At 37.4% G+C, this 57,671-nt stretch carries 48 protein-coding genes (2 of these 48 cut by a window edge); 23 read left to right on the forward strand and 25 right to left on the reverse strand.

Annotated elements, in window-relative coordinates; translation table 11 throughout:
* Both HHL20_RS07375 and HHL20_RS07380 read left to right on the forward strand, forming a co-directional pair.
* A protein-coding gene (locus HHL20_RS07375) for a TonB-dependent receptor plug domain-containing protein (RefSeq protein ID WP_169230508.1) crosses the window boundary here: on the forward strand, positions 1–1,775 show its 3' portion. The gene continues 445 nt to the left of window position 1, outside the view; 1,775 of the gene's 2,220 nt are visible here — the last part of the coding sequence; the start codon falls outside the window, past its left edge; it ends in the stop codon at positions 1,773–1,775.
* A gap of 131 nt (positions 1,776–1,906) precedes the next feature.
* On the forward strand, positions 1,907–2,380 hold the full coding sequence (locus HHL20_RS07380; protein WP_169230509.1) for a DUF3347 domain-containing protein: 474 nt from the start codon (positions 1,907–1,909) through the stop codon (positions 2,378–2,380).
* A 70-nt stretch (positions 2,381–2,450) separates the two neighbouring features.
* Here HHL20_RS07380 and HHL20_RS07385 read toward each other — a convergent pair whose 3' ends face one another.
* From HHL20_RS07385 to HHL20_RS07400, 4 genes are all read right to left on the reverse strand, one after another.
* Positions 2,451–3,569 (reverse strand): FAD-dependent monooxygenase, encoded by a 1,119-nt coding sequence (locus HHL20_RS07385; protein WP_169230510.1) that lies wholly within the window; start codon positions 3,567–3,569, stop codon positions 2,451–2,453.
* On the reverse strand, positions 3,569–4,159 hold the full coding sequence (locus tag HHL20_RS07390) for a hypothetical protein (protein ID WP_169230511.1): 591 nt from the start codon (positions 4,157–4,159) through the stop codon (positions 3,569–3,571). Before HHL20_RS07390 ends, HHL20_RS07385 begins: the two co-directional genes overlap by 1 nt.
* A 92-nt stretch (positions 4,160–4,251) precedes the next feature.
* A complete protein-coding gene (locus HHL20_RS07395) occupies positions 4,252–5,118 on the reverse strand; it encodes a sigma-70 family RNA polymerase sigma factor (RefSeq protein ID WP_002979276.1) in 867 nt (288 codons plus the stop codon).
* Between the two features lie 669 nt (positions 5,119–5,787).
* Positions 5,788–6,579: a S1/P1 nuclease gene (locus tag HHL20_RS07400; protein WP_169230512.1), complete on the reverse strand. Its 792-nt coding sequence runs from the start codon at positions 6,577–6,579 to the stop codon at positions 5,788–5,790.
* A 300-nt stretch (positions 6,580–6,879) separates the two neighbouring features.
* Between HHL20_RS07400 and HHL20_RS07405 the strand changes: the two genes are divergently transcribed.
* From HHL20_RS07405 to HHL20_RS07420, 4 genes are all read left to right on the forward strand, one after another.
* On the forward strand, positions 6,880–7,821 hold the full coding sequence (locus HHL20_RS07405) for a type VI secretion system baseplate subunit TssG (protein WP_169230513.1): 942 nt from the start codon (positions 6,880–6,882) through the stop codon (positions 7,819–7,821).
* 55 nt (positions 7,822–7,876) lie between these two features.
* On the forward strand, positions 7,877–8,791 hold the full coding sequence (locus HHL20_RS07410; RefSeq protein ID WP_169230514.1) for a TssN family type VI secretion system protein: 915 nt from the start codon (positions 7,877–7,879) through the stop codon (positions 8,789–8,791).
* A gap of 11 nt (positions 8,792–8,802) precedes the next feature.
* Positions 8,803–9,942: a hypothetical protein gene (locus tag HHL20_RS07415; RefSeq protein WP_169230515.1), complete on the forward strand. Its 1,140-nt coding sequence runs from the start codon at positions 8,803–8,805 to the stop codon at positions 9,940–9,942.
* Positions 9,943–10,239: 297 nt separating this feature from the next.
* A complete protein-coding gene (locus tag HHL20_RS07420) occupies positions 10,240–11,415 on the forward strand; it encodes an aminotransferase class V-fold PLP-dependent enzyme (RefSeq protein WP_169230516.1) in 1,176 nt (391 codons plus the stop codon).
* A gap of 110 nt (positions 11,416–11,525) precedes the next feature.
* On the opposite strand, the gene uvrA is transcribed toward HHL20_RS07420, so the two are convergent.
* The gene (gene uvrA / locus HHL20_RS07425; RefSeq protein ID WP_169230517.1) at positions 11,526–14,318 is read right to left on the reverse strand and encodes an excinuclease ABC subunit UvrA; all 2,793 of its coding nucleotides are present in this window, start codon (positions 14,316–14,318) and stop codon (positions 11,526–11,528) included.
* A gap of 354 nt (positions 14,319–14,672) precedes the next feature.
* On the opposite strand from uvrA, the gene HHL20_RS07430 reads away from it, so the two are divergent.
* On the forward strand, positions 14,673–16,484 hold the full coding sequence (locus HHL20_RS07430) for a TonB-dependent receptor plug domain-containing protein (RefSeq protein ID WP_169230518.1): 1,812 nt from the start codon (positions 14,673–14,675) through the stop codon (positions 16,482–16,484).
* Positions 16,485–16,557: 73 nt separating this feature from the next.
* The gene (locus tag HHL20_RS07435) at positions 16,558–17,280 is read left to right on the forward strand and encodes a DUF2490 domain-containing protein (protein WP_169230519.1); all 723 of its coding nucleotides are present in this window, start codon (positions 16,558–16,560) and stop codon (positions 17,278–17,280) included.
* Positions 17,281–17,410: 130 nt separating this feature from the next.
* Here HHL20_RS07435 and HHL20_RS07440 read toward each other — a convergent pair whose 3' ends face one another.
* The 10 genes from HHL20_RS07440 to HHL20_RS07485 form a co-directional block, all read right to left on the reverse strand.
* Positions 17,411–17,857, reverse strand: a complete 447-nt coding sequence (locus HHL20_RS07440; protein WP_169230520.1) for a phosphohydrolase — start codon at positions 17,855–17,857, stop codon at positions 17,411–17,413.
* A 103-nt stretch (positions 17,858–17,960) separates the two neighbouring features.
* Positions 17,961–18,242 (reverse strand): hypothetical protein, encoded by a 282-nt coding sequence (locus HHL20_RS07445; RefSeq protein WP_169230521.1) that lies wholly within the window; start codon positions 18,240–18,242, stop codon positions 17,961–17,963.
* A 159-nt stretch (positions 18,243–18,401) separates the two neighbouring features.
* Positions 18,402–20,180 carry an acyl-CoA dehydrogenase family protein gene (locus tag HHL20_RS07450; RefSeq protein ID WP_169230522.1) on the reverse strand — a complete coding sequence of 593 codons (1,779 nt, stop codon included), beginning with the start codon at positions 20,178–20,180 and terminating at the stop codon, positions 18,402–18,404.
* Between the two features lie 18 nt (positions 20,181–20,198).
* Positions 20,199–20,756, reverse strand: coding sequence for a hypothetical protein (locus HHL20_RS07455; RefSeq protein ID WP_169230523.1), 558 nt, complete (start codon positions 20,754–20,756; stop codon positions 20,199–20,201).
* Between the two features lie 4 nt (positions 20,757–20,760).
* Positions 20,761–21,939, reverse strand: a complete 1,179-nt coding sequence (locus HHL20_RS07460; RefSeq protein WP_169230524.1) for an acetyl-CoA C-acyltransferase — start codon at positions 21,937–21,939, stop codon at positions 20,761–20,763.
* A 132-nt stretch (positions 21,940–22,071) separates the two neighbouring features.
* The gene (locus HHL20_RS07465; protein ID WP_169230525.1) at positions 22,072–24,465 is read right to left on the reverse strand and encodes a 3-hydroxyacyl-CoA dehydrogenase/enoyl-CoA hydratase family protein; all 2,394 of its coding nucleotides are present in this window, start codon (positions 24,463–24,465) and stop codon (positions 22,072–22,074) included.
* Between the two features lie 111 nt (positions 24,466–24,576).
* On the reverse strand, positions 24,577–25,026 hold the full coding sequence (locus tag HHL20_RS07470; protein ID WP_169231145.1) for a MarR family winged helix-turn-helix transcriptional regulator: 450 nt from the start codon (positions 25,024–25,026) through the stop codon (positions 24,577–24,579).
* 164 nt (positions 25,027–25,190) lie between these two features.
* On the reverse strand, positions 25,191–26,114 hold the full coding sequence (locus tag HHL20_RS07475; protein WP_169230526.1) for an ABC transporter ATP-binding protein: 924 nt from the start codon (positions 26,112–26,114) through the stop codon (positions 25,191–25,193).
* A gap of 239 nt (positions 26,115–26,353) precedes the next feature.
* Positions 26,354–27,325, reverse strand: coding sequence for an iron ABC transporter permease (locus HHL20_RS07480; RefSeq protein ID WP_169230527.1), 972 nt, complete (start codon positions 27,323–27,325; stop codon positions 26,354–26,356).
* Positions 27,326–27,340: 15 nt separating this feature from the next.
* On the reverse strand, positions 27,341–27,895 hold the full coding sequence (locus HHL20_RS07485) for a TlpA family protein disulfide reductase (protein WP_169230528.1): 555 nt from the start codon (positions 27,893–27,895) through the stop codon (positions 27,341–27,343).
* A 28-nt stretch (positions 27,896–27,923) separates the two neighbouring features.
* Between HHL20_RS07485 and HHL20_RS07490 the strand changes: the two genes are divergently transcribed.
* Positions 27,924–29,048, forward strand: coding sequence for an iron-sulfur cluster-binding domain-containing protein (locus HHL20_RS07490; RefSeq protein ID WP_169230529.1), 1,125 nt, complete (start codon positions 27,924–27,926; stop codon positions 29,046–29,048).
* Positions 29,045–29,662 (forward strand): SanA/YdcF family protein, encoded by a 618-nt coding sequence (locus tag HHL20_RS07495; protein ID WP_169230530.1) that lies wholly within the window; start codon positions 29,045–29,047, stop codon positions 29,660–29,662. The genes HHL20_RS07490 and HHL20_RS07495 overlap by 4 nt, the downstream gene beginning before the upstream one ends.
* On the opposite strand, the gene tamL is transcribed toward HHL20_RS07495, so the two are convergent.
* Complete coding sequence (gene tamL / locus HHL20_RS07500; RefSeq protein ID WP_169230531.1) at positions 29,659–32,256, reverse strand: translocation and assembly module lipoprotein TamL; 2,598 nt, start codon at positions 32,254–32,256, stop codon at positions 29,659–29,661. The genes HHL20_RS07495 and tamL overlap by 4 nt on opposite strands.
* Here tamL and HHL20_RS07505 point away from each other — a divergent pair.
* On the forward strand, positions 32,242–32,976 hold the full coding sequence (locus HHL20_RS07505) for a TrmH family RNA methyltransferase (protein WP_169230532.1): 735 nt from the start codon (positions 32,242–32,244) through the stop codon (positions 32,974–32,976). The genes tamL and HHL20_RS07505 overlap by 15 nt on opposite strands.
* 68 nt (positions 32,977–33,044) lie before the next feature.
* On the opposite strand, the gene HHL20_RS07510 is transcribed toward HHL20_RS07505, so the two are convergent.
* From HHL20_RS07510 to porQ, 5 genes are all read right to left on the reverse strand, one after another.
* Positions 33,045–33,542: a phosphoribosyl-ATP pyrophosphatase gene (locus tag HHL20_RS07510; protein WP_169230533.1), complete on the reverse strand. Its 498-nt coding sequence runs from the start codon at positions 33,540–33,542 to the stop codon at positions 33,045–33,047.
* A gap of 3 nt (positions 33,543–33,545) precedes the next feature.
* The gene (locus HHL20_RS07515) at positions 33,546–33,854 is read right to left on the reverse strand and encodes a phage holin family protein (RefSeq protein ID WP_169230534.1); all 309 of its coding nucleotides are present in this window, start codon (positions 33,852–33,854) and stop codon (positions 33,546–33,548) included.
* A gap of 81 nt (positions 33,855–33,935) precedes the next feature.
* A complete protein-coding gene (locus HHL20_RS07520) occupies positions 33,936–34,283 on the reverse strand; it encodes a YtxH domain-containing protein (RefSeq protein WP_169230535.1) in 348 nt (115 codons plus the stop codon).
* Positions 34,284–34,377: 94 nt separating this feature from the next.
* Positions 34,378–35,052, reverse strand: coding sequence for a (d)CMP kinase (gene cmk / locus HHL20_RS07525; RefSeq protein ID WP_169230536.1), 675 nt, complete (start codon positions 35,050–35,052; stop codon positions 34,378–34,380).
* A gap of 171 nt (positions 35,053–35,223) precedes the next feature.
* Positions 35,224–36,216 carry a type IX secretion system protein PorQ gene (gene porQ, locus HHL20_RS07530; RefSeq protein ID WP_169230537.1) on the reverse strand — a complete coding sequence of 331 codons (993 nt, stop codon included), beginning with the start codon at positions 36,214–36,216 and terminating at the stop codon, positions 35,224–35,226.
* A gap of 280 nt (positions 36,217–36,496) precedes the next feature.
* Here porQ and pyrH point away from each other — a divergent pair, with 280 nt between their 5' ends.
* Complete coding sequence (gene pyrH, locus HHL20_RS07535; protein WP_169230538.1) at positions 36,497–37,204, forward strand: UMP kinase; 708 nt, start codon at positions 36,497–36,499, stop codon at positions 37,202–37,204.
* Positions 37,205–37,308: 104 nt separating this feature from the next.
* Positions 37,309–37,863, forward strand: coding sequence for a ribosome recycling factor (gene frr, locus HHL20_RS07540; protein WP_169230539.1), 555 nt, complete (start codon positions 37,309–37,311; stop codon positions 37,861–37,863).
* Positions 37,864–37,916: 53 nt separating this feature from the next.
* Here the strand turns inward: frr and HHL20_RS07545 are convergent, their stop codons facing one another.
* From HHL20_RS07545 to HHL20_RS07560, 4 genes are all read right to left on the reverse strand, one after another.
* Positions 37,917–38,555 carry a hypothetical protein gene (locus HHL20_RS07545; RefSeq protein ID WP_169230540.1) on the reverse strand — a complete coding sequence of 213 codons (639 nt, stop codon included), beginning with the start codon at positions 38,553–38,555 and terminating at the stop codon, positions 37,917–37,919.
* Positions 38,556–38,671: 116 nt separating this feature from the next.
* On the reverse strand, positions 38,672–40,132 hold the full coding sequence (locus HHL20_RS07550) for an LptF/LptG family permease (protein WP_169230541.1): 1,461 nt from the start codon (positions 40,130–40,132) through the stop codon (positions 38,672–38,674).
* A gap of 140 nt (positions 40,133–40,272) precedes the next feature.
* Positions 40,273–40,920 carry a LolA family protein gene (locus HHL20_RS07555; protein WP_169230542.1) on the reverse strand — a complete coding sequence of 216 codons (648 nt, stop codon included), beginning with the start codon at positions 40,918–40,920 and terminating at the stop codon, positions 40,273–40,275.
* A 183-nt stretch (positions 40,921–41,103) separates the two neighbouring features.
* Positions 41,104–43,611 carry an FtsK/SpoIIIE family DNA translocase gene (locus tag HHL20_RS07560; protein WP_169230543.1) on the reverse strand — a complete coding sequence of 836 codons (2,508 nt, stop codon included), beginning with the start codon at positions 43,609–43,611 and terminating at the stop codon, positions 41,104–41,106.
* A gap of 421 nt (positions 43,612–44,032) precedes the next feature.
* On the opposite strand from HHL20_RS07560, the gene ccsA reads away from it, so the two are divergent.
* From ccsA to HHL20_RS07610, 10 genes are all read left to right on the forward strand, one after another.
* On the forward strand, positions 44,033–47,287 hold the full coding sequence (gene ccsA / locus HHL20_RS07565; protein WP_169230544.1) for a cytochrome c biogenesis protein: 3,255 nt from the start codon (positions 44,033–44,035) through the stop codon (positions 47,285–47,287).
* Positions 47,288–47,511: 224 nt separating this feature from the next.
* On the forward strand, positions 47,512–48,378 hold the full coding sequence (locus HHL20_RS07570; protein ID WP_169230545.1) for an SPFH domain-containing protein: 867 nt from the start codon (positions 47,512–47,514) through the stop codon (positions 48,376–48,378).
* A 111-nt stretch (positions 48,379–48,489) separates the two neighbouring features.
* On the forward strand, positions 48,490–48,678 hold the full coding sequence (locus HHL20_RS07575; RefSeq protein WP_169230546.1) for an Arc family DNA binding domain-containing protein: 189 nt from the start codon (positions 48,490–48,492) through the stop codon (positions 48,676–48,678).
* 327 nt (positions 48,679–49,005) lie between these two features.
* Complete coding sequence (gene amaB, locus HHL20_RS07580; RefSeq protein WP_169230547.1) at positions 49,006–50,556, forward strand: L-piperidine-6-carboxylate dehydrogenase; 1,551 nt, start codon at positions 49,006–49,008, stop codon at positions 50,554–50,556.
* 115 nt (positions 50,557–50,671) lie between these two features.
* Complete coding sequence (gene lat, locus HHL20_RS07585; protein ID WP_169230548.1) at positions 50,672–51,994, forward strand: L-lysine 6-transaminase; 1,323 nt, start codon at positions 50,672–50,674, stop codon at positions 51,992–51,994.
* Positions 51,995–52,055: 61 nt separating this feature from the next.
* A complete protein-coding gene (locus HHL20_RS07590) occupies positions 52,056–52,286 on the forward strand; it encodes a DUF2007 domain-containing protein (protein WP_169230549.1) in 231 nt (76 codons plus the stop codon).
* A 262-nt stretch (positions 52,287–52,548) separates the two neighbouring features.
* A complete protein-coding gene (locus tag HHL20_RS07595; protein WP_169230550.1) occupies positions 52,549–53,061 on the forward strand; it encodes a GNAT family N-acetyltransferase in 513 nt (170 codons plus the stop codon).
* A gap of 116 nt (positions 53,062–53,177) precedes the next feature.
* On the forward strand, positions 53,178–53,630 hold the full coding sequence (locus tag HHL20_RS07600) for a transcriptional regulator (protein ID WP_169230551.1): 453 nt from the start codon (positions 53,178–53,180) through the stop codon (positions 53,628–53,630).
* A gap of 1 nt (position 53,631) precedes the next feature.
* Positions 53,632–54,819, forward strand: a complete 1,188-nt coding sequence (locus HHL20_RS07605) for an efflux RND transporter periplasmic adaptor subunit (RefSeq protein ID WP_169230552.1) — start codon at positions 53,632–53,634, stop codon at positions 54,817–54,819.
* Positions 54,820–54,822: 3 nt separating this feature from the next.
* Positions 54,823–57,671: the 5' portion of an efflux RND transporter permease subunit gene (locus tag HHL20_RS07610; protein ID WP_169230553.1), read on the forward strand. It continues 298 nt past the right edge of the window; 2,849 of the gene's 3,147 nt are visible here — the first part of the coding sequence; the start codon lies at positions 54,823–54,825; its stop codon lies off the right edge, out of view.

Genomic DNA, 57,671 nt, shown 5'->3' on the forward strand with positions numbered 1-57,671 from the left:
CAGCATTAAATATTTACTATCGTGAACCTGAAAAGTTTGAACTTTCGGGAGAAGGAAGTTTAATCGGCGGAAGACTTACTGCAGGTTTTGCGGCAGGAAAAGATAAAGAAGACAACAGAAAATTCACGGCATTATTTTCAGGAAGATACAGAAATACAAACCTTGTTCTCAATACGTTAAAAGAAGATACCGACTTCAACCCGAAGTATATGGATTTTCAGACCTATCTGAATTACCATTTCAGCCCGAAATTAACACTGTCATTCATTGGGTTCTATTCTAACAATGACTACGAGATGATTCCTAAAGAAAGGGAAGTGGATTTCGGAAGCCTTCAGCAGCCTCTTAAACTGAACGTAGCTTACGGAGGAAGGGAAGATGATAAGTATAAAAATATGATGGGTACCGCATCTCTTAATTTTAAACCTTCTGATAAATGGAGGTTTACCCTTGATGCCTTTGCTTATCAAAACCGTGAAAGAGAATATTACAGCATCGCTTCTGCATATATATTGCAGACTTTTGATCCGGTAACCGGAGATCCGGTAACATCATACGATGCAGGCGGACAAATTGAGCATGCACGAAACGATTTGTTTGTAAAAACATACGGTGCTCAATTTAGAACCCGATTTTCACCAAATGTAAATACGGATATTGAAGTAGGATTTAAATATGAAAAAGAAAACCTTAAAGACCTTACCAACGAATGGAGACTGGTAGATTCTGCGGGGTACAGTCTTCCTCATGAAGCGTTTATTGATCCCAGAAATGCGGGAGACCTGAATCTGATGTATAATATTGCAGGCAATAATCATATACAGCCTACAAGAATGTCTGCTTATGCTCAATATTCTCAGAAATTTTTCTGGGGCACCAATAAAGTTTTTGTAAATGCCGGAGCAAGGGTTGCCCACTGGAGCTTTAATAACGAAACCATATTTTCACCAAGAGCTCAGTTTGCCGTTAAACCGGATTGGGATACGGATATGTTGTTTAGACTTTCGGGAGGAATCTATTATCAGGCACCTTTCTATAAAGAAATAAAAGACCTTGAAGGAAATTTCAATTCTTCCATACAATCTCAAAGATCCATACAGGCTATTTTGGCCAACGACTTTGAATTTTACATGTATGACAGGCCATTTAAGCTGACAACAGAACTTTATTATAAAAAAATGAATGACCTGATTCCGTATTATATGGATAACGTAAGAATACGGTATACAGGAAAAAATAACGCTTCAGGATATTCCTACGGAATCGACACAAGGCTTTTCGGGGAATTTGTTCCTGGAGTTGATTCATGGCTTTCTGCGAGTTATGCAAGGGTATATGAAAATATCGACGGGAAAGGGGATATTCCGAGGCCGACAGACCAGCGATTCAGGTTTGCAATGTTTTATCAGGATTATATGCCGAGATTTCCGGCAATGCGCGTCAACCTGACCTTAGTGTATGCTTTGGGATTACCGACGGGAGCTCCTGTGTTTACGGACCCTTATCAATATCAAAAAACTTTACCTTCTTACAAAAGGGTAGATCTTGGACTTTCATACGCATTTATTGATCCTAAAGAAAAGAAAAATACCTACGGATTCTGGGAAAATTTTGAGGAGCTGACACTTGGTGTTCAGGTGTTCAATGCTTTTAATATCAGAAACACCGTCTCGAACCAGTGGATTACTGATGCCAACACCAATTTCATGTATCCGGTTCCGGTACGGCTTACAGGCAGATTCTTCAACGTAAAGCTTGAATTTAGAATCAAATAAAAAATGATAAATAAAGAACTTCTGAATTTCAGAGGTTCTTTTTTCTTAATTCTATAACAAACCTTACAAAATTTTATAACAACGATACCACATATCTTTTTATATTTGCTGGTAGTTATCAATTAAAAACAATGAAAAAATATATCATTACGGCCGCATTATCTGTATTCTCAATACTTTCGGTTTCAGCACAGGCTAAGAAAAACACACAAGTTTCACTGCTTTACCAGGATTACATTGCAATTAAATCTGCCTTAGCTTCAGATGATGCCGAAAAAGCTTCAAAAGCAGCGTCTCAGTTCATTAAATCATCTTCAGATGTTAAGGGCAATATTATTTCCGAAAAAGAATTAACCACAATCAAAGAAGACGCAAAAACCATTGCAGCTTCTAAGAATATCGCGGCACAAAGAAAGTCTTTCCACAGGTTGTCTGATCATATGATAGCAGTGGCAAAAGAATTTAAAGTATCTCAAAATCCGGTGTACGTTCAGTATTGTCCGATGGCTGAAGCAAGCTGGCTGAGTGATGAATCTAAGATCATCAATCCGTATTACGGGAAATCGATGTTGTCTTGTGGGAATGTGAAGTCTACGATTAAATAGTAAAGAATTTTTATGGTTGCACAGATTCAGATTCGTCTGAAATCTGTGCAATTTATCTAATTGTAAAAGTTTATAACTCAAGGTGCATTACCTTATCAACAAGTCTGTTATTGAAAACTTCCGGCACCATCTTCATGATTAAGTTTCTGATGGCAGTAGCATTTTCCCACTGCGAAAACTTACCGAGTGTCCAGCTGGTATTCACCACATAATCCACTTTCTTTCTTCTTACTTTTTGAAATTCTTTAAACACTTTATTAAGGTCGTTGTTTTTACTATATAATTTCCCGATAATGTAGGCATCTTCGATGGCTTGGCAGGCACCCTGTCCCAGATTCGGAGTAGTAGCATGAGCGGCATCACCAATGAGACATAGATTTTGAGTATACCATTTCGGGATCGGAGAGAGATCAATTATATCATTAAGTATAATATTTTCCGGTATAGTATTTTTGATAATATCAAGTATCATTGGACAGAAATCTTCAAAATTTTCCTCGATACTGTGATAACGCTTGTATATCTTTTTATTGACAACCGCATACCAGTAAATTTTATTTCCAGACATTTTTACGAAGCCAAATCTTTTTCCTTTACCCCACGCCTCAATAGCTTCCTTATTATATTTTTCAGGAAGATCATAATTAGTCAATCCACGCCAGCAAATTTGCCCGGTATCCCTTATTTTTCCCGTTCTAAAAATATAATTTCTAATCCTTGAATGTATTCCGTCTGCACCAAACACGTAATTGCTTTCTATTTCATTTCCGTTGTTAAAGCTGAGAATATAATTTTCTTTTTTGTAGATTTTTGTGAGTGCGTGGTTTAATTTAATATTTTCGGAACCGGCATTTCCAGCAAGAATCTTCTGCAGATCAGCACGATGAATTGCTATATTGCAGGAATTATATTTCTTCTCCAGAGCAAGAAGGTTAGTAGTTGAAATATTGTTGAGCATAGGGTCGGTAACAGAGACCGCATGAATTTTATTTCCTGCCTGTTCGATCTGTTCCTTCAATCCTAACATATCAAAAACCTGCATGGCATTAATAGCCATCATAATTCCTGAACCTACAGGCTTTATTTCCGGAGCGGATTCGTAAACCGTAAAATCCAGACCATTTTTTTTCAGTATGTTTGCCAATGTTAGCCCTCCGATTCCGGCACCGACAATTGAAATGGAGTTCATTACTTTAAATTTTTCAGTTTATTCAACACATTTTTTTGTTTCCTGATAAAATTTTCAAGACTGTCTGTCTCCAAAGGATGTGCACTTTGATATTTTTCTATTTCTCCTAAAGTCTTTCTGATTTTAAAGACATCGTACCAACTATAGATTTCAAAATAGTTTTGATTAATTTCTCTTTTCAATTGAGCAAGTTTCTTTATTTTGACAAAATAGTTGTCTTGACTATTTCTTATAAGATTCAGGATTTCTTTTTTAGTTACAGAATCTCGAATCGATTCAGTCCTGGATTCAGCGCTTTTGTAATAATCTCCAGAATTACTGAGCACATCATTATAAATTTCAGCCACAAGACGCTTATCATTTTGAATGGAAGAAATTTCGGCATCCATATTCTGCAGATCCTGACGATTCTTAATATACTCAGCATAAATTCCGTCTAAGATATCCTGGCTTTTACTTAATCTTTTGATTGGGAAATTGGACTCTGCATTTTTTGCCGCTTGCTCCACAGTTTGAGTTTCGTCAGATTTTTCGTTTGAGCATGAAACAATAAAAAATATAAAAGCGGAGGTTATCAGGTTTCTGATCATGGTATGTTTGTTATAATAATAATTCTAAAGCAAGGAATAAAAAAAAAACGGAGCCTGAAAATCAAGCTCCGCTGCTATTTTTAACTTAAAAATTATTTACCCAGGTAAGATTTTAAGATCTTGCTTCTGGTGTTGTGTTTCAATCTCTTGATCGCTTTTTCTTTAATCTGGCGCACTCTCTCTCTCGTAAGATCAAAAGTTTCACCGATTTCCTCTAAAGTCATTGGATGTTTTCCGTTCAGACCGAAGTATAATCTTACAAGATCAGCCTCTCTTGGAGTAAGGGTATTCAATGCTCTTTCGATCTCAATCTGTAGAGATTCAAGCATCAGATCTTTATCAGGACTTGGTGATTCACCTGAACGTAATACATCATAAAGATTGGAATCTTCCCCTTCTACCAAAGGTGCATCCATAGACAAATGTCTTCCGGAATTTTTCATTGATTCCTTAATATCTTCCTCGCTCATATCAAGAACTTCTGCCAATTCCTCCGGTGAAGGTGGTCTCTCGTTTTCCTGTTCAAGGTGAGCGTAAGCTTTATTGATCTTGTTGATAGATCCGATTTTGTTCAATGGTAATCTTACAATTCTCGACTGTTCTGCCAAAGCCTGTAAGATCGACTGACGGATCCACCAAACTGCGTAAGAGATAAATTTGAAACCTCTAGTCTCATCGTACCTTTTTGCCGCTTTCATAAGTCCTAAGTTACCTTCATTGATCAAATCCGGTAAAGAAAGACCCTGATTTTGGTATTGTTTAGACACCGATACTACGAAACGAAGGTTAGCCTTGATTAATTTTTCCAGCGCGGCTCTGTCGCCGGCACGGATTCTTTGTGCTAATTCTACTTCTTCGTCCGCAGTAATCAATTCAACTTTACCAATTTCCTGCAAATACTTGTCTAATGAAGCAGTTTCCCTATTGGTTACCTGCTTAGTGATTTTTAATTGTCTCATCTATTTTTTCCTCGAAAAAGAGTTTCTATAATATTATACGTTTGAAGTAAACAAAAGGTTACAAATATTTCAATTAATTTTTGTTGAATTAAATTACATCTGGAAAAATAATTGTAAATTACGCGTTCTGCACTCTCTAAGGCGATTTTAATTCCAGCATTACTTAGATATATTATCAAAAAATTTCAATCTTTTTAAGTCTTAATTGAGTTGAGTCTTTATTGTTAGAAGCTTCTTCCCGCTTTCCGCACTCGCTATTTTTATTGGTTTCAGCGCGGCGGCTTTGCCGCCGCGCTGAAACCAATAAAAATGAGCTCAAACAAAGCTCCAATCGGGGCTAGGAAAGAAGGTCAAAATATTCCACTAGATATGATAAAAGAATTCACTATTCAATTGTTCAGTAATTTACTTTATCAAACCACCCCGTCAAAAATTCTTGCAGAATTTCCGCCACCCCTCCAAAGGAGGGGAATTTTTATGATGCCGATAAAATATCCACAATATTTGTCATCCTGAAAGGATCTAAACCAAGCTTTAAAAAATATGGTGAGATGTTTCCAGCATAAACTACACATAACAGATAAAAAAAAGCGAAACCGAAGTTCCGCTCATATCATCTTAAAAAATAGTAAATTGACCATTCACTATCTATTCACTTTAAGTTCATCGTTAAAAAAGATCATTCAGCCATTTTGCAAGTCTTAATCCTCCGTATAAAAGCTGTCTTTCCATCGTATTATTAAATTTATACTGGTAATCGTAAGAAAGTTTAGCATCATTTGGGGTCTGTGCATAAATGGTATTGGCAATTTTATGTGAATCATACAGCCAGTCTTCAAGCGCTCCTTTCTGGATTTCTTTTACTTCCTCATCAGATTTAATGTCTAATAACGCTGCATACTCGGTATAGCTGTATTTTTGGGAATCTACCAGTTTTCCGTCCCAAACAGAATGCAAATTGGTCTTATCGCCAAAATAAGTAACATTAATTTTATTTCCTCCCAGATCTTCAGCTCTTCCTACGTGTAAAGGCTGAGCAAGATCACCCATAATATGGATAAGGAAAATCAAAGCTATTTTTCTGTCTTTTTCAGAGGTTTTTTCATCTTTAATCTGACTGGAAAGTACATTTACCTGAGTATACAAACTCGGCCCGGCCTGTCCTTTCAGTTTCTGTCCAAAAATTTTGAAATCAGTTTGTGGATCAATGTTCACATAATGCCATGCTGATGCCTGCTTCCATGCTCCTGTTGTATCAGATTTAATAAAATCCGGCCAGTTTGCCCAGTACGCAAGACGTTCCCTCCCCATTATTTTTTTAATTTCCTTCCTCGCTTTCCCGGAAAGGTGATTTTCAGCAATTTCAGCAATAATTCTGTGCCCCGTTAATCCCCATGCATACGAATAAAGCGAAGTTGCCATGAATGCCAAAATCAGCATCTTAGAATAAATACTTTTCATTGTAAATAACATTTTCAGGCTGCAAAGATACAGTTAATTTTAAGGTTAAGATCAAGGTTGAAAGAAGGTTTGGGAAATTTAATCAAATCTTAATTTCAATTAAGTTAAGGCTAAGATTTATTTGTGACGCTAACTATTCATCTAATTTAATCTTGATCTTACATCAGTCTCAACCTTATTTTTTACTGTTTGTTCTTTTACTCATAATTATTTACTATTTTAGAATAAAATTAATCAACAATTATTTTTTCAATAATTTGAGATATACTAATTTTATAAGCCAAAATCACAGCGTACACTATGTATGATAACAATATTGTAGAGATGCATTACAATAAACTGCAGACAGATTTCAAAGCGGAAGCTGTGGCAGTAAACCTCTTGAAATATCACAGAGCAGTAAGCAATATATTCATCCAGCGGATCGGCATTAACGACCGTGCGTATCTTAAAGACATTAAAAGCATTACAAGCGATTATCTCGGCTTCGATGAAGAAGTTTTCATCATTGAAACCTACAGGGAAGGTATTTACGACTATCTTCCGGAAGGTCTTTTCCATCCGCCGTCACTGGGCGCAACACGGAAAAACGTGGAAAGTGTCGTAAAAGAAATCCGCAAACAGAAAAGGGTAGAAGAAGACGCGAGAAAGTTTTTCAGGCCTTTTGAACTGGAGGTTTTCTTTACTGAAATCAGTGCCCTGCTGAAAGAGTTCGATTTTGAAATTGCCAGTGATACCGATGCTCTGCTGAAAACGATAAGTGAACTCTGGCCGCTCATCAAAATGATGGATAAGCAGAATGCGTATATATTTATCTATATTCTACCGTTTTTTCACCAGATCCGCGGTGATAAAGCATGGTTTGAAAAATGCATGACTGCTTTTCTGCAGATTCCCGTGCAAGTAACTTTTGCACCGAATATTATTGATGGAGTCGAAGAGGAAGATGACTCTATGTTGTTAGGGAATTCCCGCCTCGGCGTCACCTATATTCCAAGCGGAAAACATATGGACGGACAGCGAAATTGGGTAGTAAATATCGGTCCGATTCCTTATACTGAAATGGAAAAATATATCGAGGGCAGTCCTTTCCGCAAAGTACTTAATGCAATGTACGATTACTTCCTTCCGGTAAGTGTGGATATAGAAGAAAATTTTATCACCGAAAAAGAGGAATTTTCATTTGCTTTGGAGAACGATGAAAGAAATTCAAACAGGCTCGGATACTCTACATTCCTCTGAAAATTTTTAACTATATTTACTAAACCAATTAAAAATATTAATTCGAAAAAGACACATGGAAATTTCTTCAGTAAAGGGAATCTTTTTAAGGTATATTCTTATGCCCTTATTTGCGGTTATTATGATGGTAATCCTCGGAATTATCAGAAGAAATAAGCCTGCGATAAAGATCAAGACCATTATTATTTACGTTCTGCTTTGCAGTTTATGTCTTGCCATTCCGGGAATCTTTGGATTTGCGGGGAATCTTTTCAATCCGTATTGGTATCTCATCGCGCAGGTCATTTATCTCGTTCTGGGAATAATTCATGTCAATCTTTCAGACAGATATTTCAAGAAACATTTTAGTTCTTTAACGAAAAGTATTTTGTTTGAATCTATCTTATCCATTACCTGTATTGGCTTTGGCGGATACTTGTTCTATCTTATCTTTAACTGGATGAGCCGTGGAACAGGTTATCCAATAATGGCAGCTACAAGTATATTAACATTCCTTGTTCCGTTGGTTTTCCACTATTGCTATGTTCAGCTGATCAGTATTCCGGTTGATATTTACAAGACCTGGCGCTATTCTCCGGATCAAAAACTTCCGGATTTTGAAGGAGCGGATTTTGACAGACTAATGGTCTTAAATGTTGAGTTAAGCAAAAATCTTGAAGATGCCAACAGGTTCAGGATTAAAGCTAAGACACTTCCTACAGGAATTACTTTCGGCGACTGGTTTTACAGGGTAGTTGATGATTACAACCACAAAAATCCGAATTCTGTGATTCATTTATCAGATCAGGAACGCGAACCATATTATTGGATTTTTTATACTAAAAAGTCATTCTTCAGCTTTAGAAAATATATTGATTTTGATCAGGACATCACAGAAAACAGAATCTCTGAAAATGATGTGGTGATCTGTAAAAGAGTCATCCAGCATGAAGAAGAAGGAATACGAAGAACACAATCTCACACCATCTAAAAATATTGAATATGATACAGCCTATTAAGCATTTTGCCATCAATTGGGTTGACGGGATGAAGGTTTCCCAGAGACATCTTAATGATCAGGATAATTTTTTAATCGATACCATCAGAGATTCCAGTTCACTGGGGATCACCGCATATAATTACGGGCTTTTGCCTATCTCCAACGAATTTACAGACCGCACTATTTTTGATGTCCACAATACGGCCACGAATGATGTACAATTGGTCATTAAGCGTTGCAGTGCAGTAACACTTGCCGGTTACAGGATAGAGCTGACTGACCGAAGAGTAAGTGTAAAGTCTCTTGCAAAGCTGATGAATGAAGAACAGGCAGATGGCGATTATTATATTTTAATTTCGGTAAATCCTTTTGATAAAGTGCCTTTTGGGGATATTGATCCTGAAGAAATTCCGCCTCGCCATCCGAATACACAGCCAAATCATCATATTGAGCTGCTTCCCGTAACATCGCTGAACAGCAGCTATTCGGGAGGAAATTACCTTATCATCGGTAAGGTTGACCTCAAAGGGAATATTGCCCAGGTAGATTCTAATTTTATACCGCCATGTACTTCGGTTCAAAGTCATCCGGCACTGCTCGATTATTACAATACTTTTGCAAAGTCTATCGGAAATCTTCAGCAATATGCCTTTAAAATCATTCAGAAAGCATCTCATAAAAACCAGAATACCGCTTTGGCGCAGAATGTTAAGTTTTTATGCAATACCATGATTAATACGTTTGGAGATATGTATTTCCAGTTCCGGAATATCACACCGTATCAGCCACCGGTATTCTTGATTGAATCGTTTGCAAAATTAGCACTTCGCTTGTACAATGCGACCCAGATTTTAGTACCTGCAGAATTGGAAGAAATGCTTAATTACAGCTTAGAATGGAGCGAAATTGCGCCTCATACATTGCTGAACCAGCTTTCTATTGTAGCAGAAACCAATTACGATCATCACAACTGCGGCGAACCGCTATTATACATTCAGCAGATGCTCAGAAGTCTTGAAATCATATTCTCGAAATTGAGTGAGCTGGATTATATCGGACAGAGAAAAGAAAACATCATCGTTAACGAACAGGAAGTCTCCAACAATAACAATCCGAAGAGGGGCTGGAGCGTTTTAGATTAAATTACAAAATATTTTAAATATTGATCCCGAAATTTTTTATTCGGGATTTTTTATATATAAAAACTTGTTTCAAATTTCATTTAACCAAAAAGACCAAAAGACTATTTTAAGTGCTTATTAGATAAACGATGTTCCCAAAGAGAAAAATCAGAGATTTTTAAAAACTATTGTCTTCTTTATTCTCCATATTAATTACCTTTAAATATTAAAAAGTATATACATCTTTTGCGGTTAAACTTAAATCAGCTAACAATTAAACAAAATTACGATCAACTAAGATTAAAATCATTTTTACAAATGAATATAGATAGAATAAGACAAGAAACTCGCGGACTTTCAGACGGAAAAATTTTTCTCAATAATGCAGGATCGTCTCTGATGCCATCAATAGTGGTGGATTCAATGAAAGAATATCTTGAACTGGAAGAACAGATAGGAGGATATGAAACGGCAAACAGAAAAGCAGATATTCTGGAAAAATTCTATGATGAAGCAGCAAAATTGATTAACGCAAAACCTTCCAATATTGCTTTTGCAACCAGCGCTACGGAGGCTTACGCCAAGGCTTTATCCAGCATTATGTTTAAAGAAGGCGATGTTATTATTACAACCGCAGACGATTATATTTCCAATCAGATTACTTTTATCTCGCTGCAAAAGAAATTAAAATTAAAAGTTCTACGAACTAAAAACCTGCCTGACAATGAACTGGATCTCGAAGATTTGGAAAAATTAATTAAAGAATACAATCCCAAATTAATCGCGGTAACCCATATTCCTACAAATTCGGGCTTGATCCAGAATGTGGAAGATGTCGGAAGACTCTGTAAACAATATGATATTCTGTATCTCGTTGATGCTTGCCAGTCGGTCGGTCAGCTTGCTGTAGATGTTGAAAAAATAGGCTGTGATTTTTTATCGGCTACGGGAAGAAAATTCATGCGGGGACCAAGAGGAACCGGGTTTTTATATGCTTCGGATAAAATTTTAGAACAGAATTATGCACCGCTTCTCTTAGATATGAGAGGAGCAGACTGGACTGAATTTAATGATTATGAATTATTTAAAACCGCAAAAAGATTTGAAAGCTGGGAAATTTCCTACGCTTCTTTAATGGGCTTTACTCATGCTTTGCAATATGCCAATATTATTGGTTTACCTGCCATAGAGCATTATAATAAAGGCCTGTCCGAAAGATTAAGAGAAAACCTAAAAAACAATGGGTTTGATGTCTGGGATTGGGGTAAGAATCTAAGCAGCATTATCACTTTTTCCGGTCCGGACGGTGACTTGGAAAGGATTCAAAATATTCTGAAAGAAAACAATATATTCTTTTCAGTTACCCATAAAAACTCTGCATTGATAGATTTTACCAGGAAAAATATTAATGGGATTGTTCGTTTGTCGCCGCATTATTTTAATACGGTTGAAGAAATTAACAGGGTTTCGGATGTTTTAAAGAAAGCTTTGTAGAAAGGCTTCGACAGGCTCAGCCTTACAACGCTTAAGTATATCGTAAGCACTCACAATGTCATCCTGAACTTGTCGAAGGGCAAAAAAGAGAGCCTTTCGACTCTCTTTTTTTATTGTTCCAGCTTTTCTTTAATATATTTTGCTGTATGTGATTTTTTATTTTTGGCAAGATCTTCGGGTGTTCCCGTAAATACGACTTCGCCACCGTGTTTCCCTGCTTCCGGACCAATATCAATAATGTAATCCGCACATTTGATAATATCCGGCTGATGCTCAATAACAATCACCGAGTGGCCGAGATCAATCAGCGCCTGCAATGACTTCAGTAATTTCTGAATATCATGGAAATGCAGGCCGGTGGATGGTTCATCAAAAATAAATAACGTCTTGTCTGTCGTAACGCCTTTTACAAGAAACGAAGCCAGTTTTACACGCTGAGCTTCTCCGCCTGAAAGAGTAGAAGAGCTTTGTCCCAGCTGCAGATATCCCAATCCAACTTCCTGTAAAGGCTTTAGTTTGGTTACAATTTTTTCTTCGCGGTTATCTTTGAAAAATTCCAGTGCATCATCTACCGTCATGTGAAGAATATCTGAAATATTCTTTTCGTCATATCTTACTTCCAGAATTTCACTTTTAAAACGGGTTCCTTTACAAACTTCGCATTCCAGCTCTATATCTGCCATGAACTGCATCGATACATTGATGACACCTTCGCCTTTACACTCATCACATCTTCCGCCGTCAACGTTAAAAGAAAAATGCTTCGGTTTGTAGCCCATCATTTTGGCCACTTTCTGTTTGGCAAACAGATCTCTGATGTCATCATAAGCTTTAAGATAGGTCACCGGATTGGAACGTGAAGATTTCCCGATTGGGTTCTGGTCGATCAGCTCAATATGCTTGATGAGTTTTTTAGGAAAATCAACGGAGTCGTAATCTCCTTTTTTACCGCCCATTCCCAGCTGAATCTGGATATCATTGGTAAGAATTTCTTTCATTAAGGTAGACTTTCCACTTCCTGAAACCCCGGAAATAACCACAAGATTTTCCAGTGGGACATCTACATCAACATTTTTAAGATTATTCTGACGCGCTCCTTTGATTTGAATCCATTCTTTCGCTTTCCTGCGTTCTTTAGGAATTTCTATTTCCAGTCTTCCTGTAAGATATTTAGATGTTAAAGTATCAGCATCTTTAAGTTCTTTATAATCTCCTGCAAATACTAATTCTCCTCCAAGATATCCTGCTTCCGGACCTATATCGATAATATAATCAGCTGCTCTCATTACATCTTCATCATGCTCCACTACGATTACTGTATTTCCGAGATCACGAAGGTTTTTCAGAACGCCGATCAGGTTTTCCGTATCCCTGGAATGCAGTCCGATGGATGGCTCATCAAGAATATAGATTGACCCAACAAGAGAACTTCCCAGGCTTGTCGCCAGGTTAATCCTTTGGCTTTCACCACCAGAGAGTGTATTGGAAGTACGGTTGAGGGTTAAATATCCCAATCCCACCTTCAATAAAAACTCAATCCTTGTTGTGATTTCATATAACAGTCTTTTGGCAACCTCCTGATCATGCTCAGATAGTTTTAAATCTTTTATCAGTGGAAACAGTTCATCTAAAGGCAATTCGATCATCGATTGGATATTATGACCGTCGATCTTCACCCAGCTGGTCTCTTCACGCAGCCTCAGTCCTTCACAGGTAGGACATAATGTTTTTCCACGGTATCGGGAAAGCATTACCCTGTACTGTATCTTGTATAAATTTTCTTCAAGCATTTTGAAGAAATTATCAATGGATGGGAATGTACTTTTTCCGTCACCTTTCCAGAGGTATTTTTTCTGCTCTTTGGTAAGCTGATGATACGGTTTATGAATCGGGAAGTCTTTAGCCTTTTTAATAAAGTCTTTTTTCCATTCGCTCATGCTTTCACCTCGCCATGAAGCTACCGCATCTTCGAAGATGGAAAGCGCTTTATTGGGAACTACAAGATCTTCATCAATTCCGATTACTTTTCCGTACCCTTCACAGGTGGGGCAGGCTCCGTAAGGATTATTAAAGCTGAAAAAATGAACATTCGGTTCAAGGAATTCTATTTCGTCCAGCTCAAATTTGTTGGAAAATTCTTTTACTTTTCCGGTGTCGGTATTCTTCAGGTAACAATATCCGCGTCCTTCGTAGAAAGCCATCTGAATAGAATCTGCAAGCCGTTGCAGGAAGCTTTCATCTTCTTCGTACGAAAACCGGTCAATCACCAGATTGATTTCCATATTCTTTTCGGGAGTGAATCCGAAGCTTTCCAGATCTTCTATTCCGGCTACATTGCCGTTGATCTCAAGCCTTGTAAATCCGGCAAGCTTGAGAACATTTAGATTTTCCGCAAAATTATCCGCGTCATAATCCAGCGGAGCAGTTAACAGGAATGATGAATCTTTTTTGGATGCTTTAATAAAATCCACTACATCAGAAACCGAATCTTTTTTAACCTCTTCGCCGGAAACAGGGGAAAATGTTCTTCCGATTCTTGCAAAAAGCAGTTTCAGATAATCGTAAATTTCCGTTGAAGTTCCTACTGTGGACCGCGGGTTGGAAGAAATTACTTTCTGCTGGATGGCGATGGAAGGGGCAAGCCCTTTGATATCGTCAACTTTCGGTTTTTCCAGTTTACCTAAAAACTGTCGTGCGTAGGAGCTCAGACTCTCTACATATCTTCTCTGTCCTTCCGCATAAATGGTATCAAAAGCCAGTGAAGATTTTCCGCTTCCGGAAACTCCTGTAATGACAATCAGCTTATTTTTCGGGATAAGAACATCAATGTGTTTCAGATTGTTAAGATGTGCGTTCTTAACGAATATCTGTTTTTTAATATCTATATCTGTTGTTTTAGCCATAGTAAAATTAAGACTAACAAAATTACGAAATTCTGACGGATTTCTGACGGTTAATTGAATGCTAATTCCTTACTTACTTTTACATTGTATTTGTATGCATTTAACATAATTTTATTGAGAAATTATTGCATACTGTTCTAAAATTATTTAACATTGCAGGATAAAATGTAATTAGATATGAGAAAGTTCTTAAGAGATCTGATTACACATCTGATGAGAAAAAGATAACAACGATAATTCCCCGAAAATGCAGTTTTTTTAAAGCTGCATTTTTTTTATGACAACTATCATTTGTATGTCTTGACGAACTCCACTACTTTTGGCGTCACAAATAATTAACTATAATTCTGACATATGATACGAAGAGCAGGAAGTATTTTTTTTCTCGGAACTTTATTTTTCGCACAGGCACAGGAAAAGTCTACTGATATCGAGACTATTGAAATTCAGGGGAAGCTTTTTTCCACACCGTTTAAAAGTGCCAACCAGAATATCACCGTTATCACGAGGGAAGAAATTATCAATTCACCTGCAAAAAGTATTGATGAAATCTTGCAGCAGGTCACGGGAATGGATATCAGAAGGAGAGGCGCCAATGGAGTGCAGAGTGATATCGGTTTTCGGGGAAGCTCTTTTGAGCAGGTACTCTTACTTTTGAACGGAATCCGTATGAATGATTCCCAGACGGGGCATAATTCGATGAACCTTCCTGTGGATCTTGGCGACGTAGAAAGAATTGAAGTCATAAAAGGTCCGGCAGCCAGGCGTTTCGGGCAAAATGCATATGCCGGGGTTATTAATATCATTACCAAAATAGATCCGGGCAAAAGGGTAAAAGTAAACGTGGAAGGCGGTGATTATGAAACCTATGAACTGGGGTTCAACGCACAACTTGGAAATGAAAAATTTTCCAATTCTTTGCAGGCGAATTCTTCCGGATCACAGGGTTATATGTACAATACGGATTATGAAATCAGGAATGTTTTTTATCAAAGCAAGCTGAATATAAAAGACGGAAGCATCAGACTTCAGGCTGGTTTTTCTGAAAAGAAATTCGGGGCCAACGGATTCTATGCCTCAAAAGCCGCAACGGAACAATATGAAGAAACACAGGCTTCTGTGATAAGTCTTGCTCATCAGCAGACGTTTGGAAAATTAAAATTAAATTCAAATGTGTATTGGCGAAGAGGGCAGGATATGTATCTTTTTAACAGGCAAAAGCCTGAAATCTACCGCAACATGCATATCGGAAATAATGTTGGCGGAGAGGTTAATTCCAGCTATGATTGGGGATTAGGAACAACAGGAATCGGAGTTGAGCTGAGAAAAGAATTTCTGGCAAGCAATAATCTTGGTGAAAGAAACCGCTTTGTGTCTCAGGTATTTTTCGAGCATCATTTTTCTTTGCTGGACAAAAAACTTAATATCAGTCCGGGAATATCATGGGCCAATTATTCTAATGAAGGCAACTTTTTCTATCCGGGACTGGATGTAGGATACAGCTTTAACCAAAACAACAAGGTGTATGGAAATATTGCAAAAGTTCATCGTATTCCTACTTTCACCGATCTTTATTATACAAGCAAAACCGAGCAGGGAAATCCTGATCTTTTACCTGAAAATGCAGTCTATGCAGAAATCGGGTATCAGTTTCAGACCAAAAATATATTAGCCAAAATAAGCGGTTTTGTGAGAGATACGAATGATGCTATTGACTGGACAAAAATGAAACCGGAAGATCCGGTGTGGTACGCTCAAAATATCGGGCAGACAACCATAAAAGGAATTGAGACAGAATTTAACCACCGCCTGAAGGACTGGCTGAAATATACTGTCGGATACACTTATCTTGATAACAAGTTAAACAAACCTGCGGATTTTTCGACAAGATATCTTCTGGATAATTTAAAGCATCAGTTTATTGCCAAACTGGAAACACGCTTCCTGAAAAACTTCACCAATGAAATTGTCTACCGTTATAACGAAAGACTGAATAACGGCAGCTACAATCTTGTCGATGATAAATTAAGTTTTGTTAAAAAAGATTTTTCGGTGTATGTTCTTGTTAATAATTTAACAAATACTTCATATACAGAAACATTTGGGGTTCCAATGCCACAAAGGTGGTTTCATTTAGGATTATCTTATAATTTTAATATTAAATAATTGTTAACTATTGATGAATTAAAGTTAATATTAACAAATTGTTAATTAATTTACATTTGCAAAAATTTTTCAGATGAAATTCTCATTAGGATTAGGCTTGGGGCTATTTTTAAGTGTAACATTCTTCAAAGCACAGGAACATATTTCCAGCTTCAATGCACTGACCGTAACATATAAATTTCATCCGAAATTTTTTCTTTATGCTGAAGGACAGTCGAGAGGAATCCAGGAATATACATATCCGGATTATTATGAGATAAAGGGTGGATTGGGCTACAATCTTACCAAAAACCACAAACCTTTTATCGGATTGGGAAGATACGCCACTTATAAGGATAAGAAAATTAATAAAGAGGAATTCAGGGTATGGCTTCAGGACGTCATCGATTTTAAAAAAGGGATCGTGAAGTTCGAAAACAGATTACGAGCTGAAAAAAGCTGGTTTTATGAACCGCAGACTGATAAAAGCTCGGAGAGAATGCGTTACCGTTACCGTCTGAATGTAAGTGTTCCGCTGAATGCAAAAGAAGTGAAAAAAGGAACTGTTTTTGCCAATGTATACGATGAAATTTTCCTTGTAAGCCCGATGAAGCCTACTTTTGCCAGGAACAGGGTATATGGCGGTTTCGGCTATCAGATTGACGACTACTTCGGTGTTCTCGGAGGTTATTTATGGCAGAGGGAATTTGAAGCTTCGGGAAATAAAAATTTCCACTTCGTATACCTGGCTTTAAACATCAATATCGACGGGACGAAGCATCCTAAAAAGACATATGACTTCCCTGGTGCGGATTAAACTATTGCTTAATTTTTAGCCTTAAATTAATCTTAAGTTTGCAATGAGAGGCAATGATGTTAGTTAAAATGAAATTTAATCATCCACATGTAAAAAGCATAGTCGCTAATCAATCATTAATCATTTTTATCTAATATTTTTCAATCAGGTAGTGATAAGCTTTAAGGTATTTATTAAATCTTTTGATATCTTTTGGGGTCAATTCTCGGTTTACTCTTCTAAGATCCATATTATCTCTTAAATCATTAAGTTTTACAGCAACGGCTAATGGTGAACGCTCGGTTCTTCTTACAAAATCATCATACTCTTCATCCGGGTCAAACTTTGTAAGGCAGCTGATCGCAAAAATGATATATTCCGGAAAGCCTTCACCACGAAGATAATCCAGACTGTATTCCTGTGGATGGTCTTCAACAACATCATGCAGAACGCCCACAATTTTTTCGTCCATGGTTTTTCCGTATTCCATCACGCGCATGACGTGGGCAATGTAGGGCGCATGATATTTATCTGTCTGACCTTTGTGTGCCTTATCGGCTATTTTTATCGCTTTGTTGAGTAGTTCTTCTTTTGTCATCTTCACTAAGTAGAGTACAAAAATAAAAAATGCCACAACATTTGAGACATTTTTTTAATAATAATTTCGTGTAATACGCATGCATGCCTAATTTCAAATATAATTATTTATTATCCGGACCTTTTTGAGGTATTATCGAGTTAAGCATCTTATAATCCGTAGTATCTTTTCTCTTGTCTTTAAGGCTGGAATATACCGATTCATCAGGTTTTGCGGAAGGCATTTTGTATATTTTTCTTTGAGGATCGGCCGGCTTCATTGCTTTATCGCGGAAATAAAACTTCTTTTGTTTCGTCGTATCAGGAGGTATCAGAAGTTTCTTTTCTTTTTGCTGTCCCGAAGCAGACACTGCAAACAATATAACCGGAATTACTAGTATTTTCATCAGTAAAAATCTTTAAGATTAAACTATAGGTAGGTATAGTAAAAACAATTTAAACCTTATTTTTATTACATTGTACGGTTCATTTTGATATTTATTTGCTGCAATAAAAAAAGCGTCTCAACATTGAGACGCCTTGAAATCAAATTTATATATAAAAGACTAATAAGCTCCTTTTTCAATATAATGGGCAGCAATTTTTTCTGTTAATGCCACTACATTCGGATGGTTGGTATATTTTGTAAACCTTCTTAATCCGGACAGCATCATTCTTTGCTCATCACCTTCGGCGAAAGAAACGATTCCTTCTTTTGCTGCAGTAATGATTTTTTCAACGGCTTTGTAAAGATTCAGCTGAGCCATTGCTGCTTCTACAGAATCCAGTGAGAAATGTTTTTCAGCTCTCAACACTGTAGATTCTGCCATATAGATCTGGTTAAGAATTTCAGAGGCATTCAGTAACAAATGCTGCTGTTTTTCAATATCCATCATATATTTCTGAAGAGCGGCTCCTGAAACCATTAAGAATACTTTTTTAAGATTGGCAATGATCGCTTTTTCTTCACTCATAAAAGCAGAGTAGTCAGGAACATCAAACGATGGGATTCCCATCAGTTCTTTGCTGATTGCCATCGCCGGAGACAGTAAGTCTAATTCCCCTTTCATTGCTCTTTTGATCAACATTCCAACGGCAAGAAGTCTGTTGATTTCGTTGGTCCCTTCATAAATTCTTCCGATTCTTGCATCTCTCCATGCAGATTCCATTGGAGTATCTTCTGAGAATCCCATTCCTCCATAAATCTGGATTCCTTCATCCGCTGTATTTTGAGTAAGATCTGAAACAAAAACTTTAAGAATTGATGCTTCTACCGCAAACTCTTCAACACCTTTTAATTCAGCTTGCTGATGATCCATTCCGCCTGCAACTAATTCTGCAATTTTATCTTCAACATTTTTTGCCAAACGGTAAGATCCTGCTTCACTTACAAAAACTCCGGTGGCCATTTCTGCAATTTTCTTTCTGATTGCTCCGAAAGTTGAGATAGAAACACCAAATTGTTTTCTTTCATTTGAATATTGAATAGAGTGGTTTAAGATCCTTCTTTGTCCGTCAAGGTTGGCTGCAGCCAACTTGATTCTGCCGACATTCAATGCATTTAGAGCGATTTTGAAACCGTTATTTCTTTCACCCAGCATATTTTCAACAGGAACTTTCATATCATTGAAAAAAACCTGACGGGTAGAAGACGAACGGATTCCTAATTTATGCTCTTCCTCACCGAAAGTTAAGCTTTCAGGATTTTCAAGTTCAGAACGGTTGATTACGAAACCTGTGATGTTTTTATCATCATCTATTTTGGCAAACAAAGTGAATGTATCTGCAAAGCCTGCATTGGAAATCCACATTTTTTGTCCGTTGATGATGTAATGTTTTCCATCCTCAGATAATTTCGCTCTTGTTTTTCCAGAGTTGGCATCAGAACCGGCATCGGGTTCCGTTAAACAATAAGCTCCGAATTTCGTTCCAGTAGCCAGATCCGGAAGATATTTCTTTTTTAATTCTTCACTTCCGTAAAGAAGGGTTGGAAGTGTTCCGATTCCGGTGTGAGCTCCGTAAGCTGTTGCTAATGAGCCATTTCCTCCCGAAACATAATCGCAAGCCAGCATTGTACTGACGAATCCCATTCCAAGACCGCCGTATTCTTCAGGAACAGTGATTCCCAGCATTCCCATTTCTCCCAGTTTACGCATTGTTTCTTCCGTTAATGCATAATCTTTTTTCTCAAAACGATCATGATGCGGAACTACTTCTCTGTCTATAAATTCTTTCGCAGAATCGCGAAGCATTTTCTGTTCTTCATTCAGTTCTTCAAGACTGAAAATTTCGTTTGCAGGAATTTCTTTAATTAAGAATTCACCACCTTTTACTATATTTCCCATTTAATACTTGATTTTTATTTAATTTCTATTTATTTCTAAGATTTCAAACATATCAGGATGTTTTAACGAATACTTAATTTTAATTTTTTGATTTAATTTATATTTTGAATTTTGATTTTCGAGTTCAAATTCAAACTTTTTTTCTTTAACACTATAGCTTAGATAGGCTACTGGTCTCTTTCCATATCTTTGTGGAATACTGTCAAGCTTTGAAATAAATCCGATTATTTTATTGGTTTCTTTTGAGTTTAAAAATTTATACTTTCTTTGTTTTGCTAATTCAAGCGAAATAGACAGCGTACTAAAAATCAAGATAATTGAGAACACTGTCATAACACCACTTAGAAAAACATATTTTATTTTTTTCCAAGGATACCAGAAGAATTTTCCTGGATTTTCGCCCACAACCTTTTCGTATGTAGATAATGTTAGCCCAACATAGCTGAATAAAATTAATACAAAGAATAACATTGATATCCAATAACTATTATTATAATCATAATTGTATCCAAAAAAATAGATAATTAATACGATTGAAATAATAATGAAAAGAGAAATTTTCTTGCCTGTTGACATTGTATTAAAGCAATTCAAAAATGCTTGCTGCTCCCTGTCCTGTTCCCACGCACATCGAAACCATTCCGTATTTGTTTCCGCGTTTTCTCATTTCATCAAGAAGCTGAACGGTTAACTTCGTTCCGGTACATCCAAGAGGGTGGCCCAAAGCAATTGCCCCTCCGTTTACATTGAGAATATCCGGATTTAAGCCTAATTCTTTTTTAATAGCAACAGACTGCGATGCGAATGCTTCGTTCAATTCTATTAATTCAATATCTTTTAATTCCAAACCAGCTTGTTTCAAAGCCTTCGGAATGGCATAAATTGGTCCCATCCCCATGATTCTTGGCTCTAATCCTGCAGCTGCATAAGCAACCAATCTTGCTTCCGGTTCCAATCCTAATTCTTTTACCATTTCCTCGCTCATCACCATCACAAAGGCTGCTCCGTCACTCATCTGTGATGAGTTTCCGGCGGTTACACTTCCTCCGTTGGCAAAAACCGGTCTTAATTTAGCTAAACCTTGTAAAGAAGTATCAGCTCTCGGACCTTCATCTACTGAAAAATCAAATTTTTTGGACTGAATCTTCTGATTTTCATCCAGAAAATTATATTCAACAGGAATCGGAACAATCTGGCTGGCAAATCTGCCTTCCTGATTGGCTTTTAAGGCTTTCATATGAGATTCAAAAGCGAACTGGTCCTGTTCTTCTCTCGTGATTTTATATTGCTTCGCTACTTCTTCCGCAGTATAACCCATTCCCCAATAATAATCGGGATTTGTTTTGGCGATATCTGTTTCCGGAACAGGTTTATATCCTCCCATCGGAATGTACGACATAGATTCTGTACCTCCGGCAATAATGCAGTCTGCCATTCCGGCCTGAATTTTTGCAGAAGCAATGGCAATCGCCTCACTTCCTGATGCACAGTATCTATTTACGGTAACTCCGGGTACTTTATCGGTGTTTAAACCCATTAAGGAAATCAGACGTGCCACATTTAAGCCTTGTTCAGCTTCGGGCATAGCGTTTCCTACAATCAGGTCATCAATTCTATTTTTATCTAATTGCGGAAGCTCAGCCATTAATTTTTCAATTACGGTTGCCGCCATCACATCAGGTCTTGTAAATCTTAAACTCCCTTTTGGTGCTTTACCAACGGCAGTCCTGAACCCTTTTACGATATATGCTGTTTTCATTTGTTTAAATTATTTCGGATTTACACCGGGTTTCACCCGATGCTATTTTATTTCGCCCTTTCCTGGCTCAAAAACTTTAGCTTTATTAATTTTATTATTATGCTATTAACAGTTCGCTTCTACGAAGCTCTGTTAGTTTCTCAACGGTTTACCATTCTGCAACATATATTGAATTCTCTCTAATGTTTTTCTCTCTCCGCAAAGCTGCAGGAAAGTTTCTCTTTCAAGATTCAATAAATACTGTTCTGTAACCACGGTTGGTTCGGAAAGATTTCCTCCCACCATGACGTAGGCTAACTTGTCTGCGATTTTCTTATCGTGTTCGGAGATGTAATTTCCGGTAAGCATCTGGTCGGTTCCTACATAGAACATTCCAAGCGCATCTTTACCTAAAACTTTTACCCTTTGTTCGATAGGTTGAGTATAACCGTGTTCTGCTAAGCTTTTAGCAAGCATTTTTGCGGTTTTAATCTGCGTTCTTTTATCTACTGCCACGATATCTTTTCCATATTCAAGAATTCCCATATCGTAAGCTTCATAAGCGGAAGTAGCTACTTTTCCCATAGCTATATTCATGAAAGCGTCACGAAGTCTGTTGTTCTTCACGTCATCGTTGTGAAATTCTCTTGATGTTCTTAAGGTCAATTCCTTAGTTCCTCCACCGCCGGGAATAACACCGACTCCGGTTTCAACCAGTCCGATATATGTTTCTGCTGCAGCAACCACTCTGTCGGCATGCATGGTCATCTCACAACCACCACCCAGCGTCATTCCGTGAGGAGCAACAACTACAGGAATAGAGGAGTAGCGAACTCTCATCATTGATTTCTGGAAATAAGCGATTGCCATATTCAGATCATCCCAATCCTGTTCAATAGCCATCATCAGAATCATTGCTAAATTGGCACCTACCGAGAAATTGGTTCCCTGATTTCCGACAACCAATCCGTCATATTCTTTTTCAGCTAAATCAATCGCTCTGTTTAATCCATCCAGAACTTCGCCTCCTAAAGAGTTCATTTTAGAACGGATTTCAAAGTTGATGATTCCGTCGCCCAAATCTTCAATAGCGGACCCGGAATTGCTCCACAGTGTTTTGTTTTTTCTGATATTGTCTAAAATAATAAAAGCATCCTGTCCCGGAATGTTATTGTATTCACCGGAGTTTTTATCAACGTAAATGCTTTGTCCTTCATCATTAACTTTATAAAATGTTTCTAAATTTTTAACCCAGTCTGAAACTTCATAGCCTGCATCTTTAGCCAATTCAACACCTTTTTGAACGCCAACGGCATCCCAGATTTCAAACGGACCGTTTTCCCAACCGAATCCGGCTCTCATGGCATCGTCTATTTTGTAAACTTCATCAGAGATTTCAGGAACTTTATGAGAAACGTAAGCGAATAATGCACCTAAAGATTTTCTGTACAGTTCTCCGGCCTTATCTTTTCCGCCAATCAATACTTTAAATCGGTCAATTGGCTTGTCAATTGTTTTAGTCAATTCCAGTGTCGGGAAAGAAGATTTACCCTGAAGTTCATATTCTAAAGTATCAAGATTTAACCCGTGAATCTCAGATTTTCCTTCTGCATTTTTTACTTTTTTATAAAAGCCCTGTTCTGTTTTAGATCCTAACCACTTATTGTCGACCATTTTCTGGATATAATCCGGCAGAGCGAAAACATCATTAAAATCATTAGCTTCAGCACCGCTTTGGCGAACTCCGTTTGCCACCATAACCAAAGTATCCAGACCTACAACATCTGCTGTTCTGAAAGTAGCGGATTTCGGACGGCCAATTACCGGACCTGTCAATTTATCAACTTCTGAAACGGTTAAACCTAATTTCTGAACGTTGTGAAGAAGATCCATCATTGAGAAAACACCGATTCTGTTGGCAATAAACGCCGGAGTATCCTTTGCTAAAACGGTTGTTTTTCCTAAGTATTTTGCGCCGTAGCTCATATAGAAGTCAATCACTTCCGGAAGCGTATCATTGGTTGGAATAATTTCTAAAAGAGGAAGATATCTTACAGGGTTGAAAAAGTGTGTTCCTGCAAAATATTGTTTGAAATCTTCGCTTCTTCCTTCTGTTAAGAAATGAATAGGAATCCCGGATGTATTGGAAGAGATCAATGTACCCGGTTTTCTGAACTGCTCAATTTTCTCATAAACGGATTTTTTGATGTCAAGTCTTTCAACAACAACTTCAATGATCCAGTCTGTATTTTTTATTTTTTGTAAGTCGTCATCAAAGTTTCCTACTTTAATTCTATCGGCAAATTTCGGAGAATAGAGCAGGGCAGGACTCGCTTTTTTAAGTTTTTCAAAGTTTTCTGAGGCAATCCTGTTTCTTACCGCCTTATCGTCTTTGGTCAAACCTTTTTTCTGTTCCGCTTCAGTAAGTTCAAAGGGAACAATATCCAGCAGCGAAACTTCTACGCCAATGTTGGCGAAGTGTGCCGCAATACCGCTTCCCATAATTCCTGAACCAAGAACTGTAACGTGTTTGATTCTTCTTTTCATTTGATTTATTATTTGTAATTGTTTTAATGTTACCGTTATTCTGAATCCTGAAAGTTTCCGTTTTAAATATCTACAATTGATTCTTCTTTCAGAATATAAAATACTTTAAAGTTATTTTCTGTTGTTTAAATCTGTGGCGATTTTCATGATCTCGGTCATCACTTCTTTGAAAGTTTCAAGCTTTTCCGGAGCAATTTTCTCCATAATTTTTTTATTGAAGTTAACGACGACTTCTTTAGACATGTTTCTCGAATGCAGACCTTTATCAGTAAGCTTTATGATAACTTCCCGTTTATCTGTAGTGGTTTTTTCTTTGTAGATATAGCCATTATCTTCGAGAAGCTTTATAATTCTTGTTAATGAAGTGGGCTCAATAGCCATTTTAGGTCCAAGATTTGTACTTCTTGTTCCTTCTTTAGGATCAATTTTGAGGAGAGTAAGTGCCTGAACAGCCGTAGAATCGTGTTCCTGAGCCATTTCGGTATACATCTTGGAAACAGCAAGCCAGGTTTGTTTCAGAATTAAATCAACGTTCTCTATTTTCTCTTTCTTGTTATCCATCATTTTTATATCAAGGTTTTACCCAAATATAGTAAATATTATGCATGCATAGTATTTATTTACGTTAAAATTTGTTAACAGATTGAAAATAAAAGTCTTAATTGATATGATGAGCATAATATTATGCATGCATAGTATATCAATTTAATAAAGAAAGGCAATTGTTAATAGATGGTTTTCAATAAAACAATAATTTCTTCAAAAGATTTACATTGATGAATATCTGCAAATCCTGAAATCGTCCACTGTTTATTCTTAAATTCAAATGTGAATCTGGAAAGATCTTTTCTGAAATTTTTCTGTAGTAATGAAAACAACATTTCTTTGTACACGTCCGGAGCAATGATGTGTGGCGGAACATATTCCGGATTGATCTCAAAAAGGGTAGCCCTTGTGAGTTCTTCATGCTGTAAGAGAATGTCTTCTACCATACCTGTATATAAATGTTCTTCTTTTACATACCAGATCTTATCAGCAAATTCTTTTGCCAGTCTCCAGTCGTGGGACGAAAAAAGAATTAGCTTATTATGTTCCTTAGCAAGTGTCCGAAGGGTTTTAAGAATGATAATCTTGTTTTTCTCATCCAGATGCGTTGTTGGCTCATCAAGGATAATGATAGGAGCATTTTGTGTAATAGCTCTTCCTATAAAAGCCTTCTGAAGATTGCCATCAGATAGGTTTCTGAGCGGCGTATCTTTATACTGAACCAGATCCAGCGCTTGAATGATGTGCAAAACTTCATCCCGGTCTTCTTTTTTAAGCTCGAAATAAAAAGGATAGTAAATATATTTTCCTAATGAGATCAGGTCTTCAACGGTATAATTTTGCGGAATAACGGAACCTGAAAAAACAATAGCGATCTGCTCCGCAATTTCTTTGGCAGAAAGTTGTCTTATACTTTTATAATTGATGAAAATTTCGCCTTTGAGAAGCGGTACCTGATGTAATATGGATTTAATTAGGGTTGTCTTACCTACACCGTTATTACCAATCAACAGGCAGACCTCACCCAAATTCAAATTGGTATCTGCATTGGAGATTAAGGTTTTATTGTAACCGATGTTTGCTTGCTTGATTTGTAAATGCATTTTGTTTTTATTTCCCGCGGATTTCGAGGATTTTTACAGATTTTAATCTATTACTAAATGACATGTTTAATTTTTTATATTTATTTTGTCATACTGGAAGCATCTCTACAAAGTTAATTTAGATTCCTACGGAATGACAAACCTGGAATAAAATTAAAAAGTATACTCAAAAACCTGCGCTATCTGCAAAATCCGCGAGAGAATTTAAAATTAACAATTTACTTATTCACAATTCACTTTCATATTTTATTCTGCTTCAAAAGCATTCCCAAAATCACAGGAATTCCAAAGACTGAACTTATCACATTCAACGGAATCTGAGTTTTTTCTGCGATTATTGAAAAGATCAACATGATCAGCATTCCTAAAAACATGTTTAAAATCCATTGCTGCCAGAGCTTTGCAGGATTATAGACCAGTCTGCAGAAATGAGGAACAATAATTCCGATAAACAAAACCGGACCTAGAAAAGCCGTTACAGAAGCTGAAAGCAGGGAAGAAGCAACAACTATTAATATTTTAAGTTGATTCAGATTCACTCCCAGACTCTGTGCATACGATGTTCCCAGGGAATTTCCAATCAAAGGTTTTATGGCTTTAAAACAGACCCATAAACCCGCTAGAATTAAGATGGATAAAACATAAATCTGATTTCTCGACACCATATTATTTGCTCCGAAAGACCACAAAACATAGTTTTTCAGGCTCTGATTTTCTGCATATAATTGCAGCAGGGAAACGATCGCTCCTGCAAAGGCTGATATCAGAAATCCAAAAATGATGAGATAAGACTTATCCTGAAACTTTCTGGTTATGCCAAGGAAAACCAGCATCAGCAATAAGCTTCCCCCAATAGCTGCAAAGCTTAAAAAGCTATTCTGAAGAAACTCCGGCAGGAAAATATCATGTGAAAAAAAAATATAAAAAGCAACCGATAAACTGGCCACAGAAGTGATTCCTAAAATGTCGGGTCCGGCAAGAGGATTCTGAAAATATTCCTGCATCAGAAACCCGGAAGTAGGAATGGAAATTCCGGCCAAAAGTATTACTAAAACACGGTTTACACGAATTTCCGCAATCTGGCTGCTTGAGGATTCCGAAAAAAAGTCCTGAAAATGTAAACTTAAAAATCCTGTATTCAGGTTTATAATCATTGCCAAAAGAATGGCAAAAAATAAAACCAAACACAGGATTTTAAATTTATCTGACATAAAAAGTCTGATGTTTTATTTTAAAAGAGAATTAATCTTTTCGGTAAGCTGTTCTTCACTGATCATTCCCAAGGTTTCATCGGTTTTATCACCTCTTCTCATGAAAGTAAAAGGAATTGCACTGCCATCCCATTCTTTAAAATTAGCGGCAAAAAAATCGCCACCCAAAAGCTGGCCATCAAGTAAAACCGTGTTATTGCGGATTCCCTGTTCGTCTACAAACTGAGGAACTTTTGTATTCCAGTCATTTTTACTGTCTACACTTATAAAGGTGATTTTAACGGGCTTTCCGTTAAGTTCCTGAATTTTATTTTTAAAATGAGGAATTTCCTTAACGCAAGGTCCGCACCAGGTAGCAAAAAAATTCGTAACATATAAAGTGTCATTCTTTTTGCTTAAAAACTTGGAAGTCTGCTCAGCAGTGTACATTTTAAGAACAGCAGGAGCTTTGCTAGGCTCCGACACGGATACGGAATCCTGTGCTGCCATTCCGTCTTCCGTTTTAGTGTTTTCTTTTTTACAGCTGAAAACTGAAATCAGGAAAAGCGAGGATAAGATTATCTTTTTCATTATTTTTTATCTATTTTTGAATTGAAGTATGGAACAACAAATCTATAAAGGGAAACTTACCAAGTTTCATTGGCTAAAAATAACGAAAAAGGAAGAACTGACCAAAAATACTTTTTCTCTGGAGTTTGAAATTCCCGGGAATCTGAAAGAGAATTTCATGTTTGAAGCAGGACAGTTTGTAAGTATAAAATTCAATGCTCACGGGCAAGAAGTGATTAAAGATTATTCAATGACTTCTGCTCCGTATGAAGAGAAAATCGCTTTGGGAATAAAGATCAACTCACCGGAAGGAGACACTTCAGAATTATTCAGAAATTATAATGTCGGGGACATTCTGCTGGTAAGTGAACCGGCAGGAAGATTTACACTTATATCCAAACCCAGCGAATTCCGGACAATTATTGGTTTTGCAGCAGGTATAGGAATCACCCCGATTCTCAGCCATTTTAAAAATATTCTGCATAATGAGCCAAGAACAAGACTTTTTCTGTTCTTTGGTAATAAGTCTTCTGACGATTTAATATACCGTGAGCAACTGGACAATCTTGCAAAGAATTGCGGAGACAGGTTACAGATTTTTTATTTCTTTTCTAAGGAAAAAACCTCAAACAGCTTTTTTCACGGAAGACTGGATGACAGGAAACTGGCATTGATTATTAATCAAATCCTTCACTTGGATGATACCGACGAAGAATCTACGATCTGGGATGCTGTAGATGAAGTGCTGATCTGCGGAAAAGGGGATATGATTAAGACACTGGCCAATGCATGCTATCACCATGGGATTCCCAAGAGAAATATTCATTTTGAACTTTTTGAGGAATATAATGACGATATTTATCCTGTTGAAAAAGAATTTCCTGTCATTGAAGATATCAATATTGAATTTACCATGCTTGGGAAAAAATATATTACTGAACTTCCCGATAATAAGGAGAGAATATTACAGCAATTGCTTATTCAGAAATTTGCGGTTCCGTATTCCTGTAAATCAGGGATTTGCGGAAGCTGCGAATGTATTCTTGAAGAAGGTGAAGTAGAATTACTGGAGAATGAATACCTTACGGAAAGAGAGGAAGAAAAGGGACATGTCCTGGCGTGTATGTCTGTTGCAAAAAGCAAGAAAATAAAGCTTAACTTTGATCTGAGTTGAGAATAATAAAAAACATATTTAACCTCATAATAATATCAGCGGAAATGATGATTCTGCTGATATGCCTTGCCAATGCCTGGGTTTTTGCACTCACGGATGGGAGAACTTACAACAAGATCTCCAAAATTCCGCCGAGAGAAGTGGCTCTGGTGCTGGGAACTTCACCAAAAATGCGATCCGGGCAATCCAATCCGTACTTTACCAAACGAATGGATGCGGCAGCCTTGCTTTATCATCACGGAAAAATCAAAAAAATCCTGGTAAGCGGTGAAAAAAGCAAAGGATACGATGAGCCTGCTGCGATGAAAAACTATTTGATCTATCAGGAAGGAGTTCCTGAAGACATAATCATAGAAGATCCGAAAGGTTTCAATACTTACCGAAGTATTTTGCGTTGCAAAGATGTATATAAAAAAGATAATGTCATTATTGTATCACAGGGATTTCATAATCTCCGGGCGCTTCTTTTCGCAAGAAACAATAATATGAATGCCTTGGGATTTGATGCCCGCGACGTTACCAAGCCCGAGAGCTACTACAGAAACCAGTTCCGGGAGATTCTAGCCAGAACGGTTGCTGTTGTGTATTTTGCGTTAGGCATTTCCCCGGATTAGAACGGATATCCGAAGGCAATATTCAGTGTCGGTTTAAACGGCTGGAAATACTTCAGCCTCCATCGGTCGCCTTCCGGTTTGTTGGGATCATACATTTTGTAGGCAAGATCGAGTCTTAATGTGATATAAGCAATATTCACCCTTAATCCAAAACCGCTTCCTATACCAACTTGTTTCAGGAATTTATTAAACTTAAATTCATCTGACGCCACTTCATTAGAATTTTTCAACGACCAGATGTTACCGATATCCGTAAAAAGCGCTCCTTCATAAGTGTCATTAAAAGGCACCCTGAATTCAACGTTGGTTGTAAGCTTCATATTTTCGGTCATGTAGGTACGCACACGCTCGTCAATTTGAGAGTCTCCGGGACCCAATCCTCCAAAAGGAACCCACGCCCTGATATCGTTTGCCCCACCATTAAAATACGAACGTATTACCGGCATACTGGAAGAGTTTCCGTACGGGATACCAATTCCTACAAACTGTCGGAGTACAAGAGTATTGTTGTTAAATTTAAAGTACTTTCTTACATCAAAATCAAATTTAACGAACTGTGCGTAAGGAACCCCGAAAATAGTTCTTTCCGGGCTGGTAACAATTCCGCCCTCATTTCTTTTCTGATTAAAAATACTGAAGATATTACCGGCAAGCTCTACTTTACCATTAAAATAAAAAGAGTTCGGATAATCTTTTTTACCAATTTCATTATAAACGAAATTATAAATGAAGGAAGAGATTAAAACATCCTGAGTCTGTCTGTCTTTATTGATTAATGTTCCTACAAAAGCGATAAACCTGTCGGCGCCTTGCTGATTAAGCGATGCGGTATATTCCGTATCTAATGTAATACGTCTTGAAACTTCATCTATGGTAAGCTGACCCGCACTGAACTGCTGCGCTACAGAAGGTTTAAAAGCAAAATAATCGTCAAATATTTCACTTCTGATCGCTTCATCGTTCACAAAATAATCATAATAGGCATCCTTATTTTTTGTTAAACTTAACTGTGTATTGAATAAAGTAAGCCTGTGAGATACCTTGTCGTTTACGGTTGCGAGATAATTTAAGCCTGTATTAAAGTTTACCCTTCCGAGACCGATATTATTCTGAACCGAAGCTCCCAATACGATGGATGAAGTAGGGCTGTATCTTTTTGGCAGTAATTTATAATAATCGAAAGGCAGCAATAACCTCGGGAAATTCAGGGAAGCCTGCGCGGAAATTTCATAAGCCAGAACCCTGCTGCTGATATCTTTCGTACTTCTTATCGAACCAAAGGTTCCTGCAAGACTTGTAGAAAGGTTTTCAGCTCCTCCAAATACATTTCTTGTTGTAAGATCCACCGAAGGGGACACCCCAAGATTCAGCAACTGGGAGTAATTAACATCCGTACCCAGCTTCAGCTCATATTTCGGAAGCGGTTTGAGCACATACATCACATCAACAATACTGTCGTTGGGAGCAACGCCGCCGCCATGCCTTAAAGAATCTCTCGACTTAAGGATGCTGAAATTATTCATTGCCAAAAGATTCCTTCTTGTAAGATCAAATTTTTTCTGATCATACACCTGCTTATTTCCAACCGTAATGGCGCGCCATATTGCTCTTGAGTCATACTGATTGTCAATCTTATGAAAACGTATTCCTCTTAAGCTGTCTTTTTTTGTATTTTTAGGATAATCTCCCACTTCATCGACGATGGCAATATCAATATTTCCAATTGTCGATACTTTGTAAGGTCTATCGAGTGAGTCTTTATGAATTTCGAGCGTTAAAGGAACCTGTTTTCTGCTTTTGATCGAATCGGCTACAAAATAAATTTCATCCCCGAGATTATTAAATTTATAATAGCCATAATCTTTCATCAGTTCGTTGATTCTTGTCACTTCTTTTTCAAGAACGGTCTGATCCAATATCTGTCCCTGTCTGATAAGACTTTCTCTTATTTTCTGCTGATAGATATTTTTTACCTTGGGATCTGTAATATTGTAATAATATTCTTTGATATAAGTAGGGTCTTTATGGGTAATAAAATATGTTACTGCCGCTTTTTTGGCTGCAGAATCCAGATCATGCTTAAATTTTACTTCGGCATCCCAATATCCACGGTATGTAAGTCTTTTCTTTATTGATTCTGCACTTTTTTCGGTTTTGGTCTGGTCAAGAATTACCGGTGCCGATCCCCAGCTATGATATAACCTGTCGAAAAAAAGACTTTTACCCACACTGCTTTTCATATTGTATTTAATGAAAAGAGAATCTCTCAGCTTTTGGTTCCGCAATTCATTCGGATATGTCATATACTCATTCAGAAGTGTATCGTACTTCGGATTTGCGGCATTATACAGCCATAAACTGAGCGGCATGAAAAGAAACTGCCGTTTATTGGGTTTTTGCTGAACATAACCCTTCAGTTCGCCGTCGAAAGGAGCTTTTTGATCTTCAAACTGGAAATTATTCTGCACCAGAAGATAATCTCCTTCCGGAACCTTTTTAGTAGTACTACAAGCATAAAGGAGACCTACAAATGTTGCAAATGATATAATTTTATAATACTTTTGAGGAGAATTCTTATAATGCTTACAGCTCATACAATAAAAGTTTTACAATCTTTGGATAAAAAGAAGTTCAGACAAAAATACAATTTGTTTTTGGTTGAAGGTAATAAAACGATCACTGAACTTTTCAAATCTAACTTTAAAATTAAAGAAATATTTTCTACCGATCCGCAAAAATTGGACCGAGGAGATGTTCCGCTGACTCATATTTCTGATAATGAGCTGAAAAAAATAAGTTTCCTACAACATCCCAAAGATTCTGTAGCGATCTGCTACCTTAATGAAGAGAAAAAACAGGATGACGGAAATCTTCAGCTTGTTCTTGATGGCATCCAGGATCCCGGCAATATGGGAACAATTATTCGGTTGGCAGACTGGTTCGGGATCGAACAGATTATCTGCAGCAAGGATACGGTTGATTTTTATAATCCGAAAGTGATTATGGCCAGTATGGGATCTTTCACAAGGGTGAATATTGTGTATACTGACTTGGCAGAATATCTTTCCCAGACAGAGAATGTAAACATCGGAACCGATATGGAAGGGGAGAACATCTATTCGTTCAGGAAACCTGAAAAGATGAATCTGATTCTCGGAAATGAAGGAAATGGAATGCGTCCTGAAACCGAAAGACTTTTAGAAAAAAGTGTAATGATCCCCAGATTTGGGCAATCACAGTCTACCGAGAGCCTGAATGTCTCTATGGCAGCCGGAATTATTTTAGGACAGCTTTTCAGTGAAAGAGGTCAATAGGGTTTGAGAGTGGGAGAGTTGATGAGTTAGACATAATTCAAAACACTCAAACGCCCCCACACTCAGACTCAAATAAGTTGTTCCATACTGGAAACGCTTTGATTTTTCTGATAATTCTCCAGTCTTTTTCTGATGAATCTCAAGGCAATCGGAGCAAGATATATTAATGCAACTCCGGCTATCTTTCTTTTCCAGTTTGAGCTCTTTAGGCTTTTTCTGGCATAGTTTCCTACAAGAGCAGTAACGCCCAGTTTAATCAGAGTATCTACAGCATCGCCTTTGAATGCAGAGCCCGCAATACCCATTGCCGTATTTTTATTGATAAGTGCTCCTTTTATTTCGGAAGTGATCTGTTTGGCGATGACGTCTTTTTTCAGTACTACTTTTTCGTCACCGTCTTCATCTACTTTTTCTTCCAGGTACTGATCTGTCAAACCATTGGTGAATGCACTTAAACTTTCTTTTGTATTCTTGAATGTAAGAAGATCTTCCAGTCCTTCGATTTCCTGTTTCAACAGTTCTTTCTTTCTTCTTAATTCTTCTAAGCTCTCATACTTTCTGCCCATAGTTTAATGATTTAAAAATTTAATAACCTGATCTGCCACATAATTTACGATTTTCTTTTTACATACCATGAGAATCATCATAATCAGGAAGTAAAATGCCGCCACGATTAGAAATCCGTAAGAGGTGCCTCCTACTGCTTTTCCGATGAGGAAAGCGATCCCAAAGTTGAACAGGATAATGAAAAAACCAAAGGCTACCAACATTAAAACAAGATAGGTAATAACTCCGGCTGAAAGCGAAGATTTTTCAGTGGCTTCAATTTTCAGCAGGTCAATTCTTTTCGATGCGTATTCTTTAATAGTTTCAATCATTGTTTTTATTTAAAGTTACAAAAAAAGGAACTTTTGTTTATAAAGTTCCTTCTCATAATTTACCTAAAAAAATAAATTATTTTATTGTTTTAGATCATTCAGTTCAGATTCTACATTTTTTACTACATCTGCAGTTTTTGAAACAATCTGATCTTTGTATTTATCGTATCCGTCTTTCACTGTGTGAGCTACGCTACTTGCTGTTTCTTTGAAAGTAGAAGAAATATTGCTGTACTTGTCTTTTACTTTTTCAGAAACTTCTCCGTATTTGTTTTTAGCCTGATCTTTAATGTCATTGGCTTTCTCTTTAATTTTCTTTCTGGTTTCTTTACCTTCTTCCGGAGCATAAAGCATTCCTAAAATTACACCCGCTGCAGCACCTGCAAGAAGCCCTGCCAAAATACCCGCTGTATTGTTTTTCTTAGACATTTTTCGTTTTTTTAATAGTTAATAATACTAGTTTTACTTGCTTAATATTTGTACAATTAATATACCAAAGGGGGCAAACATGTATTAAAAAGTGTTAAATGTTTTTGATGTATGAAAGTATGCTGTCTATGGTTTGTCTTTTGGAAAGGCTGGTATTATCAATAACGATAGCATCCTCTGCCTGTTTTAGCGGTGCTATTTCCCGCTCACTGTCAATCTTATCGCGTATAATAAGGTTCTTTTTCACCTGTTCTTCATCCGCTTCGATTCCAAGGGTTAAGAGTTCCTGATAACGTCTTTTTGTTCTTTCATCAATACTTGCTGTCAGGAAAAATTTATAGTCCGCATTTGGCAGAACTACTGTCCCTATGTCACGTCCATCCATAATAATACCGCCTTTTTCTGCCAATGAGCGTTGTGATTGCAGGAGGAAATCTCTTACTTCTTTCTGTTTTGCGACAAAACTTACATTTTCTGACACTTCATTGGTACGGATTGCCTTTGAAATATCAATATGATTCAGAAAAAGAACCAGCTCGCTGTTATCATTTTTAAATTCGAGCTCAATCTCATCAAAAGAAGAAAACAGCTTTTCGAGATCTATTAATCCGTCTTCATTAAGGCAGTTCTGCAGAGCAAACCAGGTAACTCCTCTGTAGAGCGCACCAGTATCAAGATGAATGATACCAAGTTTTTGGGCAATAATTTTAGATATTGAACTTTTTCCGGTAGACGAGTACCCATCGATAGCGATAACAGGTTTTTTCATGACACAAATTTCCAGATTTTTTATTAAAAACCAAGTAAATTATAGCGGATTTTATCGATGATTTTGTAACTAGTGATGTGTATTGTTCCAGAACCTGCTTTCCATCAAACTTTTAAATAAAAATCCCTGAAAGAAATTTCAGGGACAGCTTATATTAATTTATTTACTTAATTATTCTCCGGCATGACTGACGAGATCTATAGAAACACCAATCTGATTGACATTAGTGGAATTGTGATATCTAACGTGCGCATAATCGATCCTGAATCTTGACAATTTAATCCCGAAACCTGCGGAAAGCCCCGAAAAGTTTCTCTGATCTGCTACTGCAAGCTCATTTCCACGTTTTACGTTATATCCAAGTCTGATATTAAATCCTTTTTCCGGAAACAATTCTGCTCCGAGAGAGAAATGATCGGCAATTTTTCTTCCTACATTAACTTCCTGGCCGTTTACATTGTATGGCGAAGAAATATTAAATTCCTGAAGATCGTGTGCAGTAATGGTAATCGCAAGTGGAATGGCTTTAAAAATCCTGGTATATCCCAAATCTACACGAAAAGGAAGATTTTCCCTTGTCCCGTTGAACGACTTAAACTGATAGCCAAAATTCCTGAATATTAAAGAAGCCGTTTCCTTATTTTTTTTATTGTGATACGTAATTCCTGCGTTTCCTGAGATGGCAGAAGAAGTATAGTTGTCAATTTTAGAAGTGATAAAATTCAATCCGCCACCGATGGTCCAGTCTTCTTCAAACTGATAGGCATATCCGGCACCGATAGCAACGTCGGAAGCTTTGAATGTTCCGTTTTCGAAACCGCTTTCATCTGTTCTAGGAATATCTCCGTAGCTCATATACCGTGCATTGATGGTAGCCATATGGCCGTTATCAAAATCTTTAGCATAGGCTATTGTTCCGTATTTTGAATCAGCAAGATAAGCAGCAGCGTTCACAGAAAGCTGGTTATCAGAATCTCTATTGAGCAAAGACGGGTTTGCAATGGCAAAGGAAACATCATGATCTCTTACGGAAATTGCATCGCCGCCGAGTGCAGCCTGCCTCGCGGAAACCGGAATGTTCAAAAACGGGTAAACGTTTGTTCCTGTTTGTGCATAAGAAACAATTCCTGAGAGAAATAATGAAAAAATAACAATTTTCTTCAATTCAGTTTATTAGTAATGCAAAAATAATCCTTTTTCGTACTTTTCAAAATATTTCTCACATTATTTACCGGTAAATTTTATGTTTTTTGAAAATCATAGTTTTAATATTAAATCTTCAAGGTTTTTTAAAACTTTAAAGGTTTGGAGAATATTCCTGAAAAGGCCATTTAAACAAGATTTAAAAATTTAACATAGAATCAAAAATCAATATTATTAATGATTATATTTGCAAAGTCAAATTTCTGACGAATCAACAGATAAAATTTATTTAAAAATAAAGATGAAATATAAAAGAATCCTTCTAAAACTTAGTGGTGAAGCCTTAATGGGAGAAAGACAATACGGTATTGATAATGAAAGGCTGCAGGAGTACGCTGCTGAGATCAAAAAAGTAGTGGACAAAGGCTGTGAAGTTGCCATTGTAATTGGAGGAGGAAATATTTTCCGTGGTGTGGCAGGAGCTGCCAAGGGAATGGACCGAGTGCAGGGGGATTATATGGGAATGCTTGCAACGGTAATCAACGGAATGGCGCTGCAGGGTGCCCTTGAAGATGCCGGCATCAAAACCAGACTGCAATCTGCCATAGAAATGGACAAAGTAGCGGAACCATTCATCAAAAGAAGAGCGGTAAGACATCTTGAGAAGGGCAGAGTAGTGATCTTCGGAGCAGGAACAGGAAACCCTTATTTCACAACGGATACTGCGGCAACTTTAAGAGCAATCGAAATCGGAGCCGATGTTATTTTAAAGGGCACAAGAGTAGACGGAATCTATGACAGTGATCCTGAAAAAAATGTAAACGCCGTAAAATATAATTCATTATCTTTCGACGAAGTTTACGCCAAAAACCTTAAAGTAATGGATATGACTGCTTTTACTTTAAGCCACGAAAACAAATTGCCGATCATTGTTTTTGATATGAACAAAGACGGAAATCTTGAAAAAATTGTAGACGGAGAAAATGTTGGTACTTTAGTTGATTTGTAATAATTAAAGGTAAGGTTTAGAGTTAAAAACTTATTGTCTACTTACTTATTACTCATTGCTAATCATTTATATTAATGTGTAACTTATCAAATTTTTATTATATAATGGAAGAATTAGATCTTATAGTAGAGTCTGTACAGCATGATATGGAAGCAGCTGTAAAGCACCTGGATCATGCATTTCAAAGAATCAGGGCGGGACGTGCGTCTACTAATATGGTTCAGGATGTTATGGTAGAATATTACGGAGCACTGACTCCCATCAACCAGGTTGCGAATGTTTCTATTCCGGATGCAATGACGATTTCTATTCAACCTTGGGATGCTAAGGCAATTAATGATATTGAAAAAGCAATTATTAATTCAAATCTTGGTTTTGCTCCATCCAACAATGGAATCAATATCATTCTTAATGTTCCGCCGTTAACGGAAGAAAGAAGAAGGGAGCTTGCAAAACAAGCCAAATCTGAAACCGAAGATACGAAAGTTGTAGTAAGAAATGCCAGACAAAACGGTCTGAAAGAGCTTAAAAAACTGGATGGTGTATCTGAAGATCTCATAAAAGGGATTGAAGCCGAGATCCAGGTTCTTACCGATAAGTATGTAAAAATTTGTGATGAGCATCTTAAAACAAAAGAAGCTGAAATTATGAAAGTATAAATTTTAAGTTTTTTAAAATAATAAAGCGGCCTTATATACGGCCGCTTTTGTTTTTACAGGCAATCAATGTCTCCCTTTTTGTCTTTATTTTTAAGTATGAGCTGATACTTTTTCATAAGCTCGGTGATATCACATTTCGTTTCTTTATTGGCTATGGTTTCAGGGTTTTTATTATTTCCTTTTGAACGTATGGCATATTTCTTTTCGAAACATTGTACAGGTTTGTTATTGATAATATAAATTCTTTTTTCTGTGATATCATCAATCGTTTCCGGTCTGTCAGGAGTTCCTCCGTCATCGAAGTTCCAGACCGTTTCATCATTAAAAATAAAAAACACCTGATCATTCTTTACGAAATATTTTGTTGAGGATGAAAAGTGACTGTGTTCTGCGTAAAAATCCTTAACAGCTGCGAGCTTATTATCCTTATAAAAAAGAGTGACTTCACCTTCTCTCTCATCACAATTATAATTGAATGTTGTAGAGTCCAGTTTTTTTGATGTCAGCATGTTGTTAAGGTAGGTATACTCCTTTTTTACATCCTCAATCGTATGGATGGAGTCGTTTTTGGATATTGCGCTATCTTTTGCGGTTAATTGATCTCTGGACGGAGTATTCTGCGATTCTTTTGCTGTTTCTTTTTTACAGGAAATGAACATAAGAAGACTGAGGCTTAACATTGTAATTTTCATAATTTATCGTGATTGGATATCGCGGTAATACAAAAAACATGCTATGAATCTTACAGTTTTCCTAAAACTATTTATTGCTCGTTATAAAAAAAGTTCCGGAAATTTCCGGAACTTTTTTACTGATATCTTTTATGCTCTTCTTTTTTGACGAATAGTTTCGTGACAGGTTTAAAGAATGCTTTGTATTTCTCCGCATCAAACAGCTGCGAATCCGTAAGCGCTTTATAAGTCATCCATATTCCGAAAGGGAACAAAACGATATTCGGAATCCATGCCGCGAGATAAGGATTTATCTTTCCGGACCAGGCCATGTTCTCTGTACCTACATTGATCACATAAAATATAATAAAAATAACGATGGCAATAATCACCGGAAGCCCCATACCTCCCTTTCTGATGATAGACCCGAGACTTGCCCCGATCAGGAAGAAAATAATACAGGTAAATGAATAGGTCACGATTCTTTGCTGATAAATCACCACTTTACCGTAATATTTCACCATAGGATCAATTTCATTATTTTTGGATTCTGTGGTCGTTTTAAGATTCTCAAGCCTGCTGTAAGCATTATTGATGATTTCCAGCTTTTTATCATTTTTTAAGGTATCGAGCTTTAAAAGCTGTTTGGGTTTTGCCTTCGATCTGTTCTGCTTAGTATCCATGTAGGTTATTACCGAATTGGTCTGGTTCAGAACATCGTTGTTAATATTTGTAAAAAACTTATTGTTATCCTTTTTGGTCTGATCAATTGTTTTATTAAGCTGATTGAAAGTCTGAAAACGATAATCATCCGTAATTTTTTCTTCTTCAATAGCTTTGTTGATGATTTCACTTACGTCGAAATGTGATGTCAGTGAATCAAATTTTATGGCCTGATCCGGCTGTTTCAGACGCACGTTTTCTGCTTTTCCGGCAAAATTATCTTCATATACATACCCGTTATACAGAATAAGTTTCAGATAATTTCTGTTTGCGGCAGGTACAAATTTTCCTTTTTCTGCTACAATTGACTGCTGATTATCATAAGCTGTTGCTTTTTTATGAATAAAAACGCCATCGATATTTTCTCCGTTTTCACCGGTTATCTTATCAAATTTCACCATATATCCGGGAATCTGATCGATAAACTGTCCCGGCGTAAAATTAAGCGCAGGCTTGGTCTGGGCAATATTGAAGAGCATATTCTTCGCCTTCCTTTGAAAATCCGGAATAATATTATTGGAAAAAAAATAAAGCATGACCGAAAGAACAACCGTTACGCCTAATAATGGAAGCATCACTCTTGTAAGCGAGATACCTGCCGCTTTCATGGCTGCAAGCTCATACCGTTCCCCGAATTCCCCGAAGGACATTATACTTGCCAGAAGAATAGTTAACGGCAATACCATACTGATAACGCTTACTCCCAGATAAAAAAGAAGTTTAAGAATTTGAAAGGTACTGAGCCCTTTTCCCATAAACTGTCCCAGCTGAACCCAGATGATATTCACAATAAATATGAAAAACAGCACGCTGAATATAAAGAAAAACGGTCCGAAGAAAGTTTTTATGATATATCGGTCTAGTATTTTTAACATCTGCCAAAATTAATGAAAAAGCCACAAAGTTTCCTTTGCAGCTTTTATATTTTATGAAATTTTTATAATCTCTAAAACTGTTTGCCTGTAACATTGTAATCCAAGGGCTAAAAAGCAATTTCAGTTTTTCAGATTGACTGTTAAAGTTCGGTGATCAGGTAATTTTTGTATTTGTTCTTGTCGAAAACAAACATTCCCGCATCCAGATCCTGATTTTCTTTATATTCTTTAATAGCGATTACGGCAACGTCTTTATTGTTTCCGTGCTGTTCAAGTTTTACCATCTGTTTTTTTACGGGATCTACAAAAAGATAAACGTGCTGTATTCCGTTAGATTTTACCGGTGTCAGTTTTATAAAATCGGTACTTACGCCGTTTACATTTTTCTTACCATTATAGGTTACGTTATAATCATTTCTATAGGTCGAAAGATAATTGATAGGGGAGAACATCGAGCCGCTTCCGTTGGGTTTTGCAACCGTTACTTCCATGTCTTCCGTATTGATATTATATATTTTATTGCCGTCGAAGATCTGTTCCGTTTCCATGATCTTCAGTTTGTACTTATCTCCGGCTGCATAATAAATTCCCGGTTCAGTTTTGGTAACCTGACCATTGGTCCCCGTTCCGAAGGAAAATTTAAAATAAGAATTCTTCTTAGAATTATAGTTTGCCGTGATATCATCCAGTATTTTTTTAGCCTTCGCATCAATTTTCTGAGCATTGGCAGTTGCTACTGCGCCCACAACCATACTGCTTACTATAATTTTTGAAATAATGTTTTTCATTTTTATTTAAATCTTTAATCTTTAGACTTCCTTTACTGTTAAAAGTTAAACCCTGTAGGGCTTTTAACTGCGCAGATCTTCCAAAAACTGTTCCAAAGGATATTGTTTATTATCCTAAGCTGCTTTGCGAAATATTATTAGACAGAAATAATCTAAATATTTAACGAACAGTTTACAAAGAATCTAGCCTTTTAAATCATCCAAAAACTGTTCAAGGGAGTGAAGATCACTAATCAGGACTTCTCTTGCTTTAGCCCCGTTAAATCCGCCTACAATTCCGCTTGCTTCCAGCTGGTCCATAATTCTTCCGGCCCTGTTGTAACCCAGTTTTAATTGTCTTTGAAGCATAGAGGTGGAACCCTGTTGCGTAGAAACGATAATTCTTGCTGCTTCCTCAAACAAAGCATCTTTCTCATTAGGATCAAAAGCGCCAACAGTACTTGCAGAATCTTCGGAAACATATTCAGGAAGGACGAATGCGGAAGCATAACCTTTCTGCTCTCCAATGTATTCAGCCAGTCTTTCTACTTCCGGAGTATCTACAAAAGCACACTGAAGCCTTAAAATTTCATTTCCGTTAAAATAAAGCATATCTCCTTTACCGATCAATTGATCTGCTCCCGGAGAATCCAGGATTGTTCTGGAATCGACACTTGATATTACTCTGAAAGCCGCTCTTGCAGGGAAGTTGGCCTTAATCATACCCGTAATTACGTTTACAGACGGCCTTTGCGTAGCAACAATTAAGTGAATTCCTACTGCTCTGGCAAGCTGCGCCAATCTCGCAATCGGAAGTTCAACTTCTTTTCCGGCAGTCATGATAAGGTCTGCAAACTCGTCAACCACCAGAACAATGTATGGTAAGTAACGGTGACCGTTTTCAGGATTCAGTTTTCTTTCCGAGAATTTTTTATTGTATTCTTTTAAATTTTTACAGAATGCATTCTTCAGCAAATCGTATCTTGTATCCATCTCAATACAAAGAGAATTCAGGGTATTGATTACTTTATTGGTATCGGTGATAATAGCTTCTTCCGCATCTGGAAGTTTTGCAAGGTAGTGTCTTTCTATTTTAGAATATAATGAAAGTTCCACCTTTTTAGGGTCTACCATTACAAATTTCAGTTCACTCGGATGCTTCTTATATAAAAGTGAGGTAAGAATTGCGTTAATACCTACGGATTTTCCCTGTCCCGTTGCACCTGCCATTAAGAGGTGAGGCATTTTGGAAAGGTCTGCCATGAAAATTTCATTGGAGATCGTTTTTCCGAATACTACCGGAAGATCCATATCCGTATTCTGGAATTTCTGGGATGCGATAACCGAACGCATGGAAACCATGGTAGGATTTTTTCGTGGAACTTCAATCCCGATGGTTCCTTTACCCGGCATCGGAGCAATAATACGGATTCCCAAAGCGGAAAGATTCAGGGCAATATCATCCTGAAGTTTTTTTATCGCCGCAACACGGATTCCCGCTTCGGGCACAATTTCGTACAAAGTTACTGTCGGACCAATCGTTGCTTTAATTTCAGCAATTCCTACGTTAAAGTTTTTCAGCAGTCCTACAATTTTATTTTTGTTTTCTTCTAATTCTTCTTTATTAATGGAGATTTCTTCGTTTCCGTAATCCTTAAGAAGATCAACAGTCGGCATCTGGAAATTGGCAAGATCCAGCTTATGATCATAAAGCCCGTGCTTTTGTACCAGTTCCTGTGACTTCCTGTCGGAATCATCAAGAATATCAATTACAGGGGCAACTTCCACCTTAAACTTTATATCGTCTTCAGCTGCAACTTTCGCAGAAGTCACCGGAGTCACATCAAACGCCTGTTCCGGGCTCGGCATAGGAACCGATGGCTTCGGATTAAGGTCAACATGTAATGGTTGTGAAAACTCATTTTTATCCTCTTCAAAAGAAGTCTTGTTGGGCGTTACGATAGTTTCTGCCTGCGGAACAACAGATTCACGTTCAGCTTTAGGCTTTACCGCTTCTGTAACAGTAATTTTTGAAGGTGTGATTTCAGCGTTTTCGGCTTCCTCAATAAGTTCATCATCTGCTTCGAAATTTTCATCGGAGTTCGGCATCATGGATTTTACCCTTCCGATAGTATTTTCATTAAGATCATTCAGCCTAGATTTAATGGAACTCGGACGGAGATTAAATTCTAAGATGAAATACAAACCAATACTTGAAATTAAAACCAGCCAAAGACCATAAGAACCAATAATAGCATTCAGTGAATCCATAATCTGGTAGCCGTACACGCCGCTCAAAACGCCCTGTCCTTTTGTAATAGCCCCAAATAAGATTGGGAGCCAGCAAATAAAGAAAAGAGAATGCCCTACTGTTTTCCAGGGTTTGAACATTTTCTTTTTAAGAATAATGGTTCCGAAGACTAAAAATAAAAAGGCTATTATAAATGAAGCCACCCCGATACTTTCGAAAATAAAAATATTTCCGAGCCAGTCGCCAAGTTTTCCGAAAAGGTTGGAGGACTTAATGCTTTTGTCCAGCATGGTTCCGGCCTGGCTTTGGTCCGCCTTCCAATTCATCAGGTATGAAACGAATGAAAAGGTGAGAACGACGGAAAAAAGAATGAAGGTAAGGCCGAAGAATACCCGCGGCTTCGATAAAAATCTGCCTTTTTCAGGCAATTCCTGTTGTTTTTTTTGTGTGTTTTTATCCATAATGTATTGTGGCAAATTTAATGTTTTTCAACATTAAAAGCGGTGTCTTATGAGGAAGAATATTTTTATTTATTTAATGGAAAATTATTAAGCTTATTCACGGTTTTAAGAGACTAAAATATTTAAAATAATTCAAATCTAATTTAAATATTTCATCTGCATTTTCTAAATACAGAAAAAAGCTCCGAACAGGTTTTTAGCAGATACCACGCCTTAATTTAAGCAAACATCTTATCAACCAGGAAAAATTCATTATATCTTAAAAGATAATATTTAATTATTAGATTTTTATCATTCGAAATAAAATTATTAAGAACTATTAAAAATAAGACTTATCTGCCTTAAAGTGATAAAAAACAGCTTTTTTTAACGGCATTGTAGTTTATCATCCTTATTTTTGCCTATCAAGTATATATATATCATGAAGAAGCTCCAGGATATTCTTATCTCGACCAGAACAATGGCTGTGTTGTTACTGGTGTACGCATTTGCGATGGCATATGCAACGTTCTTAGAAAACGACTACGGAACTCCCACAGCAAAAGCATTAATTTACGAAGCAAAATGGTTTGAACTCATTATGGTTCTGCTTATTCTTAATTTCATAGGAAATATCGGAAGATACAGGCTATGGAAAAGAGAAAAATGGCCGGTACTGGTTTTTCACCTTGCATTCGTACTTATTTTCGTTGGTGGCGCTATTACACGGTACATCAGTTTTGAGGGTACGATGCACATCCGCGAAGGCGAAACCTCCAATGAAATCGTAACTGATAAAAACTTCCTGAAAATTCAGATTGAAGAAAAAGGTGATATCCTGAATTATCAGGATATTCCGTATTTAATGTCTCCGTTACACAAAGATTTGCAGGCGACGTATGATTTTCATGGAAAAGAAGTGAAAGTTGTTGCCAAAGAGTATGTTCAGCGAAAAAAAGACAGCCTCGTAGCTGATCAGAATGGCGCCGAATATCTTCACCTGGTATCAACAGGACAAACCGGAAGACAGAATATCTTCATCAAGCCTGGCGAAACAAAATCGATCAACGGAACGTTAGTTACTTTCAACAGAGCCATTGAAGGAGCTGTAGAGTTTAAAAACGAAGGCGGGAAATTATTCATCAAAACACCTGTTGATGCAAGCTATATGACCATGGCAACGCAGGCAACGGGAAATACAAAGAAAGATGAATTTCAGCCATTGGCTTTACGAAGCTTATATTCAATTAACGAATTGAAATTAGTTGTTCCTGAAGGTCTTAAAAAAGGAAAATTAATGGCAATTGAAGGCGACAGAAAAAAAGATCAGGCCGTTCCTGACATGCTCACTGTTGAAATTCAGGGTCCGAAAACAAAGCAGCTGGTAGACCTTTCGGTTGAAAAAGGAAATCCGAATGCCTACAAACAGGTAACGATGGACGGATTGAATATCATGATCGGTTTCGGTCCTAAAATATACAATACGCCTTTCTCACTTAAACTCGATGATTTCGTAATGGAAACATATCCGGGAAGCTCATCTCCAAGTGCTTATGAAAGTCATATTAAAATTATTGACGAAGGTAAACAGACACCTTTTAAAATCTATATGAACCATGTGCTTAATCATAAAGGTTACCGCTTTTTCCAGTCAAGTTTCGATCCCGACAGAATGGGGACGGTACTTTCTGTAAACCACGATTTCTGGGGAACCCTGATCTCTTATATCGGATACACGTTCTTATTTGGCGGAATGTTCTTTATGTTCTTCTGGAAAGGAACTCATTTCTGGAAACTTAATAAAATGCTGAAAGATGTCAACAAGAAAAGGGTAGTAACCGTATTATTATTACTGTTAAGTTTCGGGCTGAATGCCCAAAAAATAGAAACCCACGGTACTACTGACGGCAGTAGGGAACACATCCACACAGAGGGAGAACAGCACAATCATGATGCTGAAGTTGCTCCGTCCCAATCAGGTTCTGCAGCTCCTTCCGGATCTCATACAAAAATCAGAAGCGTTTCTGCTGATGAAATCATCGCACAAAACAAAATCAGTGCAGAACATGCCGATAAATTCGGGTATCTTCTCGTTCAGAATTTTGAAGGAAGAATTGTTCCTCTCAATACACAGGCACTGGATGTTTTAAGAAAGCTTTACAAAAGAGATGAATTTAAAGGGACTGATGGAAAATCACTTTCTGCTAACCAATGGTTTTTATCAATCAATACAAATCCTGATAACTGGATTGCTGTTCCTTTAATAAAAGTAGGAACAAAAGGCGGAGACGCCCTGAAAGAAAAAACAAAAGCAGATGAGGACGGATATACGAGTCTATTAAATCTTATTCCTTCTGATGCCAACGGAAATCTTCATTATGTATTGGAAAAAGATTATAACACAGCCTTCCGTAAAAAAGCTTCCGAGCAGACCAATTATGATAAAGAGGTAATTGCCGTTAATGAAAGAGTACAGGTATTCCAAGAAATATTCTCAGGACAGTTTATGAGAATTGTTCCTGTGAAAAACGATCCTAATCATACATGGCATTCTTGGCTAAACCAAAAATTTGAACCAGATACAGAATCCCAGCAGGTAATGGGACCGTATCTTGCGGAAGTTCTTGTTGCCCAACAAACCGGTGACTGGAAAAGAGCGGATGCAGAGCTTACAAAGCTTTCTGATTATCAGCAGAAATGGGGTAAAGCGGTAGTGCCTGCCAAGTCCAAAGTTGAGCTTGAAGTTTTCATGAATAAGGTGAATATTAATTTTAAATTATTGATTTTCTACACGATCATTGGCGGACTTCTTTTACTATTGGGATTTGTAGAATTATTCAAACCTAATAAAGTTTTAAACAAAACCATAAAAGCGATTATTGTAATCGGAGCTGTAGGATATTTCTTCCATTTCCTTGGACTGGTGGCAAGATGGTATATTTCCGGACACGCACCGTGGAGTAACGGTTACGAAGCTATTATTTTTATTTCATGGGTAGGAATTACTGCAGGATTGTTACTGTACAGAAATTCAAACGCCTTGATTCCTGCTGCCGGATTTATGGTTGCGGTTATCATGATGGGATTTGCGCACGGCGGTTCTGCACTTGATCCGCAGATCACACCGCTGGTTCCGGTACTGAAATCATACTGGCTGATTGTACACGTAGCCATTATTACATCCAGCTACGGATTCTTTGCCCTGTCGATGATTATTGCCGTGATCAGTCTTGTATTTTATATTATTTCAAATAAAGAAACTTACAAATTACACCACGATACAACTTTAAAAGAACTGGTAATTGTTTCTGAAATGTCTTTAACAATAGGTTTATTTGCATTAACGGTAGGAAACTTCCTGGGAGGAATCTGGGCCAATGAATCGTGGGGAAGATACTGGAGCTGGGACCCGAAAGAAACCTGGGCTTTCATTTCCATTATGGTGTATGCATTTGTACTTCACATGAGATTGGTTCCGGGATTAAGAAGCAGATGGGCATTCCATGTGGCAACAATGTTTGCCTTCTGTTCGATGGTAATGACGTATTTCGGGGTAAATTATTACCTGAGCGGACTTCATTCATACGCAGCAGGAGATCCTGTACCGGTTCCGGCATGGGTGTACATCGGACTTGGAACAATGGCACTTTTATCAGCCGCTTCTTATTACAAGTTTAGAATCTTAAATAAAAAATAAGTTTAAAATTTATTATCCATACAATCCCTGAAATTAATTTTTCAGGGATTTTTCGTGCTGAATATTTAACGGTATAGGAAACTGAAGCGTTAAGAAAATTAAAATTTCAATTCTTGAATTTGTGTTTCTTTCAAGTCAAAATAAATTTTAAAATAAATAATTTTGATGAAAAAAAAGCCATATCTTTATGATATCAAAATAATATCAAACTAAAAATTTATATCATGGAAAAAATCTTGAAACCGATGTCCGGTTACCTCACTTTGGTGATCTGCCTCGGACTTTTTATTGCTTCAATTTACCTTTTTGCAATCGGAGTTGACAATAACATTACATTGGTTGTCCTTTCGGCACTGGCGTTTATCCTGTTTTGTTTTTTTCTGAAAGGCCTGATGATCATTCAGCCGAACCATTCGAGAGTGCTGAACTTTTTCGGGAAATATGTAGGCACCGTAAAAGACAATGGCTTGTTTTTTATCAATCCCTTATATTCATCCCAGAAAATAAGTCTTCGTTCTGAAAATTTACAGGGACAAACCCTGAAAGTCAACGACAAAATGGGAAATCCTATTGAGATTGCTGTTGTTATCGTCTGGAAAGTAGGAGATACCTACAAAGCCGCTTTCGATGTCGAGCGGTATTCAGATTTTGTGAAAATGCAGAGTGAAGCTGCGGTACGTCATCTGGCGATGAGCTTTCCTTATGACAATCTGGAAGACGATCATGCCCCGATCACGTTGAGAGAAGGTGGAGATAAAATCAATGCTATCCTTGAGCAGGAACTTACGGAAAGACTTTCAAAAGCAGGGATTACCATCCAGGAAGCGAGAATTTCTCACTTAGCGTATGCATCAGAGATTGCAGGAGCCATGCTTCAAAGACAGCAGGCTACAGCAATAGTTGCGGCGAGAACCAAAATTGTGGAAGGAGCAGTAGGTATGGTAGATTTAGCTTTAAAAAAATTATCAGAAGAAAATATTGTGGAGCTGGACGACGAAAGAAAAGCAGCTATGGTAAGCAATTTAATGGTGGTTCTTTGTGGCGAAAAAGCCGCAACACCAATTCTAAATGCAGGAACATTGTATAATTAAGTCAAGGCTAAGTAATATTTATATTATCAATATTATTCTGACCGAAGCATTCTTACAAAGATATTTTCAATCATATTAAATCTTGTTTGCTTAACGTTAAATGAAATAAAAATGAAATCAGAAAAAGCTCAGAATTCTTCCGAAAGCAAAGGCAAAAAATCTTTTGTCCTCAGGATAGATGAGTCTACTTACAAGCTTCTTGAAAAATGGTCCAATGATGAGTTCAGAAGTGTAAACGGACAGATTGAGTTTTTGCTTCATCAGAGTTTACTTAATTCCGGAAGAAAGAAGAAAGAGTAAAATAATACATTACACAAAAGCAGAGAAATTTCTCTGCTTTTTATTTTATACAACTTTGAAGCGTATCTGCCCCAAAGTAAAAGATAACCAGCCAAATCAGCCCTTTTATGGTAAAGAATGCTAATCCCGCCCAGCCTACACGTTTAAACCATTTCTTAAACTTTGAGTTATTTTCCTGAGAGCTTTCCATTTCTGAATATCAAAAGATTACCATACAAAGATAAGCATGTTTATAATTAGTCCAAATAAAAAACCCGTTAAAAAAATTTAAATTTTGCAGTTCGCGTAATATTTTTAACTTTAGGGAAAACGAAAAGTAAAATTTTTATGTCTAAAAAAGTAAAAGATTTTGGGATTGAAAAAACGCTCAAAAATCTAGGAATTAAGGATGAAAATAAAGGAACTTCAACAGGCGGAAAATACTTTGCATCAGGGAAAACCATAGAAAGCTATTCTCCGGTAGACGGAAATCTTATTGCCAAAGTAAAAACTTCAGGAGAATCCGATTACGACAAAGTTCTTGAAACTGCACAAAATGCATTTAAGGAATTCAGGCTCATTCCCGCTCCTAAAAGAGGGGAAATCGTAAGGCAGCTTGGCCAGAAACTAAGACAATACAAAAACGATCTCGGAAAACTTGTTTCTTATGAAATGGGAAAATCACTACAGGAGGGTCTTGGTGAAGTTCAGGAAATGATCGACATCTGCGATTTTGCCGTAGGCGTTTCACGACAGCTTCACGGTTACACGATGCATTCCGAAAGACCGGGACACAGAATGTACGAACAGTACCATCCGCTGGGAATTGTAGGGATTATTACCGCTTTTAATTTCCCGGTAGCCGTATGGTCGTGGAACACTGCTTTAGCTTGGATCTGCGGAAACGTTACCATCTGGAAACCATCAGAAAAGACGCCGCTTTGTGCCGTTGCCTGCCAGAATATCATGAATGAAGTTTTAAAGGAAAATAACCTTCCCGAAGGAATTTCAAGCGTTTTGGTTGCAGATCATGAAATCGGACAGAAACTGGTAGACGACAAAAGAGTAGCCCTTATATCATTTACAGGTTCAACAAGAGTAGGAAGAATGGTTTCTGCAAATGTTGCCCAAAGATTCGGGAAATCGATTCTTGAATTAGGAGGAAATAATGCTATTATTATTTCTCAGGATGCCGATATTAATATGTCAATCATCGGAGCTGTTTTCGGAGCAGTGGGTACAGCCGGACAAAGATGTACTTCCACAAGAAGATTGATTATCCACGAAAGTGTTTATGATGAAGTGAAAAATCGTTTGGTAAAAGCATACGGACAACTTAAGATCGGAAATCCTCTTGACGAAAGCAATCATGTAGGACCTCTTATTGATACAGATGCCGTAAACATGTACCAGGAAGCTATTAAAAAAGGTAAAAAAGAAGGTGCAAAATTCATTGTGGAAGGAGAAGTACTGAAAGGAAAAGGCTACGAATCCGGATGTTATGTAAAACCATGTATCGCAGAGGTAAAAAACTCTTACGAAATCGTGCAGCATGAGACTTTTGCCCCTATCTTATATCTTATCAAATACAAGACATTAGAAGAAGCGATTGCCATTCAGAATGATGTTCCGCAAGGTTTATCATCTGCAATCATGACACAGAATTTAAGAGAGGCAGAATTATTCCTTTCCCATGCAGGTTCAGACTGTGGTATTGCCAATGTAAACATCGGAACTTCAGGTGCGGAGATCGGTGGCGCATTCGGTGGAGAAAAAGAAACCGGCGGCGGAAGAGAATCCGGTTCAGATGTCTGGAAATATTACATGAGAAGACAGACGAATACCATCAATTATACAGCAAGCCTTCCTTTAGCACAGGGAATTAAGTTTGACCTTTAATTATTAAAACATTAAGAAATTCAGAGATTTAAAAATTAAAAATTGTCAACTTTTAAATAATCTCTTTGTTTCAACATCATTAATTTATTATTAATCCCCCCTAAGATTAATTAAAATGGAAACAATTGACTTACAAGTAAACAAAGTAAAAGAAACAGTAGGAAAACACGTTCTGGCAGACGGATTCGATTTCGTCATGGACATCGAAAAATCGCACGGATCATGGCTTTACGATAAACTTACCAACAAAGAATATCTGGATATGTTTTCCATGTTTGCATCAGCATCCATAGGCTACAATCATCCTTATCTGGTGGAAAAATCCGCATGGCTGGGAAAAATGGCCGTCAACAAACCTACATTGGCCGATGTATATTCTGAAGAATATGCTCACTTCCTTGAAGTTTTTGAAAGGGTAGTAATCCCCGAAGAGCTACAGTATGCTTTCTTCATAGAAGGCGGTGCACTGGCTGTTGAAAATGCCATGAAGGCATGTTTCGACTGGAAAACCCGTAAGAATTTTGAAAAAGGTCTTGATACAGAAGCTGGAATATGCATTCATTTCAGACAGGCTTTTCACGGAAGAAGCGGTTACACATTGAGCCTTACCAATACTGCTGACCCTAGAAAATATCAGTATTTCCCAATGTTCGAATGGCCAAGAATCCTGAATCCTAAACTTTCTTTCCCAATAACGGAAGAAAACCTGGAGGAAACCATCAAGAATGAAAGACTTGCTTTATTAAATATTGAAGAAGCAATTTTGATGAACCCGAATAAAGTGGCCTGCATCATCATCGAGCCCATCCAGGCAGAAGGTGGAGACAATCATTTCAGAGACGAATTTTTATCCGGATTACGAAGAATATGCGACGAAAATGAGATCCTTCTTATTTTTGATGAAGTGCAGACAGGCATCGGAATTACCGGAAAAATGTGGGCATTTCAGCACTTTACCGCCAAACCGGATATTATCTCTTTCGGTAAAAAGACACAGGTTTGCGGTATTTTGGCCAATAAAGAAAAATTTGATGAAGTTCCTCAGAATGTTTTCAGGGAAAGTTCCAGAATCAATTCTACATTTGGCGGCAATTTTATCGATATGCTCCGTTTCCAGCTGGTGATGGAAGTTATCGAAAAGGAAAATCTTGTGGAACATGCAAGAGTCGTAGGCGATTTCTTGCTTGAAGGCCTGAAAAGCCTTTCCGAGAAATATCCTGAAAAATTATCAAATGCAAGAGGAAGAGGATTAATGTGTGCTATCGACCTTGCTACTCATGAGCAGAGAAACAACCTTAGAGACGAGCTTTGGAATGACGGAATGATCGTTCTGTCATGCGGAGATTTGTCGTTGCGTTTCAGACCGCACCTGAATGTCAGCAAAGAAGAAATACAGCTTGCGCTGGATAAAATAGAAAATAACATCCATAAAATTTAAATAACGGATTTGTAATTTTAAAAAAAATGTCATAAATTTAGATACTCAAACGTAACAGAACATGGAAAGAAGTACAAGAGTATCAGTTTTTGAAAGTGACAAACCTGCAGAAATTCAGCTGATTAAATCAAAACTGGATGATGCAAACATTACCAATGCCGTAGAAAACAGCTATCTTACTTTCACAACTACGCCAACGGCAACATCGCTGAAAGTAATGGTAAAACTGGAGGACGAGAAAAAAGCATTTGAAGTAATTGATGCTTATCTCCAGCAAAATGAAAATCAATAAAACAATTTCATAATTTTAAATTTTACTACTTCGAACCGAAAATTAATTTCAATTAGTTTTCGGTTTTTTTTAGGTTAAAGTTCATTTTATATTTATCCATACTTATCCTGATCGTAAATAAATATAATCATAATTAATAAACCTTTAGTCGAGCAATGTCATGCTGAGCTTTTAAAAGCATCACCCGGCTTTAAAAATCTTTTAAGATAGATGCATTTTAAATTTAACCGAATCAACCTTTATAATTAAATTTTTCACAATAATGAATTCAGAAACCCAATTAAGAAAAGCGGAAATTGCAGACAGAGATGTTATCTGGGACATTTTACAGCAAGCAATAGAAAGAAGAAGAAAAGACGGGAGTGACCAATGGCAACAGGGCTATCCCAATATCAATACCGTGGAAAGTGATATAGAAAAAGGATTTGGATATGTCATGACCGTAGAGGGAGAAATTGCAGTGTACGCAGCACTTATCTTAAATGATGAACCGGCTTACAGTACGATTGAGGGAGCCTGGCTGAGCAACGGAGAATTTGTTGTGGTCCACAGAGTAGCAGTGGATGAAAAATTTGCCGGACAGGGAATGACCAAAAAACTGTTTGACCATATTGAAGAATTTACAAAATCTCATGGAATTCAGAGCATTAAAGTAGATACCAATTTCGATAACATGGCCATGCTTAAAATCCTGGAAAGCAAAGGCTACACCTATTGCGGAGAAGTTTATCTGGCGGGTGGAATCAGAAAAGCATTTGAGAAGATTATTATTTAGCATAAAAGTTAAATCCAACTTCATTGATTTTTTAAAAAAAGTAAAATTTATAAACTCTATCAGCTTTGTTCGTTTAGTTCAGAACTAATTTTTACTTTTGCTCAAATTTATATACCATGCATAAGAGTATAGAAATTGATGAGAAAATTTTCCAGGATGCCGTAAAATTTTACGGCACAGTTTTCAATATACCTCCTCTGGCATCAAAAATATATGCTTACCTGCTCTTCGATTACGAAAAAGTAGGTATTCCTTTTGATGAATTTGTGGAAGTATTTTCAGCCAGTAAGAGCTCAGTATCTACCAGTATTTCCCTCTTGCTGAATGCAGAACTGATTATAGACCACAATAAAATGGACGAGCGGAAAAGATATTTTTTCATCAATGACGGTTACAAAAAAATCAGATTTGAAAAAATAGTACAGAAAATGAAAGACGAATTAAAACTACTGGACGACCTGGACCAATTTAAGAAAAATCACAATGGATACGATGAAAAAATAGAAGCTTATAAAGCTCTTTTAAATAAAAATATTATTAATATTCAGGAATCTCTTAATAAACTATAAAATGAATAATAAACTAGTTATACTTTCCATTGCGGCGCTTTCTCTAGTAGCCTGCAAAAAAGAAGCTCCAAAACAGGACGGCCCGAAACCCTATCCTGTTATCAATGTGGAAGCGAAAAATATAGTGGGTTATCAGACGTTCCCGGCAACCATTCAGGGTAGGGTAAACAACGATGTACGTGCTAAAATCCAGGGATATATCACACAGGTTCTGGTAGACGAAGGACAGTACGTAACCAAAGGACAGCCTTTGTTCCGCCTTGAAACCAACATCCTGAATGAAAATGCAGCAGCTTCAAAAGCGGGAATCGGTGCTGCCGAATCCAATATTGCAGCAGCACAGGCAGCTGTAAGCGCAGCCAATGTAGAAGTAAACAAGCTGAAACCTCTGGTACAGAAAAATATCATCAGTAATGTTCAATTGCAGACTGCCCAGGCTAATCTTGCCCAGGCTCAGGCCCAATTGAAGCAGGCTCAGGCGGCTAAAAGCCAGGCGGTGGCCAACTATAAAGGAGTACAAGCCAATATCGAATATTCCATCATCCGTGCGCCTATTTCCGGAGTCATCGGAAAACTTCCTTTGAAAGCCGGAAGCCTGGTAGGTCCTTCGGACCAGATGCCTTTAACCACTATTTCTGACACTTCAGAAATCTATGCATACTTTTCAATGAACGAAAAGGAATATTTTGATTTCCTTGAAAAATCTACCGGCGCTACAATGCCTGAAAAAATCAAAAATCTTCCTATGGTTGAATTACAGCTTGCCAACGGAAGCCTTTATCCCGAAAAAGGAAGAATAGAAGCCATTACAGGACAAATTGACCCTTCAACAGGGACCATACAGTTCAGAGTAGCTTTCACCAATGCACAGAAACTTTTAAGTAACGGAAACAGCGGAACCATAAGATTTCCTCAGCGTTATGACAACGTTCTGGTTGTTCCGGAAAGTGCCACTTACGAACAACAGGGTATTGTTTACGTGTACAAAGTTGATAAGAGCGATACGGCAAGAAATGTTGTCGTAAATGTAATCGACAGAATCGACAATATGGCATTAATTAAATCCGGTGTTAATAAAGGAGAAACCATTATTGCAGCAGGAATCGGAGGTCTTAAGCCCGGAACTGCCGTTAAAAAGCAGCCTGTAAAAATGGATAGTCTAGTTCAATCTATAAAACCGAAATTCTAAAAAATGATTAAAAATTTTATAAACAGACCGGTTTTATCCACGGTAATCTCAATCCTGATTGTGATTCTCGGGGTACTGGGACTGACTGCGCTTCCTGTCACACAATATCCGGACATTGCTCCTCCAACCGTAAGTGTTACGGCCAACTATACCGGAGCCAATGCGGAAACCGTTATGAAAAGTGTGGTTGTTCCTCTGGAAGAACAGATCAACGGGGTAGAGGGGATGGATTACATTACTTCAAGTGCAGGAAATGATGGTTCAGCCAATATTCAGGTATTCTTCAAACAGGGAATTGATCCTGACATTGCTGCGGTGAACGTTCAGAACCGTGTAACGAGAGCAACACCTTTGCTTCCAAGTGAGGTAACACGTTCAGGGGTTGTTACCCAGAAACAGCAGACCAGTGCCTTGATGTACATGTCTTTCTATTCTGAAAATAAAGATCTTGATGATGTTTATCTTCAGAACTTTTTGAATATCAATGTGATTCCGAATTTGAAGAGAATTAACGGAGTAGGTGATGCCAACGTTTTCGGGGGTAAAAACTATTCGATGAGAGTATGGCTGGATCCTGCAAAAATGGCAGCCTACGGCATTACTCCAACAGATGTTACCAACGCCATCAACGAGCAGAGTAGAGAAGCTGCAGCCGGTTCCATCGGGCAGAACAGCGGAAGCTCTTTTGAATACATCATTAAATATGTAGGTAAATTCAACGAAAAAGAACAGTACGATAACATCATCATCAAATCTCTCGGAGACGGACAAAACCTAATGCTGAAAGATGTCGCTAAGGTAGAACTTGCCGGACAGTCTTATACGGGCATCGGGGAAAACGGAAACAACCCTTCTATCAGTATGGGGATTTTCCAGACACCGGGTTCAAACGCTCAGGAGATTATCAAAAATATTAAAACATATCTGAAATCAGCAGAAGGAAGCTTTCCCGAAGGAATTAAATATACATTCAACTTCGATACCAATGAATTCCTTGAAGCATCAATCGATAAAGTAGTTCATACGTTGATTGAAGCATTCATCCTGGTATTTATTGTAGTATATATTTTCCTGCAGGATTTCAGATCAACGCTTATTCCGGCTATTGCAGTTCCGGTTTCCATTGTGGGAGCCTTTTTCTTCCTGAATTTATTCGGATATTCGTTAAACTTATTAACCTTATTCGCTTTGGTACTGGCGATTGGTATTGTGGTGGATGATGCCATCGTCGTCGTCGAGGCAGTACACGCCAAAATGGAACATGGGATCTCAGACGCCAAAAAAGCGACGGTGGAAGCAATGGATGAAATTACGGGAGCTATTATTTCAATTACCTTAGTAATGGCATCGGTATTTATTCCGGTAACTTTTATTACTGGTCCTACGGGAGTTTTCTACCAGCAGTTTGGGATTACGCTTATTGTAGCCATCATCATTTCTGCAATTAATGCCTTAACATTAAGTCCGGTTTTATGTTCTTTATTCTTAAAACCTCACGATGCACATCATGCAGAATATAAAAATTTAAATTTCATTCAGAAGTTTTTCTATAAATTTAATATTGCCTTCAAAACAACAACGGAACGTTACGGAAGAGGCTTTATTTTCCTTTTAAGACACAAATGGGTTACCCTGATTATTTTTGCCGTTACGGGAGGAATTTTATATTGGGCAAGTACCACCATGAAAAAAGGATTTGTACCTACGGAAGACAGAGGGATTATCTTTACCGATGTTCAGCTTCCTCCGGGTGCTTCTATGGAAAGAACCTACAATGCTTTAAAAACGCTTCAGGCTAAAGCTTTAAAAGTTCCGGGAGTACAGAACGTAACGATTTCCACCGGTAGAGGTTTCCTTTCCGGAAACGGAAGCAATAATGGTCTCGCATTCGTTAAGCTTAAACCTTTTGACGAAAGAAAAAAGGACGGACAGACTTCAGAAGATATTACTAAAAAACTATTCGGTATTACGGGAGCTGTTCCCGACGCTAAAGTAGTGTTCTTCCAGCCGCCGAGTGTACCCGGATTCGGGAGCAGTGCCGGTTTTGAGATGGTCTTACTGGATAAATCAGGAGGAGAATACGCCGACCTTGATAATAAAACAAATGAATTCATCGGCAAGCTGATGCAGAGACCTGAAATTGAATTTGCCCAGACTTCATTCAATACCAAATATCCGCAGTATGAAATGCAGATCAACGTTCCTTTGGCGAAACAACTTGGCGTTTCTGTAAGCGATATCCTCTCAACCATGCAGGGATACATCGGGGGAATTTATACCGCAGATTTTACCAAATACGGGAAACAGTTCAGGGTAATGGTTCAGGCTCTTCCTGAAAACAGACAGAAGATAGAAAATCTGAATGAACTGTATGTAAAAACAGGATCAGGAGTAATGTCACCGATTTCCCAGTTCGTTACCTTAAATAAAGCATACGGACCGCAGTCGGTAAGCCGTTACAACCTATTTACATCCGTAAAAATAACAGGAGCGAACTCAGCTGGTTTCAGTTCCGGGGATGCCATTACAGCCGTTCAGCAGGTGGCAAAAGAAACATTAAACCAAAATTATGATGTTGAATTTACCGGATTGACCAGAGAGGAATTAAATTCCGGATCTCAGACCGTTCTGATCTTTGCTTTAAGTTTGATCTTCGTTTACTTCATTCTTTCTGCACAGTATGAAAGTTATATTCTTCCGCTGATCGTGGTTATCTCTCTTCCTCTTGGGGTAATGGGAGCCTATTTCGGACAGAAAATTATGGGATTGGAAAATAACATTTATTTCCAGATTGCATTAATTATGTTGGTGGGGCTTTTAGCGAAAAATGCCATCTTAATTGTGGAATTTGC

It is taken from the genome of Chryseobacterium cheonjiense (genome assembly GCF_012927265.1).
GTDB lineage: Bacteria > Bacteroidota > Bacteroidia > Flavobacteriales > Weeksellaceae > Chryseobacterium > Chryseobacterium cheonjiense.

Bases quoted from the DNA above. Each gene is read 5' to 3' on its own strand.
- HHL20_RS07410 (WP_169230514.1), top strand. From the start codon at position 7,877: ATGGAAATTTCTTCAGTAAAGGGAATCTTTTTAAGGTATATTCTTATG.
- HHL20_RS07400 (WP_169230512.1), bottom strand. From the start codon at position 6,579: ATGAAAAGTATTTATTCTAAGATGCTGATTTTGGCATTCATGGCAACT.
- HHL20_RS07465 (WP_169230525.1), bottom strand. From the start codon at position 24,465: ATGAAAAGAAGAATCAAACACGTTACAGTTCTTGGTTCAGGAATTATG.
- HHL20_RS07520 (WP_169230535.1), bottom strand. From the start codon at position 34,283: ATGTCTAAGAAAAACAATACAGCGGGTATTTTGGCAGGGCTTCTTGCA.
- HHL20_RS07515 (WP_169230534.1), bottom strand. From the start codon at position 33,854: ATGATTGAAACTATTAAAGAATACGCATCGAAAAGAATTGACCTGCTG.
- HHL20_RS07595 (WP_169230550.1), top strand. From the start codon at position 52,549: ATGAATTCAGAAACCCAATTAAGAAAAGCGGAAATTGCAGACAGAGAT.
- pyrH (WP_169230538.1), top strand. From the start codon at position 36,497: ATGAAATATAAAAGAATCCTTCTAAAACTTAGTGGTGAAGCCTTAATG.
- HHL20_RS07415 (WP_169230515.1), top strand. From the start codon at position 8,803: ATGATACAGCCTATTAAGCATTTTGCCATCAATTGGGTTGACGGGATG.
- HHL20_RS07555 (WP_169230542.1), bottom strand. From the start codon at position 40,920: ATGAAAAACATTATTTCAAAAATTATAGTAAGCAGTATGGTTGTGGGC.
- HHL20_RS07505 (WP_169230532.1), top strand. From the start codon at position 32,242: ATGCTTACAGCTCATACAATAAAAGTTTTACAATCTTTGGATAAAAAG.
- HHL20_RS07605 (WP_169230552.1), top strand. From the start codon at position 53,632: ATGAATAATAAACTAGTTATACTTTCCATTGCGGCGCTTTCTCTAGTA.
- HHL20_RS07510 (WP_169230533.1), bottom strand. From the start codon at position 33,542: ATGGGCAGAAAGTATGAGAGCTTAGAAGAATTAAGAAGAAAGAAAGAA.
- ccsA (WP_169230544.1), top strand. From the start codon at position 44,033: ATGAAGAAGCTCCAGGATATTCTTATCTCGACCAGAACAATGGCTGTG.
- lat (WP_169230548.1), top strand. From the start codon at position 50,672: ATGGAAACAATTGACTTACAAGTAAACAAAGTAAAAGAAACAGTAGGA.
- HHL20_RS07405 (WP_169230513.1), top strand. From the start codon at position 6,880: ATGTATGATAACAATATTGTAGAGATGCATTACAATAAACTGCAGACA.
- frr (WP_169230539.1), top strand. From the start codon at position 37,309: ATGGAAGAATTAGATCTTATAGTAGAGTCTGTACAGCATGATATGGAA.
- HHL20_RS07560 (WP_169230543.1), bottom strand. From the start codon at position 43,611: ATGGATAAAAACACACAAAAAAAACAACAGGAATTGCCTGAAAAAGGC.
- HHL20_RS07575 (WP_169230546.1), top strand. From the start codon at position 48,490: ATGAAATCAGAAAAAGCTCAGAATTCTTCCGAAAGCAAAGGCAAAAAA.
- HHL20_RS07485 (WP_169230528.1), bottom strand. From the start codon at position 27,895: ATGAAAAAGATAATCTTATCCTCGCTTTTCCTGATTTCAGTTTTCAGC.
- HHL20_RS07450 (WP_169230522.1), bottom strand. From the start codon at position 20,180: ATGGGAAATATAGTAAAAGGTGGTGAATTCTTAATTAAAGAAATTCCT.
- HHL20_RS07390 (WP_169230511.1), bottom strand. From the start codon at position 4,159: ATGATCAGAAACCTGATAACCTCCGCTTTTATATTTTTTATTGTTTCA.
- uvrA (WP_169230517.1), bottom strand. From the start codon at position 14,318: ATGGCTAAAACAACAGATATAGATATTAAAAAACAGATATTCGTTAAG.
- HHL20_RS07470 (WP_169231145.1), bottom strand. From the start codon at position 25,026: ATGGATAACAAGAAAGAGAAAATAGAGAACGTTGATTTAATTCTGAAA.
- HHL20_RS07570 (WP_169230545.1), top strand. From the start codon at position 47,512: ATGGAAAAAATCTTGAAACCGATGTCCGGTTACCTCACTTTGGTGATC.
- HHL20_RS07380 (WP_169230509.1), top strand. From the start codon at position 1,907: ATGAAAAAATATATCATTACGGCCGCATTATCTGTATTCTCAATACTT.
- HHL20_RS07385 (WP_169230510.1), bottom strand. From the start codon at position 3,569: ATGAACTCCATTTCAATTGTCGGTGCCGGAATCGGAGGGCTAACATTG.
- HHL20_RS07430 (WP_169230518.1), top strand. From the start codon at position 14,673: ATGATACGAAGAGCAGGAAGTATTTTTTTTCTCGGAACTTTATTTTTC.
- HHL20_RS07545 (WP_169230540.1), bottom strand. From the start codon at position 38,555: ATGAAAATTACAATGTTAAGCCTCAGTCTTCTTATGTTCATTTCCTGT.
- cmk (WP_169230536.1), bottom strand. From the start codon at position 35,052: ATGAAAAAACCTGTTATCGCTATCGATGGGTACTCGTCTACCGGAAAA.
- HHL20_RS07550 (WP_169230541.1), bottom strand. From the start codon at position 40,132: ATGTTAAAAATACTAGACCGATATATCATAAAAACTTTCTTCGGACCG.
- HHL20_RS07420 (WP_169230516.1), top strand. From the start codon at position 10,240: ATGAATATAGATAGAATAAGACAAGAAACTCGCGGACTTTCAGACGGA.
- HHL20_RS07440 (WP_169230520.1), bottom strand. From the start codon at position 17,857: ATGACAAAAGAAGAACTACTCAACAAAGCGATAAAAATAGCCGATAAG.
- HHL20_RS07490 (WP_169230529.1), top strand. From the start codon at position 27,924: ATGGAACAACAAATCTATAAAGGGAAACTTACCAAGTTTCATTGGCTA.
- HHL20_RS07460 (WP_169230524.1), bottom strand. From the start codon at position 21,939: ATGAAAACAGCATATATCGTAAAAGGGTTCAGGACTGCCGTTGGTAAA.
- tamL (WP_169230531.1), bottom strand. From the start codon at position 32,256: ATGAGCTGTAAGCATTATAAGAATTCTCCTCAAAAGTATTATAAAATT.
- HHL20_RS07475 (WP_169230526.1), bottom strand. From the start codon at position 26,114: ATGCATTTACAAATCAAGCAAGCAAACATCGGTTACAATAAAACCTTA.
- HHL20_RS07480 (WP_169230527.1), bottom strand. From the start codon at position 27,325: ATGTCAGATAAATTTAAAATCCTGTGTTTGGTTTTATTTTTTGCCATT.
- HHL20_RS07455 (WP_169230523.1), bottom strand. From the start codon at position 20,756: ATGTCAACAGGCAAGAAAATTTCTCTTTTCATTATTATTTCAATCGTA.
- HHL20_RS07395 (WP_002979276.1), bottom strand. From the start codon at position 5,118: ATGAGACAATTAAAAATCACTAAGCAGGTAACCAATAGGGAAACTGCT.
- HHL20_RS07445 (WP_169230521.1), bottom strand. From the start codon at position 18,242: ATGAAAATACTAGTAATTCCGGTTATATTGTTTGCAGTGTCTGCTTCG.
- HHL20_RS07590 (WP_169230549.1), top strand. From the start codon at position 52,056: ATGGAAAGAAGTACAAGAGTATCAGTTTTTGAAAGTGACAAACCTGCA.
- HHL20_RS07600 (WP_169230551.1), top strand. From the start codon at position 53,178: ATGCATAAGAGTATAGAAATTGATGAGAAAATTTTCCAGGATGCCGTA.
- HHL20_RS07435 (WP_169230519.1), top strand. From the start codon at position 16,558: ATGAAATTCTCATTAGGATTAGGCTTGGGGCTATTTTTAAGTGTAACA.
- amaB (WP_169230547.1), top strand. From the start codon at position 49,006: ATGTCTAAAAAAGTAAAAGATTTTGGGATTGAAAAAACGCTCAAAAAT.